Below are 56,096 nucleotides of genomic sequence, written 5' to 3' on the forward strand. Positions count from 1 at the left end.
CTGGACAAGGTACTGGGCCAGTGGAGCAATATCACCAAGGGCCAGATCACCCTGCGCCAGGCCGCCACGGAGAAGCTGCAGAAAAGCCTGGTCAAGAGCGGCGAGCGCCTCACGGCCCAATATGACACGGCATACAAACGTTTCCTCGATCAATTTACGCGCCTGCAAGTCATGCAGGAACAAATGAGCAAGACGTCCGATATGTTCGATGCCATGTTCAGCAACAATAAATCCTAAGGCGAGCGTGCCTGCCGCGCCGCCACAGTTAACATAGCGAGAATACAATAATGTTAAACAATGAAGCTTACGGCAACTACCACGCCGTCAACCTGGATGCCCAGACCGCCCGCGCCACACCGGTCGAGCTGGTACTGGTGCTGACGGACGGCCTGCTGGAAGAACTGGCGCGCGCGCGCGGGCATATCGTGGGCAAACGCTACGAACAAAAGGCCGTCAGCCTGGATAAATGCACGCAGATCATCAACGGTCTGTCGAGCTCGCTCGATTTCGACAATGGCGGCGAAGTGGTCGTCAACCTGGCGCGCCTGTACGACTATTGCGTGGCGCGCCTGTACACGGCCGGCATCAAGCTCGACCCGACCCTGATCGACGAGGTGACGACCTTGATGACCACCATCAAGCGCGGCTGGGTGGGCGTCCAGGCCAACAATGCCTAGGCGCGCCGCGCTGCAGCAGCTGAGCCGGCAATTGAGCGCGGCGATCGCGCAGCCGGACTGGGAAGCGATGGGAAAACTCTCGGCCAGCCTGGCGAAAAACATCCCGCTGCTGGCTGAACGGGGCGCATGGAATGCGCTGGAACAAACAGAATTGTTGCAATTGCGCAAAATTCACGCGCAAGCGGTTAAAATTTGCTCTGAGGAAAAAGAACGCCTGGGTCAACACCTGGGTGCATTACAGGCAAATAAGGAAGGTTGGGTCGCCTACGCCGCGCTCGGCGAATACGACTCGGACGGGAATCAAGCATGATCATGAACTTCAACAAGGCGCCGGCCGCTCCGGCACCGGCCGCCACTGCGGCATCCGCACCGGCGCCAGCGTCGGCACAGGCCGCTGCCTTGCCCGGCACGCCAGGCTACGGCAGCACTGGCGCCGCGCCCTCCGCCCTGCCCCTGTTTGCGCAGGTGCTCGACGTGACCGCCGTGGAAACGGCCGATGCGGGCACGCCCGCGCCCGCCCCCGCCAAGGATAGCGACAGCGACAGCCAGGCAGACAACAGCCTGCCAGCCATGGCCGCGCCCGTCATCGGCTTGCCGGTGACGCTGCTGCCGCCAACGGACGCGGCCGCAGCCGAGGCACGCGCCGCCGCGCAAGCGCAGACACAAGCGCAGGCGAATGTGGCGCAAGCCAACCCTGCACTCAACATCAGCCTGCACCCGGCGGCAATCACCCTCACCGCACAGGGAGCGGCGCAGCCGGCAGGCCGCGATACGCGTGAACCGCTGGCAGCGGCCATCCCGGCGACCGCCGCCAAAGGCAATGCACCGGCACAGCCGTTCGAATCGCTGCTGCAGCAAGCCGCTCCGGTGACCGCCGCAGCGGCCCCTGCCGCGCGCGATGGCGAACGTGGCGCCGCGACGCCTGCGCCAGCCACGCCCAACCTGGGCCTGACGGGCGCGGTCGCCAATACGGCTACGCCGCCCCCGGCCGGCGACACCATCAAGCTCAGCGGCCCTGCCCAGCAATGGCAGGAACCGTTGCGCGAAGCGCTGGGCGAACGCCTGCAGACGCAACTCGGCCGCAACAGCGAACACGCGACGATCCGCCTCGACCCGCCGATGCTGGGCCGCATTGAAATTTCCATCCGTCACACAGCCGGCGCGCTGCAGGTGAACGTCACGGCGTCGAACTCGGAAGTGTTGCGCCAGCTGCAAGGCATCGGCGAAAACATGCGCAGCGACCTGGCGCAGCGCCAGTACACCGACGTGGCCGTGAATATCAGCGCCACCCCGCGCAGCCCGGCCGCCCAGGCGTTTGCCGAAGGCGATGCGCGCGGCCAGCGCCAACCGGGCCGCCAGAACGATGATGCCGAGCCGGGCCGCGCCCTGTCCGACGGCAGCACAGCCGGTACCACTTACGCCATGCATGAGCGAGAAACTGCCTGATGAATATGAAAATGAAACTGATAGGCGGCTTTGTCGCCGTGGCCGTCCTGGCCGCCGGCGCGGCTGGCGGCGCCATGTGGTACCTGGCCAAGCCGGTTGCCGGCCATGCCGAGGTGGCCGAAGCGAAAGCCCCGCCCCCCGCCACAGGCAAGAAGGCGCGCAAGTTCATCACGCTGGACAAGGTCATCGTGATGCTGCGCCGCGGCCCCGGCGAAGGTGAAACGCATTACCTGTCGGCCGACCTGGTGATCGCCACCACCGAGGAAAAGGAAAAGCTGACCAAGGACCACTTGCCGCTGATGCGCTCGATCGCCGTCAGCACCCTGTCGAGCTTTCCGATGGACAAGGCGCAGACCATGACGGTGGAGCAATTTGCCGAGCAGATCAACAAGGCCTTCAATGTCAGCTATGAACGCGAGCAGATGGAAAAGCCGTTCACCGAAGTCATGGTCGGCAAGCTGATCATTGAATAAGCCGACACGCCAGACGACCTAGTGGGAGATCCCTTGGCCTATGTAGAGCAATACCAGGAAGCGTATGGCGCCGGCGAATATGCCGCCGCCAGCGCTTGCGCGGCCGTGCTCAGCGTTGCTGAAGAGCAACAACATCTGGTGGCGTACTCCCCGCTGGTGAAACGCATCGTGCGCCAGCTCAATTCGCAGGTGTCGGGCGCCATCGACCGCGACGACATGGAACAGATCGGCCTGATGGGCTTGCTCGAAGCCTTGCGCCGCTACGGCGTGCCGGACCAGTCGTTCGGCAGCTATGCCAGCCTGCGCATCCGCGGCGCCATCCTCGATGAACTGCGCCGCCAGGACTGGCGTCCGCGCGCCGTGCGCCAGGAAAGCCACCGCCTGCGCGACAGCGTGCGCGCCCTGACCCGGCGCCTGGGGCGCGAGCCGCTGGACGCGGAAATCATGGCGGCCCTGAAACTGACGCCGGAAGCCTTCCAGGAGTACCAGCTGGCGGAAAACGCCGAGCTGATCGCCAGTTTTGACGAAGTGCTGCAGGAAAGCCTGGGACAAGCGGACAGCGCCCCGAGCCCGGAAGAGCAATTGATGGTGCGGCGCAGCCTGGAACAGGCGCTGCGCACGCTGGACGAACGCGAGCAGCGCGTAATCCAGATGTATTACGAATTCGAACTGAGCTACAAAGAAATTGCCGCCGTGCTGGACCTGAGCGACGCCCGCGTCTGCCAGCTCAACAAGACGGCGCTGGGCAAGATGAAAGCCATGCTGCAAGACGCATAAGTTTCAGCACTAGTTTCAGCAACACCCATCAAATTGACGCAGCACAATGACGCAGAAAGGCAGTTGACATGGTAATTATCGGTATCTTAATCGTGATGGGGTGTGTATTCGGAGGCTTCGCCCTGATGGGCGGCACCGTCCATGCGATCTGGCAACCGGTCGAGTTGATCATCATCATCGGCGCCGCCGTCGGCGCGCTGGTGCTGGGCAACCCCAAGCATGTACTCGGTGAAATGCTGCACCAGATGCGCAAGATCGTCACGCACAAGAAGCAAGGCTCGGAATTCCAGCGCCAGTTGCTGCTGCTGATGTATGAACTGCTGCAAACGGCCGCCGGCGGCCTGAAGGCGCTCGACGCCCACGTCGAGGCGCCGCGCGAAAGCGCCCTGTTCCAGCGCTATCCGCTGGTGCTGGAAGAGCCAAAGCTGCTGGCCTTCATCGTCGACAACTTCCGCTTGATGGCGATGGGCAAGATCAACGCGCACGAACTCGAAGGCGTGCTGGAGCAGGAACTGGAAGCCATCCACGACGAATTGCTGCAACCGTCGAAATCCTTGCACAAGATCGCAGAAGCCATGCCTGGTTTCGGTATCCTGGCCGCCGTTCTCGGCATCGTGATGGCCATGAATTCCGTGGCCGACGGCGCCGATGCGGCGGAAATTTCGGAAAAAGTGGGCGCCGCCATGGTCGGTACCTTCATCGGCATCTTCTTTTGCTACGGCGTGCTCGATCCGATGTGCAACATGATGAAGCAATTGGTGGGCGAGGAAGGCTCGACCATGGAATGCGTGAAGGTCGTGCTGGTCACGCACGTGGCGGGCAAGCCGCCCCTGCTGGCCATCGATGCGGGCCGCCGTCTGGTGCAGCTGAACATCAAGCCGAGCTTCGCCCAGCTGGAAAGCTGGATCAATGCGCTGGAAGATGGCGGCGCCGAACAAGAGCAAGGCCAAGGCCGGGGAGGCCGCCGTGCTAAAGCCGCATGAGAAACATGAACAGGCCATCATCAAGCGTGCCGGTCGCAAGCATGATGACGATGGCCATGGCGGCGCCTGGAAAGTAGCGTTCGCCGACTTTTGCCTGGCCCTGCTGTCGCTCTTCCTCGTGCTGTGGCTGATGGCCGCGCGCGAGCAGCAGGCGATGAAGGAAATCATGATGGATGCGTCGGCAGGCAGCCGCCAGGGCGAAGGCCAGGGCGTCATGCCGGAACAGAAAGGCGGCCCGCGCGGCAGCCTGATCGAGCGCTTCCCCATGCCCCGCAAGGGCACGGGCGACACGCGCACGGAAGGCAAGCAGATGCAGGATGGCAAGGCTGGCTCCGCCCCGCCGAATCAGACCAAGGTCAGCTACCAGTCGCCGGAAGACTTGCTGTCCCTGTCGCGCGCGCTCGACAAGCTCAGCGACGAAGCGGGATTGAAGAGCAACCTGCAGTCGGTGATCACGCCGTACGGCTTGCGCGTCATGCTGCACGATACGGACAAGCAAGGCATGTTCGTGCGCGGCAGCGCCGTGCCGACCGACCGTTTCCGCAAGCTGCTGCGCCAGATGGGCCCCGTGTTTGCCCAAATGGAAAACCAGATGCTGATCGTCGGCCACACCGATTCGATGCAATACGCCAATACCGGCTATGAAGGCTTTTCGAACTGGACCCTGTCGGCCAACCGCGCCATGTCGGCGCGCGCGCAATTGTTGATCGGCAGCATGAGTCCTGACAGCGTGCTGCAAGTAGTCGGCATGGCCGACCGCGCGCCGCTGGACGTGAAAAATGCCAGCGCCGGCATCAACCGCCGCATCGAACTGTTAATATTGACGCGTGGCCAGGCTGACAGCATCGCCGCCATGTTCGGCATGGCCGGACAAAAGGCGCAGGGCGAAGAGTTGCAAGTGGGTGAACCGGATGCGGGCACCTTGCAGCGCCTGCGCGAGAAACTGGGCCTGCCCGCCAAGAAGGAGCGGGATGAGCATGCAAATTAAGGGCAAGGGACAACGTATGAAAATCTCCTCCGGCAATACCGGCGCTGCCGTACGCAGCAGCGCCGTCGCGCCAGCCGAGGCGATCGCCGAGAACGCGGGCGCCGCTGGCGCCATGGGCGGCTCCTCGGCCGGCGCGGAACTGCAATCGGCCGTGCTGCAACCGGCCATGGCCGCACTGCGCGCCATGCCCGAAATCGACCATGAGCGTGTGGCCATGCTGCGCGATGCGCTGGCCAAGGGCGAATTGCCGTTCGATCCGTCGAAACTGGCAGGCCTGATCCAGCGTTTCCACGGCGGCGAATCGTGACCGCGCCACGCAAGGGCATCACGCGCCAGGAAGCCATGCGCCGCGTATTGCAAGGCATGGCGGACGACCGCGCCGGCTATGCCGCCCTGCACACCTTATTGGAAGAGCAATTCCAGGCCACCCTGCACCACCAGAGCGCGCAGCTGACGGCACTGGCCGACCAGGTCATCGCCGCCGTCGAGCCGCTCGATGCGCGCCGCCGCCAGCGGGTCAGCCTCGTCACTGCCCTGCTGGGCCCGCAAGGCGATATGCCACAATTGTTTGCGTTGTTGCAAGAAAGCGCACGCACCACCGCCGAGCGCGACTGGGCCGCGCTCGAGCAGATGGTGCTTGAATGCAAGCGCCTGAACGCCCGCAACAGCGATTTATTAACAGAGCAGTACAGCATCATGCAGCGCGTGCTGCATGGCGAGGAAGATACCTATGCGCCAGGCTGATTTCCTGACCACCCGCGCCACGGCGGCAACGCCATCGACGGCAGCCACATCCGCCGTGCAAAGCAATATGCGCGCCACCGACGCCACGGGCTCCATCGGCAGCTTCAGCAGCGTGTTCCGGCAAGTGCAGGGCGAAGTGGCCCGCTTCATCGAACAGGGCGGCGGCAACGCCACCAGCCTGAACCCGCAAGGCCGCGCCTACCTGGAGCAAAGCCAGCCCGTCAATGTGCTGGGCAGCATCAGCCAGGGCGGCGAGATCGGCGAAACGCAGCAGCAATTCCTCGCCTCGATCAAACCGTGGACGCAAGAAACGGGCGCGCGCCTGGGCGTGGCGCCGGAAATCGTCGCCGCCCACGCGGCGCTGGAATCGGGCTGGGGCCAGCGTCCGCTGCGCCAGGGCACGGGTGCGGACACGAATAATCTGTTCGGCATCAAGGCCGGCGGCAAATGGCAGGGCGACGTGGCCAGCAATGTCACCACAGAATACGAGGCGGGCAGCGGCACGGCCCTGAAGAAAACCGAGCGTTTCCGCAGCTACCCGGACCAGGCCAGCGCCTTCCGCGACTATGCGCAGGTATTGCTCGACAACCCGCGCTACCGCGCCGCCCTGAACACGGGTGCCGATGCGGGTGCGTTCGCGCAAGGTCTGGCACGCGGCGGCTACGCCACCGATCCCAACTACGCCGCCAAGCTGACGCAGCTGGCGACACGTCTGCAGCGCACGGCCGCCGCAGACTGATACTCCTTAACGGCCGGGAATATCGGCCGGTTCCACGACGCCCGCATCGACCACCCTGGCACGTATCACCGTGCCGCTGGTGGCGTTGCGCACGCGAATCACCTCGCCCAGCGCGCCCGGATCCATCGCCTCGCCGGCCATGCTCACTTCCACCTGCTCCTTGCGCGCCACGATATTCACCGCACTGCCCCGCTTGATCAACACGGGTGATGCCAGTTGTCCCTCTCGCAACACTTCGCCAGCACGCAAGCTGCGCCGGCTCGACAGACCGACGGCGCCGGGCAAGGAAGCAATACTGTCGGGCACCATCGTCACGTCGCGCCGCGCCAGGGTCACGTCGCCCGCTTGCAACGGCGTATTCGCCGTGACGGGGACGGTGGTGACAGCCACCTGGGCCGTGATGCTGCCGCGCGCCAGCATTTCATAGCGCCAACCGTTGCTTCCAGGACACACCGCCACAAAGCGCATGCGCTGCGCCGAACGGCTGTCCGCCGTTTCCAGCGCGACGGGCGCCGCGCACGCCGGCACGGGGCGCGTGCTTTTTACCACGGTCACCTGGAACTGCGGTTCCAGCAGCCCCGCCGAGGCTGCTTGCCGTGTTAATTGCTCCCGCGCCAATTGTTCCACACGCGAAAATATATTGTCGGCTGGCAATTCTGCGCGTCCTGCACTACTATATAGGCTGGTCAGTAAAAATAGGCTTGGCAACAGTAGGTGACGACATTGCGCCTTGTTCCACATCACGGAATAGTTCTCAAAGTAAATCATTGCTAACCTTAATCAAAGATACTGAAGCGGCATGACCTTACCATGCGTCAACATGACCTGGCTGGGATTTTACCTCTGCACTACCTGTTTTCTAGCCCGAACCGCAAAAAGCACGAACGAATTCAACACAAAGGATGACCATGGGGATTAATTTCAAGGATGCGCTGGGCGTGCACGCCGATGCACTCGCGCTGCGTGCCGACCGTACACGCGTACTGGCCGCCAACATCGCCAATGAAAACACGCCCGGCTTCCAGGCCATGGACATGGATTTCGGCAGCGCCCTGCAGCAGTTGCAGGACAACGAGGCCGGCCTGCTGTCGACCGATGACGATGCCAGCGCCCTGTACCGCGTCCCCTACCACCCTAGCCGCGACGGCAACACCGTCGAAATCGGCGTCGAGCAGGCGGCGTTCTCGCAGAATGCCACCGACTTCCAGACCAGCCTGACTTTCGTCAACATGAAACTGAAGGGTCTGTCCAAGGCCATTTCCGGACAATAAGGATCAGCATGAGCTTCCAGGATATTTCCAAGATCGCCGGTTCGGCGATGGCGGCGCAAACCGTGCGCCTCAATACCATCGCCAGCAACCTGGCCAATGCCGATTCCGTTGCCGGTTCCGAAGGCGAAACCTACCGCGCGCGCAAACCCGTGTTTGCGGCCGTGATGGACGGCCCAGGCGCCAGCGGCGCCGGTGGACGGGTACAGGTCCTCGACGTGGTGCAAAGCGACGAGCCGCTGCGCAAAGTGTATGAGCCAGGCCACCCGATGGCCAATGCCGACGGCATGGTGTTCTACCCCAACGTCAATCAGGTGGCCGAGATGACCGACATGATGTCGGCGTCGCGCGCCTTTGAAACCAATGTCGAAGTTCTGGGCCGCATCAAGTCGATGCAGCAATCGCTCCTCAAATTAGGTGAAGCATAATCCATGGAAACCAATCTCTTTACAAACAACACCAGCGGCAGCAACAGCGGCAGCAATGCCGTCAAGTCGCAAAGCAATGCCACCCAGGATATGTTCACCAAATTGCTGGTCGCGCAGATCAAGAACCAGGATCCCCTGGCACCGACCGATCCGAGCCAGTTCGTCAATCAATTGACGCAGCAGGCACAAACGGAAGCGATGCAAAACCTGTCGGCGCTGACCAGCGCCAATGCCAGCGTGCTGCAATCGATGCAAGTGCTGGCCCTGGGCGCGCAAGTGGGCTCGGAAGTCATGGTCAACAGCGAAACGGTGCAGCTCGACAAGAGCAAGGTCAGCGGCACCATCGCGCTGGCCGCCAGCACCACCAAGACCACCGTCACCCTGAAAGGGCTGGACGACAAGGAATACAAGATCGAACTGGGCGCCAAAGCGCCGGGCACGGTGCCGTTCACCATCGATCCCGTGGCCTTGGGCTTGCCTGCTGGCACCTACAGCATGAAGGTCAGCACCAGCGGCACCGAAAAGCCATCGGTCGACATCGCAGGCAAACTCAACAGCGTGCGCCTGTCGTCCGGCGGCAGCATGATACTGAGCGTGTCGAACCTGGGCGAAGTCAACCCTGGCGCGATCACTGGCTTTAACGGCAAGACGGCCTGATCCGCCCGCCCCTTCGCTCCCTGCACACTAATCTCGTCCTTCACTAAAGGAAGTCAACATGAGTTTCGACATCGCCCTGTCCGGTATCCAGTCCATCAACCAACAGTTGAACAGCACCAGTAACAATATCGCCAACGCCGGCACCTACGGCTTCAAGAGCAGCCGCGCCAACTTTTCGGCCATGTACGCCGGTTCGCGCGCCACGGGCACGGAAATCGGCTCGATCACGCAAAGCATGTCGCTCAACGGCGGCGTGCTGAACACGGGCCGCGCGCTCGACGCGGCCATCGATGGCCGCGGCTATTTCGTCGCGCGCGATGCGCAAAACACCATGAGCTACAGCCGGGTCGGCATCTTTTCAGCCAGCAATGACGGCAAGCTGATCGACTCGAACGGCCGCCTGGTGCAAGGCTATGCCGCCGTCAAGGGCAGCACCACGCTGGGTACCTTGGGCGACATGCTCATTCCGACGGGCCAGATTCCCGCCGAGGCGTCGACCAAGCTGGCGTATGCCGCCAACATGTCGTCCGAATGGCCCATCAAGGCCGTGCCCTTCAACAAGACCAACGAACTGAGCTACAACAGCGCCAAGTCCTCGATCATCTACGATTCGCTGGGCGCCAAGCACTCGCTGGGCCAGTACTTCGTCAAGACGGCAGCGGGCGTCGACGTGCACTACACCCTGGACAACGTCGATGTGACATTGCCAGGGCCGGCACCAGCGCCGGCGCTGGTGACGAGCATGACGTTCGACACCTCCGGCAAGCTGACGATGACCGCGCCGGTCACGCTGGCGCTGGGCACGCCGACCGGCGCCGCGCCGCTGTCGATCGCCATCGACTACACGGGCACGACCCAGTTCGCGGGCGAATCGACCACCTCGACCGACCGCGCCGACGGCTATGCCTCGGGCACCTACACGGGCGTGGAACTGGCCGATGACGGCTCCGTCGTGGCGAAATACACGAACGGCCAGAAGCAAAGCATCGGCGTGATCGCCCTGGCCACCTTCCCCGACGAAGGCGCGCTGACGGCCGTCAACGATACCAGCTGGGTCGCCTCGACCACCTCCGGCACCGCCATCTATGACCGCCCGGGCGTCGGCATGGCCGGCAAACTGGTGACGAGCTCGCTGGAACAGTCGAACGTCGACATCACCTCCGAACTGGTGGGTCTGATGACGTCGCAGCGTAACTACCAGGCGAACTCGAAGGTCATCTCGACCGAGAACGCCATGCTGCAATCGCTGATGCAAGCGTTGTAATCGCCACCACGCAAAGGTAAAAAGCAATGGATGCGCTGATTTATACCGCCATGAGCGGGGCCGACCGTGCCCTGCGGGCACAGCAGGTACACGCCAACAACCTGGCCAACATCGAGACGGGCGGCTTTCGCGCCAACCTCGAGGTGTCCACCGCCCAGCCGTTGCAAAACGGCTATGGCTACGACGACCGCCACATGACGCAGACGCAGTCGAGCGCCATCGGTACGCGCACGGGCGCCATCAAGGAAACGGGACGCGAACTCGATGTGGCCGTCACGGGCCCCGGCTTTCTCGCGGTACAGTGGCAAAACGGCGAAGCCTACACGCGCGCCGGCGCCATGGATCTCGATGAAACGGGCGCGCTGACCATCAATGGCCGGCCCGTGCTGGGCGAAGGCGGACCGATCACGATACCCGAACACACCAGCCTGTCGATCGGCGGCGATGGCACGATTTCCATCCAGGTGCCGGGCACCGCGCAGATGCAGACGGTCGACAAGCTCAAGCTGGTCAACGCGGAAGCGGGCGAGCTGACCAAGAACGAAGCGGGCCTGATCGTGGCGCGCGGCGGCGAAGACTTGCAAGCCGATCCGGCGGTACGCATCCGCGACCGCCACCTGGAAGGCAGCAACGTCTCGGCCGTCGAGGAAATGGTCGCCACCATGAGCCTGAACCGCAGTTTCGAGATGCAGATGAAAATTTTCAAGGCCAGCGATTCCATGACGGAATCCGGTAACCGCCTGCTGGGCGCTTAAGCCCAACGCCAACCAATTATCAGGAGTAAACCATGAATCCAGCAATGTGGATCAGCAAGACCGGCGTGCAGGCACAAGATGCCAAACTGCAAGCCATCGCGAATAACCTGGCCAACGTCAACACCGTCGGCTTCAAGCGCGACCGCGTCGTCTTCGAAGACCTGTTTTACCAGGTCGAGCAGCAACCGGGCACACAGCGCGCCGACAATACCCTCTCGCCCTCGGGCGTACAGCTGGGTAACGGTACCCACATGGTCGGCACGCAAAAGGTGTTTACCACCGGTAGCCTGCAAACGACGAGCCGCGAATTCGACGTCGCCATCACCGGCAACGGTTTCCTGCAAGTGCTGCGCCCCAACGGCGAGGCAGCCTACACGCGCGCCGGCCAGCTGGGCATCAATGAAAACGGCGTGATGGTCAACGCCCAGGGCTTGCCCCTGGTGCCGCAGATCACCGTGCCGAACAACGCCACGGCCATCACCATCGGTGAAAACGGCATGGTCACGGCCACCGTGCCGGGCAATGTCGCCGGTACTGAACTGGGCCAGTTGAACCTCTCCAGCTTCGTCAACCCGACCGGCCTGCTGGCACTCGGTGAAAACCTGTTCCAGGAAACGGCATCGAGCGGCACACCGACGGAAGGCCGTCCCGGCGAAGGCGCCCTGGGCAAGCTGAAACAGTTCGCGCTGGAAGGCTCGAACGTACAAGTGGTCGAAGAGATGGTCGACATGATCGCAGCCCAGCGCACCTATGAAATGAACACAAAGGTGCTGTCGGCCGCCGACAATATGCTGCAATACCTGGCGCAAGCGGCACGTTGATGAAGGCCGCACTGAAAGCCGGAGCGGCGCTGCTGCTGATCCTGGCGGCCGGTTGCGCCAGCCAGCCGGTGGCCCCTCTGGCGCCCAGCTTTTCCGATACGCCGCTGCCCGTGGCGCCGCGCAGCGCTGCGCGCGGCGGCATCGCGGGCGGCGTCTTCAATCCTGACGCGGGACTGGCCCTGACTTCCGACAGCCGCGCCTTCCGCGTGGGCGACGTCGTCACGGTGGCCCTGCAGGAAACCACGCAGGCCAGCAAGAAGGCGGGCACCTCGTTCAACAAGGGCTCGTCCGTCGGCGTGCAGGCGGCCAACATCCTCGGCAAGACTTTCCCCAAGACGGGCATCGACCTGTCGGCCGACCGCAACTTCGCCGGCGACTCGACCAGCACGCAGCAAAACGCACTGTCCGGCGCCATCACCGTGATCGTGCAGGAAGTGCTGCCGAACGGCTTGCTGCGCGTGCAGGGCGAAAAAACCCTGACCCTGAACCAGGGCGAGGAATTCGTGCGCCTGCGCGGCTACCTGCGCGCGGCCGATATCGATTCCAACAACCAGGTGTCATCGTTGCGCATCGCCAATGCGCAGATCGCCTATTCCGGCCAGGGCACCCTGGCCGAAGCCAACAAACCAGGCTGGCTGACGCGCTTCTTCGTCGGCCCATGGATGCCGTTTTAAGGTGAGCTCATGAAATTTCGTTCCGCCCTGCCCCTGGCAGCCATGCTCGCTGCGCTGTCCGGCTTTGCCCTGCCCGCCAGCGCCGCGCAAGTGCTGCGCAACCTGGTCAGCATCGAGGGCGTGCGCGACAACCCGCTGGTCGGCTATGGCCTCGTCGTCGGCCTGAACGGCAGCGGCGACACCACCCAGGTGAAGTTTTCCAGCCAGTCCGTGGTCAACATGCTCAAGCAGTTCGGCGTCAAAATGCCGGACGGCGCCGAATCGAAAAGCAAGAACGTCGCCACCGTCATGGTCAGCGCCGTGTTTCCTCCAGGATACCGCCGTGGCCAGGCCATCGACGTCACCGTGTCGTCCCTGGGCGATGCGAAAAGCTTGCGCGGCGGCACCTTGCTGCTGACGCAGTTGCGCGCGGCCGACAATGAAACGTATGCGCTGGCGCAAGGCAACGTCGTCGTCGGCGGCCTGAACGCCACCGGCAAGAGCGGCTCGTCCGTTACCGTCAACACGCCCACCTCGGGCCGCATCCCCAACGGCGGCAATATCGAGCGCGAAATCCTCAGCGATTTCTCGACCAAACCGACCGTCACCCTGAACTTGCGCCACCCGCATTTCGAAACGGCGATCAATATCGTCGAAGCCGTCAACCGCCGCTTTGGCGCCGTCGCCACCACCAGCGACGCCACCAGCGTAGAAGTGCTGGCGCCGGAAAACCCGACCCAGCGCGTGGCCTTCATGGCCAAACTGGAAGCGCTGTCCGTCGATGTGGGCGTCGATACGCCGAAAGTGGTCTTCAATTCCCGCACCGGCACCGTGGTCATCGCCGAAGGCTTGCGCGTGAAGGCGGCCGCCGTCACGCACGGCTCGCTGAAAGTCGTCATTTCCGAAAGCTCGGCAGTGAGCCAACCGGCGCCGTTCGGCCGCGGCCAGACCACCGTCACGCCGCAATCGAAAGTGTCGGTCGACCAGGGCAACGGCAATATGTTCAAATGGCCGGCCGGCGCCAAGCTGCAATCGATCATCGACGTGGTCAACAGCCTGGGTGCCTCGCCCGATGATATCATGGCAATTTTGCAAGCCTTGGATCAAGCCGGGGCCATCGAAGGCGAACTGGTGGTAATTTGATGATCAATATCAATGACAGCAGCAGCGCCCTGCCCTCGGCGCTCGACGACAAGTCTCCTGCGGCGGCCACGCCGGCCGATCCCCGCTATGCGGCCAAGGCCACCGAGGCGGCCGTCAAGTTCGAAGCGTTCTTCATCTCGCACATGCTGCGCCAGATGCGCTCGGGCACGCGCGAGATGGCCGGCGAAGACAGCGTCTTCAAGGACCCCGTCAACAGCGACATGCTGGAAATGGCCGACAACCTGGTAGCCGACAAGATGGCCGGCCAGCGCGCCTTCGGCATCGCCGACGCCATTCTGCGCCAGTTGCTGCCGGCGGCCAACGCGCCCGTGGCAGCCAAAAGCACTGTCAAGACCGACAATATTGCAGCGCCGCTTAATAAAACCGTCTGAAGCGTCGCCTGTACAAGGTAACAACGATTCAAGGCCTGCCCACCCGCACGCGCCACACTCTTCACGAAAGAAACTTGCCCAATGAGCATCATCAGCAATGCATTGTCAGGCAGCATCGCCGCCCAGGCCGCACTGAATGCGGCCAGCCAGAACATCGCCAACCTGCAAACGGCGGGCTACACCCGTCAAGGCGTGCTGTTGTCTTCGCTTGGCGCCACCGCCGGCGTACGCTCGGCCGGCAATGGCGTGGAAGTGTCCGCCCTGCTGCGCTTTGCCGATGCTTATAAAAGCCAGCAAATGTGGCGTGCCGCGTCCGACCAGGGCGCCCGTTCGCAGACCCAGCCTTACCTGACGCAGCTCGAGCGCGTGATGGGCGACGATGCCTCCAGCATCAGCAACGGCATCGACGGCTTCTTCGCTGCGCTCAATGCCTCGGCCGTCGACCCGACCTCGACACCGCTGCGCCAGCAGATCATCACCTCGGCCGACGCCATGTCGCAGCGCTTCAACAGCATCAGCACCGTGATGGGCAACCAGCTGCTGTCGCTGCAGCAACAACGCGCAGCGATCGTGCCGCAAGCCAATACCACCCTGGCCAATATCGCCGCACTGAACCAGCGCATCAGCACCTCCGCGGCCTCGGGCACGAACGTGTCATCGCTGATGGATGCGCGCGACCAGCTGATCGATGGCCTGGCCGCGCAAATGGGCATCGACGTCCTCGACCAGCCGGACGGCTCGCGCAATATCTCGCTGAAATCGGGCCAGCCGCTGGTCATCGGCAGCCTGGCCGGCACCTTGACCAGCAACATGACGAACACGGGCGAGCAAACCCTGAGCCTTGATTTCGCCAAGTCCTCGTACACCCTCGATCTGGTCGCCATCGGCGGCCAGATGGGCGGCCTGGGCGAATTCGAGAGAAATACCCTGAAACCGCTGCAACAGTCGCTGCAAGACATGGCCACCCAGTTGACCAGCAAGGTCAACGCGCAGCTGGCACTGGGCACGACCATGGCCCCGCCTCCTGGCAATAACGGCACTCCCCTGCTGGCCTACGCGAATGGCAAGCTGAGCATTACTCCCGGCTTCAACGCCAAGGACCTGGCCCTGTCGCTGACGGGCGCGGCCGGCGACAGCGGCAACTTGCAGAAATTGATCGATATCAAGAATCAATCGATCAATGTGAGCTGGGTGGGTTCCGTCCTGATGAGCGATGCGGATACGCAGCTGGTCGGCAAGCTGGCTATCTACAGCCAGCAGAACCAGGCCCTGCTGAAGACGTCCAACACGGTGCGCGCGCAAGCCATCGACGACTGGAAGTCCACCAGCGGCGTGAACAAGGACGAGGAAGCGATGAACCTGGTCGAATTCCAGAATATGTACCAGGCAAACATGAAAGTCATTTCCGTGGCGAATACCTTGTTTGATGCCACTTTGCAAATGATGGGTTAAGGAGAAGAGCATGCGTGTCGCCAGCAGCCAGTACCAATCGCTGATTAATATTTCTCTTCAGCAAAATCAGGAACGCATCAATTACCTGACCCAGCAAATGTCCTCGGGCTTGCGCATCCAGCTGCCATCGGACGATCCGATCGGCAACGTGCGCATTTCGCGCCTGACGCGCGAGCAAGCCATGGTCGCGCAATACCAGGACAATATCGCCACGGTGAAAGTGCGCCTGCTGAAAAATGAAAACTACCTGTCGAGCATGGTCACCGACATGGGCCAGGTGCGCGACCTGCTGGTGTGGGCCGCCGACGGCAGCAATGCGCCGGACGACCTGAATGCGATGACGCAATCGCTGATCGCCATGCGCGACAGCGTGCTGTACACGGCCAACCTGAAGGACCAGGAAGGCCGCTACATGTTTTCCGGCACGGATACCGACAAGCCGGCCATCGCTTTCAATCCCGCCGCGGCCCCCGGCTTGCGCTACACTTACAACGGCAACACCGCCACGCAAACCGTGGTGGTGGGCAATGGCGTGACGCAGGCGGCCAACGTCGACGTGGACAAGCTGCAAGTATGGCTGAACAAGATCGACCAGGCTATCACCACGCTGGGCGTGCCTGGCGTCAGCCCGAACGATCCAGCAGTGCGCAGCGTGGTGGGCGCGGCGCTCGATGGCACCGATGATGGCATGGATTTACTTTCCGGCAAGATCGCCATCTTTGGCGGCGCGCAAAACATCCTCACCACGCTCTCCGGCAACCTGGCCAATGTATCGCTGTCGAACAACATGGCCTTGTCCGATCTGAAAAAGACCGACATGGGCGCGGCCGCCATTGAACTGACCGGCTACCAGACGGCCCTGCAGGCAACCTATAAAGCCTACGCCAAGGTTGGCACCATTTCCCTGTTTGATCTTCTCTGACCATCATGCAAATCGTTCAGACCTCCTCCTCTTCCGGCGTCAATGCCAAAGGCGCCGGCACCGCGCGCGTCGTCGATGACGCGTCCGCCGCGGTCAAAGGCAGCGCCAGCGCGCGCAGCGAGGCGCCTGCAGCGAGGGGTTCAACGGCGAACCTGCAGCGTGGCCTGAGCAACTGGGATCACCAGTTGCAGGGGGAAATTTCTAACGCGCAACAAACCCTCGACTATCTGGAACGCAGCAGCAGCCAGTTGCAGGCGCTGAAAAGCGAACTGGCGGCCAAGCTGGCCGCGCGCCAGGGCCGCGAAGGACAAGTCGAGGCCAGGGTACGCCAGTTCAGCAATACCTGGCGCCAGCGCGCCAGCGCCTCGGGCGGCTCGCTCGACGCACAGCTCAGCTATACCAGCCCGCAGGCGGCGCAGCAGAACTTCAGCATCCGCGGCCTGACCATGGCCAGCCTGCAGGAAGGCCCGCAGGAAGTGCTGGCCTTTTCCGTCGGCGGCGCGAACCAGGCCTTGCGTTCGGTGAATATCGAACCTGGCCTGAGCCAGAATGAAATCGTCTCGCGCTTCGACCGCGCACTGATGCCGTCCGGCATCGGCGTCAAGCTGGGCGAAAATGGCGAACTGGTGTTCAGCACATCGGAAGCGGCCTGGACCAACGTGCGCGACAGCCTGTCCGTGCGCGGCAGCGGCATCCGCTACCCGACCGGCCAGATGAGCCGCGTGCGCACGGATGCGGAACCGGCCGCCATCGCCCCGGAAGAATGGCATACCGGCGACACGGAAGCCCTGCGCGCCACCTTGCAGCAAGTGGTGCAGGCGCTGGCGCGGTTGCAGGCGGCGCGCAGCTCCGTCAGCCTGGCCATGGCGCAAGCGACGGGACGAGTGGCCCGCGCGCAACCGGTACAAGTGCACGTCAGCATGGATACCCTGGCGGAAAACTTCACGGAAAAGGCCAGCCAGCCCGGCTATGAGTCGCTGCTGGCGATCAGCTCGGCGCTGGTCGGCATCAGCCGCGAGCGAGTCGTCGCGCTGCTGGGCCTGGATTAAAAACGCCGGCCCGCGGCCAGCATTGCGCTCAGCTGCTCGACAGGCACCGCGCCTGAAAACACATAACCCTGCGCATAATCGCAACCGGCGGCCCGCAGCAAGTCACGCTGCGTGGCCGTTTCCACGCCTTCCGCCACCACTGTCAGGCCCAGCTGCTGCGCCAGACTGATGATGGCCACGCATACGGCCAGCGCAGCGTCTCCCGGCCCCAGATCCCGCACCAGCGAGCAGTCGAGCTTGAGCACTTCGAGATCGCCCCGTTTCAGGCAGGCCAGCGAGATGTTGCCTGCGCCAAAGTCGTCAAGCGCCAGCGCCAGGCCCATGGCGCGCAACTGGCGCAGGCGATCCGTCACCTGGCGCGCCTCGTCGAGCAGCACGGCTTCCGTTGTTTCGATGACGATGGCGCCCGGCGCCAGGCCCGCGCGCGCCAGGGCGTTGCCCCAATCCTGGTACAGCGCGGCGTCGCAGCGAAATTCCACGGCCGACTTGTTGATACATATCTGGATCATGGCGCCATGCTCATCCTGCCACTGGCGCGCCTGGCGCACGACCTGACGAAACACCCATTCGCCGATATCGATGATCAGGCCATTGGCCTCGGCAAAGCCAATGAAATCGGCGGGTAGCAGCAAGCCGCGCAGCGGATGGCGCCAGCGCAACAGCGCCTCGGCCCGCTCGATGGTGCCATCGCACAGGCGGATGATGGGCTGGTAATGCACTTCGAACTGGTCCTGCGCCAGCGCCAGGCGCATCTCGCGCACCGTGGCGCGGCGCAAGTCGGCCGCCTGCTGCAAGGCCGGCGTGAAATAGCTGTAGCCGTTGCGCCCCGCGCTCTTGGCCGCATACATGGCCTGGTCGGCATGCCGCAGCAAGCTGTCCGGCGCCTCCGCGTCGGCCGGATACAGCGCCACGCCCACGCTGGCCGACACTTGCGCCGTATCGCCGTCGAGCACGAACGGCAGGGCCAGCGCCGTCGTCAAGTCCTGCAGCACGCGCTCGATGCCGCCCAACTGCCCCACGCTGGCCAGGATGACGGTGAACTCGTCGCCGCCCAGGCGCGCCACCGTATCGGTGGCGCGCACGCGCTCGCTGATGCGCAGCGCCGCCTGGCGCAGCAGCATGTCGCCCTTCTCGTGGCCGAGGCGGTCATTCACCTGCTTGAAATGGTCGAGGTCGATGAACAGCAGGGCCAGGCAAGCGCCCTCCCGTTTGGCGTGCCGCGCCTCATGTTGCAAGCGGTCGAGGAACATGTGGCGGTTCGGCAATCCCGTCAAGGGATCGAAATTGGCTTGCCGCCAGATGCGCTCGGACGCCGCGCGCTGCGCCGTGATGTCGCTGACCAGCGCCAGCGCGCCCAAATAGGTGCCGCAGGAGTCGAAGATGGGATTGGTGGCCAGGGTGGCCCACAAGGTGCTGCCGTCACGCCGCTGGAACTTGAATTCGTGGCGCTCGACGATGCCATCCTGGCGCCGCGCAATATTGCGCTCCAGGATGGTGCGCCCCTCGTCATCCATGAAGGCGGCCAGCGGCTGGCCCAGCATATCCTCGATCCGGCAACCGAGCATCTGCGCCATCTTCGGATTGACAAAGCTGGTCAGCGCCTGCGCATCGATTTCCCAGATGCCCTCCTCGGCGCTGTGCACGATGCGCCGGAAGCGCTCTTCGCTGCGTTCTAGCGCGGCCAGCTTGCCCTCGGCCTGCTCCAGCACCAAGCGTAGCGCCTGGCCGTTCGGATCGGCGCTGCCCAGCAGGCTGACGGGCAAGCCCGCCTCGCGCGCGCCCGGGCGCAACCGTACCTGCAGCTGGATGCGCTCGGGCTCGCTGCTATTGAGCACGCGCTGCACGAACTGCTCGAAATCGTGGCGGAACGCCTCATGCACATAGGATCGGAACAGCACGTGGCCAAGGCGCTCGCGTACCAGGCCGAACAATTCGGCCGCCACCAGGTTGACCTGCACGATCGCGCCATCGATGCCCAGCACGAAATAGGCGACGGGCGCCAGCAGGTATAAATCGTTGAAATAGGCTTGCTCGCGTTCGGCCTTCACCCGTTCCGGGCTGAAGACGCCATCGTCAAGCAAAGACATGGCCGGCCACGGCACGGGGTCGTGGCCATGCAGGGAGGAATCAGGAGCTGAGACCGCATGCGGCGTATTGTCCATGGCTATCCTTTGCACCACCGCCCAGGCAATCAGGCGGACGCTGTCCCGAGACTAGCATGCGCAACGCGCAGTGTCGAGCGATGCATGCCGGCATGACACTTCCGGCACGCGGCGGCCGTCAGGACGGCTAGGCGCGCGGCGAAGCCGGGCGCGAGCGGCCATGCTTGAGCGCGTGCATGCCTGTCCGCAAGGCAAGCAGGCAAGCATCGCCGAATAACGACGCGCCGCCGTTGAGGCGCCGCCGCAATACCCGTAGCGCCATCCGGTAGCGGCCGGAGCGATACAACTGCTTGATCAGCCCGCGCGCGACTGGCGCATGCAGCGTGGCATCGTCGCACTTGCGCAGGTAGTCGGTCAGTTCCGTGTCGTCCAGCACTTCGCCAAAATTGAAAAAACCATGGAAACCGAACGTGGGACCGGCCGGCATAATGCCTTCGAAGGCAAAGCTGGAGGCCAGGCCCGCATCGGCGAAACGCACGCCAAACTCCTGGCGCAGCCGGTCGCCATGCAGTTCGCAGATTGCATAATCCTCTGGATGGGGTTGCGTGATGGCCAGCTGCGGCAAGACGTCATACAGGCGCCGCGAACGCAGCGAAAAGCCGCCATTGCCGACGACCACCGGGCGATGCGACCACGGTGAACCGATATAGTCGCAGTCCAGGAAAGCGTCCTGCCATTGGCGTGCATCGACGATGAAACTGTCCCACTGCATGACGAGCACATGCGTGCCGCTGAAATGGGCACCCAGCTCATGCACCATGAATGCCGAATACGCTTCCACGCTCTCGATGGGGGCGATCAGTACCTGGCGTATATGCGGGGGCAAATCATGCAGGCGGGAAGTGAACAGCAGGCATTCCTTGAAATCGGCGCCGGCCAGGCAGCGCTCGATGGCAAAGCTGGCCAGCTCGGGATAACGCGTTTCCACGCACACCAGGCTGATGTTGCGAAGGTCCAGTTTGTCATTATGCATTACAGGCTTTTCATCGGAGTGCAGGTGGAAGGCGTGCCAGGCGCGGGCATGGCATATTTTGCAACGCCCGCATGATACAGCGCAAACGGGAGCGGGACAAGGGGCATGGCCGCCCGGCCCCATCGGCGTGCGGACGGCTCAACGGCCCATGCGGCGCCGGCGCAAACCGAAATCATGGCCCACCACCAGCAAGGTGCTGGCCACCAGGCTTGATAAGCCCACGATCAGCTGGATCAATTTGTCGTCAGGCAAGATCCACAGCGACGAGTCCGGCGTCTCGCAGCCCGTGGCCGCGCTGATCAGGGGAGAGACCCAGGCCGCGTCCGGCGTCACGTCGAGCACGACGGCGCCGTCGGCGCTCGTCTGCATATAGATATCGCCCCCTTCGGCCAGGGTGAAGCAGATGCCCACGCCCGTTTCCGTGGCGCGGATATTGTCCTGCATGCTGCGGTTATGTTCTTCGATCCACACTTCCACGTCGTACGGCGTTTCCAGGTGCTCCCACGGACGGGGGCGGAAACGGGGACGTTCGTCCGCACTGGCCGGCGTGTCGGGAATGTCGGGAACGTCGGGGATGTTGCTGTCTGCTGCGCCTTGCATGCTGGTTGACCTTTTCTGCGGTGATGCGGCGGGACCGGTTGCCTGCCAGTCGCCATTATCCACCGTTCATGGCAAGCATGGTATTCCCATGGCGAATTCATCAGAAAAACTGACAGCTATCGACTTTAAAGATCAACATACCTGACTTAAAATACGCGCCATCTCTTCTTTACAGGCTTTACATGCAAGGCATCAAACGCAAAATCGTCTACGTCACCGCCTTTGAAATCATCGGCATGGCCATTTCCACGGCTTGGCTGACCCTGCTTTCAGGCGAGTCGCCCACCAGCACGGGGCCGCTGGCCATCATGATCACCACCATCGCCGTGATCTGGAACCTGCTCTACAACACGGCCTTCGAATACTGGGAAATCCGGCAAGTGTCGCGCACGCGCACCGTCTGGCGCCGCATCCTGCACGCGATCGGCTTCCAGATCACCTTGGTCATCTATCTGATCCCGCTGATCGCCTGGTGGCTCGACATCAGCCTGTGGCAAGCCTTCGTGCTGGACTTCGCGCTGATGCTGATCATCCCGTGCTACAGCTTCATTTTTAACTATTTCTTCGATGGTTTATTCGGCGTGCCCCTGTCGGCGCAGCAGCCGAAGGAAGAGGCGCCCGACGTTCAGGCAGCTTCGCTGAGCAACTGAAGAAAGGACCGCGCCGCCATGCCCAGCGGCCGGTCCTTCATCCACACCAGGTGGATGGGCACGACCAGGCCATTGCCCGTATTCTTGAACGCCACGCAGCGCACCCGCCCCGCCGCCAGAGAATGCTGGATGGCCGAGGCGGCAAAGTTGCCCCATCCCAAGCCCGCTTCCACCATGGCCAGCGCCATCGGCAAGCTGTCCGTGCGCCAATAGGACAGCCCTACCACGGGGCGCGCATCGGCCAGGTCGAGTTCGCGGCTGGCAACGATGATCTGACGCAGATTCACCAATTCCTCGATATACAAGGGCTGGCCCGCCGCGCTGGGCGGATGCTGGGTCGAGATAATCGCCAGCAAGGCATCGCTGCCCACAAGCTGGAACTGTTCCTCGTGATTGATGCGCCCGCCAGCAAACGCCATGCAGGCGCTGATGCGGCCACGGTGCAGCATGTCGAGCACATCGTCCTGCGGCGCCGTCAGCACTTCGATGTCGAGCAGCGGATGGCGCTGCGACAGCGCGCGCACGGCGGGCAGGAAGGGCGTATGGTCGAGCTCGGCCGCGATGCCCAGCGAAATGCGGCTTTCCAGTCCCTGCGACAATTCCTGCACGTGCAGGTGCAACTGTTTCAACTGTTCGGCGATCAGGCGCGCATGCGGTATCAGGGCCATCGCGGCCGGCGTGGGCACGGCTTCGCGCGCGCCGCGGTCGAACAGGGTGATGCCCAGTTCCGCCTCGATATTGGCCATCGCCATGCTGACGGCCGACGGCGCCCGCCGCAAGGCGCGCGCGGCGGCCGAGAACGAGCCGCCGTCGACGACGGCCAGGAACAGTTCGATGTTATGGCTGGAGAGTTTCATGAGGAGTGTGGAAACTGCGGTGGAAACTGCGGTGGAAACTGCGGTGGAAAGTGCGGCACTTTCGGACGCGCGGGCGGTCAAACGGGGAACGACAGCAACACCCGGGAGCACACATGCGCCATCGATTGACTTACCGCCGCAGCGGCTACGTTTCCGACTTTACCCGCTTTATCGACGGCTATCTGCAGACGCACCCGGAAGTGCTGGAAAACCAGCGGCGCGGCTGGCGCATCTGGTGGGAGCGGCCCGCCAACCTGCATGAACTGGAACTGATCCACGCCGACAGCGTGCCGGAACCGCCGTATCACTATGACTGATCAAACAAACGCCTGGCAAAACCGTCGCGAGCGGCAGTGATTTGTGGCCGAGGTCAGGTGTTTAGCCTTTCCAGACGCGCTGCAATCCCGTATCGGCATGGATCCAGCCGCCACGCGGGCCGTTGCGGTAATAGAAGCCCACGCCGCCCTGCTTGAAGCTGCGCACGAGCGAACCGAGCACTTCCGCATTGAGGTTCGCCACGCGGATGTCGGCGGCGCGGCCGGAGATGTGCAGCGACTGGCGCGCGGCCGGCACGCCCGCTTCGCGCAGGCGGCTGTTCGACTCGGCCGTGCGGTAGCCCGACAAAATCTCCAGCGGCTGCTCGATGCCGTAGCGGGCCACGAACGCTTGCGTGCCCCACAGGGTTTCCAGCAGTTTCGGGTCGATGGGCGCCGTCTTCTTGCCGTTAACGTCGCGCAGCAAGTGGCACAGTTCCTGGTAGGCCGAATCGATGACTTCGCCATCTTTCCAGTACAGCAGCTTGGCTTTTTCATTGCTGGCCGGGCGCACCACTTCCAGGGTGCGGGGCTTGAGCCAGAATTCCAGGTCCAGCGCTTGCGCATCAAAAATGTCGGGTGGCGGTTCCATCTCGGTGATGACCGAGCGCGATTGCGAGGTGACCGAGCGGTCGATGCTGGCCAATTGCGTCGGCTGCGGCGGCACGGCCGTACGCGGCGCGCGCGGCTTGGCGCTGGCCGAAGCCGAGGCGGGAGCGGCCGTGCGCGAGGCGCAGCCGATGAGCGGGGTGGCAACCAGGCCCAGCGCGGCCAGGCCCATACCGTGGTGTAGAAAATTTCTGCGCGATGCCATAGTCAGTCCAATATAACGATGGGAATACTATAGCGTATTGTGCCGCGAAGAAAAACCCTCAATGCCTATCGTGTCACCCTCATTTCAAGGCATTTTGCGTCAGGCGGCAGCTGCGACGGCGACGCCGGCGCCTTTCGCCTGCGCCAGCGCCGTCAATGGCTTGTCGAGCAGATAACCCTGGGCGACGATGGGCAAGCCCGTGATGGCGGCGATGCGCTGCAGCGCAGCCAGCGCGGCCGGCGTGTCGAGGCGTTTGAAAATGACGCGGATTTTCGCCGCATGGCACACGGTGACGAAGCTGGCAACGGCCTGCTCGTCGCTGAGGTTGCCCGCGTCAAGCTTGAACGCATGCGGGTGCAGGCGCTCCAGCATGCCCGTGGCCTCCTGCACGCTGGCCACGTTGATGGCCAGGCGGAAACCGTTGCGCCGGTAATTGTCGGCCACGTAGTTAAGCAGCCACCCCTGGTTAGTCGTGACCGTCGGCAATTGCAGCACGATGCGCTCGATGGGCAAGCCCAGCGCGTCGAGGATGCGCTGGAAGGCGTGGCCGTGATTACTGCTGACGGCGCTCAGCAGGCGGTCATGCACGTTCAGGTACAGGTCGGCTTCCTCCGCTTCGCTCTGGCGGAAGAAATTGATCGCGTGCAGCATGCGGCACAGCCGGTCCAGCTCCACGGATTCATCGTCGCTGGCCGCGTGATCGAGCAAACGCCACAGCGACAAACCCTCGTCCGCCTTCGACACGCTGCGCGCCAGCCCTTCGAACGCCACCAGCTTGCCGCTGTCCAGTTCGCGCAGTGGCTGGAAAGCGCTGGTCATGGTGCAATTGAAAAAGCGCCCCAGCGCCCTGCCCTCCCCGTCGAGCCAGACGCTGGTGCCGGCCTGGGTTTGGTGCGACAGGCGGGCCAGGTAATTTTTCAGGACGGGAAATGGCATACATGCTCCTTCATCGGGCTGCGCCAGCTGCCTTCACGGGGAAGACGGCGCCAAAGTGTGCAGAGTAAGGCAGCGCCAGGCAAAGGAGAACGAATGGTTTCGCCATTTGATATGCGCCCAGCACATAAGAAATGCGACGGCCAGCGCATAACGATAGACGGAAACATTCCTTCCAGCCACCTGCCCCGGCCTTTACTGTGTTCTTGTACCGATACCATCAGGAAGGGCCGCCATGTGCCAGTTACTCGCAATGAACAGCAGCAAGCCCGCGGCGCTGGGATTTTCCTTTGCCGGCTTTGCCGAACGGGGCGGACGCACGGACGAGCACCGCGACGGCTGGGGCATCGCCTATCATTCCAGTAGCGGCTGCACCCTGCTGACGGATCACCTGGCTGCCATCGATTCGCCGCTGGCGGCCGCGGTGCAGCGGCATCCCGTGAAGGCGAAAAACATCGTCGCGCACATCCGCAAGGCCACCCAAGGCCGCATCGCCCCGGAAAACACTCACCCGTTCGCCCGCGAACTGTGGGGCAAGACCTGGTCGTTCGCCCACAATGGCGACTTGAAAACGTGGCGCGCGCCCGCCAATGCGCACTACCGCGCCAGCGGCGACACGGACAGCGAACAGGCGTTTTGCCACCTGCTGGCCACCTTGCGCACGCAGTTTCCCCTCGGTGAACCTGCGCGCGCCGCCTTGCGCGCCGCCATCGCCGAGGTCGCCACGGAAATCGCTGCGCACGGCACCTTCAATTTCATCCTGTCGGACGGCGAGCTGCTGTTTGCCCACTGTTCCACGCATTTGCACTACGTGATACGCGAATACCCGTTTTCCGTGGCGCAACTGATCGACTGCGAGCGCAGCATCGACTTTCGCCAGCACAACCACCTGGACGACCGCATCGCCGTCATCGCCACGCATCCGCTGACGCAAAACGAGGATTGGCTGGCGTTCGCACCCGGAGAACTGAAACTGTTTGCCGGCGGCACTTTGATGCCGGCAAACCATGCCGCGCCGCAAGGCATGCAACCAGGCGTGTATATCCAGATCAGTTACTGAAGGGAATATTCAAATGGAGGAAAGGGCCCGCCGCCGGATGGGCGGGCTGAAGTGCAAAAAAGCCGTCAGGCCGAATTGCAGTTGCAAAAGCGTTTGCGCTTGGGGTCACCGCTGGCGATACCCGCGGGATCAATCTGTTTCCAGCAAAAAATCGTTTCCACGCCATATGGCGACCGCACATTGCCCGCCTCGACATACCCCTGCTTGACGAAAAAGGCCTGGCTGCTGGCCGTGCTGTGCAGTTGCAGGGCCTTGATGCCCCACTCGCGCGCCTGCGCCTCCAGTTGCTCGACCAACGCCTTGCCCGCGCCGCGGCCTTGCGCCTCGGGCAACAGGTAGCACAGGGCCAGCTTGCCGGCGCGCGTCAGCAAGCCGACGCCGACCACGGCGCCCGCCTCGACTGCGACCAGCGAAAAATTGGTGGGCGACGCGAACCAGCACGCCACCATCTGCGGTGTTTTATTGCCCAGCCAAGCTTCCAGGATGGCCGGATCGTCCCGATGATCGAGGCTGCAGCATTCGACGATGGAGCGTCGTAATACGTTGCACGCCTCGAAAGCGTCGGTCGATGTTGCAATACGAATTTCAAGACTCATGTACGCTCACAAAATATTCCAGTTGCCGATGCAGACGGTTCTACCCCTGTATCGTGCGATTCGACTATACACCAAGCGGCGCTTTCGGGTTTTTTGCCGCACGCCACGGGCCGGTTTTGCCTATGGCGCGCTGCCTGCAGACTAAGTGCTGATGCGCATCTTGCCCACGAATGTTTCCAGAAATCGATATCTGTTTTTTAGCGCAAACGGGAATCGAATCTAAGCATATTACGAAAAATTCGTTTCTTTTCCGGCCGGAATTTTAGACTATGTCTATCTATTCTCACAACAAGAGTTCAACATGACCCATTCCAACGCCGTATCGACTGCCGCAGCAGCGCTCACCCAACGCTCGCGCCGCTGGTTCCTGGCCAGCGCCCTGGCCGCTTCCGCTGCCGCCATGAGCTTGCCGATGGCCGCCAGCGCCGCCGAACCCGTGGTCTTGCTGAACGCGTCCTACGACGTGATGCGCGAACTGTTCAAGGATGTGAATCCGGCATTTATTGCTGATTGGAAAGCCAAAACGGGCGAAACGATTACCATCAAGCAATCGCACGGCGGTTCCAGCAAGCAGGCGCGCTCCGTCGCCGATGGCCTGGAAGCGTCCGTCGTGACGATGAACCAGGCCAATGACATCGACATCCTCGTCGACCGCGGCCTCGTGGTGGCCGACTGGGCCAAGAAATTCCCGAACAATGCGGCGCCGTTCTACTCGACCATGGTGTACCTGGTGCGCAAAGGCAACCCGAAACACATCAAGGATTGGGACGACCTGGCCAAGCCCGGCATCAAGGTCATCGTGCCAAACCCGAAAACCTCGGGCAACGGCCGCTACACCTACCTGGCGGCCTGGGGCTATGCCGTGAAAAAAGGCGGCAGCGAAGCGCAGGCGCGCGAGCTCGTCACCAAGCTGTTCAAGAACGTGCCCGTGCTCGATGGCGGCGGCCGCGGCGCCACCACCACCTTCACCCAGCGTGAAATCGGCGATGTACTGGTGACGTTTGAAAATGAAGTGCAACTGGTGCGCGCCGAGTTCGGCGACAACTTTGAAGTGGTATATCCAAGCATCTCGATCCTGGCCGAGTCGCCGGTGGCCGTCGTCGACAAGGTCGTGGACCGCCGGGGCGTCCGCAAGGAAGCCACGGCCTACCTGCAATACCTGTACTCGGAAGCAGGCCAGGAACTGGTCGCCAAGCACTATTTGCGCCCCCGTTCGGCAACAATAGCCAAGAAATACGCGGCCAGCTTCAAGCCGATCACCCTGTTTAGCATTGATGACGTCTTTGGCGGCTGGAAACAGGCGCAAAAGAAACACTTTGACGATGGCGGCGAGTTCGACAAGATTTATCAGAAGTAAATTCGCCGCATCAGCTCAAAACCGGGACATGTCCCGGTTTTTTTCATGGCGGCGCGCCAGCGTGCCACTCAAGCGCACTGAACAGGCTGGCGATCTCGCTGCTGCGGTGCGTGCCTGTCTTGGCCAGGATGGCCTGGATCTGGCTGCGCACGGTACTGATCCGCACGCCGTGGCGCAAGGCGTACTCGGCAGGCTCCATGCCATCGGCCAGCGCCAGCGCCAGCGACCACTCCGCACCCGTCAAACCGCATGGCCGCTCGGCCGTGCCGGGCCAATGCCGCAGCCCTGCCCTGAACAGCGGCCGCAAGGACAGCATGGCCAGGCTGGCGCCAGCCCCGTCCGCCTCGCCTATGCGCAAGGGCAGCGGCAGGATGCCAATTTCCAGCACCGGACGACCTTCTTCATCGCTGGCATACAAGGGAGCTGGACGGTGGCACGCCAGTCCCGCGCAGGCCTGCCGCACGCGCTGCGCCAATTGCTGTTGCAAGGGACTCATGCGCACAGCCACCTTACCGCCGTGCATGGTGATCACGGAGGCGAGCGGCGACGTGGCGGCCAGCAGCCGCTGCGCCGCCACATTCAGGAAAACCAGCCGCAGGCAGGCGTCGGTCAGCAAGATGGCGCGCGGCAAGGCATCGAGCGCCTCCCAGGCCAGCGCGCCATGCGCCTGGGCTTGCTGCGCCGTATCGCGCAGGCGAAACACATTCGGCAGATGGTCGAGCACGCGCTGCAGCTGGCTCCGCGTGTTCCCGTCATACGGCCCCTGGCCGGCGGCGCGGTGCGCGGACAGGATGGTGAGCGCGCCGCTGTCGCGCACGACGCCGCTGCAGGAATAGCGCACGCCTGCGCGCAAATAGAAATCCTGGAAATACTCGCTGCGCTCCACGGCCTGCTCGCTGAAATACTCCTGCATCAGATGCATGCGCCCGGGCGGCGCCCGCGTGAGCACCGCATAGCCGGGATCGAGCGCGTGATAGTAGCGCCGGTAGCCGTCCTCCCAGGCTCCCTGGTCCAGCCCGGTCACATAGCCGCGCGACGGCACCGCGCCCGTTTCCGCCTTCAGGAAACAGCAAGCGACTTCGCCGCCCGCCAGCAGGGCGAACGCACGCATGGCCACGCTCCACTGCAATGGCTCCAATGCCGCCCGGTAAAAAGCGGCGATAACGGCATCCGCGCCGTCCTTGTCCATCGTTCCCTACCTGTAAAAAAAACGGCAAACCAGTGCCACATCCTTCACTTGAAGGATGCGCGGCAACGCTCCGGCACGCAACATGGCATCGACGGCTGTCGCCTTGCGCATGCCATCGCCAGTGTTTTCCGCAACTTCGTCCTCATCAAGGAGCAGCATCATGCCTTCAATCGATACCGGTCGCCGCACTCTCCACTTGATCCACGCAGGCAACAAACCCTTGCGCATGGCCGCGAGCGCCTCCCTCCTGCTGGCGCTGTCCGGCTGCGCCAACCTGCACACCATCAACCGCACGACGGAACTGCCGGGCAATGGCAAGGCCATCCATCTGGACGCCCCCCAGCGCCTCGTGTACTCCAATGCCAAAGGACATACCTGTGCGGAGCCAACACCGGATGCCCTGCAAGCCTATATTTCGTCCGCCGGCGCCGGCGTTAACAGTGGCCAGAACGCCGCCTCCATTTCAACCGCCCTGAGCGCCAATGCCGCCAGCGTCGGCTTGCATTCGCAATCGATCACCCTGATGCGCGAACACCTGTTCCGTATCTGCGAATACGCGCAAAACAAGTCGATCAACCCTGCCGACACCATGCTGCTGATGGAACGCTCGCAAGACCTGACAATGGGCGTGCTCGCCATCGAACAGCTAACGGGTGCTGTCGTGGCGCGCCAGCCGGCATTGACGGGACAAGGCCAGTCCACCGCATCAGCCGGCGTCCTGGCAACCCAGGCGCAGCTTGACAAGGCGGAAGAACGCCTCGCCGAGCGCGAAGGCGACCTCGACGATGTCCGCGATGCGCGCATTGCCCAAGCCAGCGCAAACGAGCAGGCACAACAAGCTCTGCGGGACGCAGCCAAGGCAGATCCCAAAAAAACAGCGGCCGAAATTAAGACCTTGCAGGATGCGGCAAGTTCCGCACAGCTGAAATTGAGCCAGCTCGATGCGCGCCTGGCCGCCGCCCAGCAGGCCGTCGACAAGGCAGCAAGCGAAAGAGATACCCTTGAGAAAAAACTCGACGCGGCGTTGGCCGACAGCAGCGCATCGGCAGCGGGAAAGGCACAGTTCAGCGGCGGCCGAGGCCGCAGCAATGTGTCGCCCGCCACGGCGCGCCATCTGGCCAGGGCCAGCGTCGAGATCGTGAAAGCCGTGCTGGAGAAAGGTCACATGATCGACAACTGCATCAATTTCATGAGTGCCATACGAGAACGGCGGCAGGAGCGCAGCGACGCGCCATTTCAGGCCACGACGGCGCTGTGCGCAAAGGTATTCGAGGCAGCCATCAAAAAAAATCTGGAGAACCCGGATCAAAAAACACTGATGATGACGGAATGAAAACAGCGTGCATCGGAACACTTTCGCATATCGATATGCGCATCGATTCGTGGTCAAAACTCCGCACGCGCCGTACTCTGACCTTGTCGCGCCGCATGGCGTATTACGGGCATAAAGGAAACATCATGGCTATCTCGGAAGTGAATGTACGCAACCAGTTTCGCGGCAAGATCAAGGAAATCATCTTCGGGCCCGTGGTCTCGGAAGTGGACGTGGAAACGCCGCACGGCATCGTCACCTCGGTCATCACTTCGCGCTCGATCAAGGACCTGGACCTGAAAGTGGGCAGCGAAGTCATCGCGCTGGTGAAATCGACGGAAGTGTCGATCGCCAAGATCCAGTAAGCGCGCGGTTTGCCTTGCACGCTAATCGCGGAACAGATACGTAAACGTGCGGCTGACGGGCAGCTTTTCCGTGCTGCCCCGCAGCAGCACCTGCATGCGTTCGGCGTCGATGCGCTCGGCCGCTTCGATGGCTTTCACGTTGACCATGGTGCCACGGTGGATTTGCCAGAACTGTTCCGGATCGAGGCCGCCCAATAAATCCTTGAGCGGCGTGCGCACCAGCGCTTCCGAGCCGGCCAGCACCACGCGCGTGTACTTGGTGTCGGCCTGGAAGAACAGCACGTCGTTGATGTCGATCAAACGGATCTGCTTGCCCACGCTGGCCCTGATCCATTTCAGTTTTTCGCGCGGCGGCGCCGGCAAGGCGGCGCGCAGCGATTGCAATAAATTGGCCATATCGGCCGGCTGGGCGCCGAGTTTGTCGCGCAGCCGGGCCAGCGCGCGCTGCAAGCGTTCGGCCTGCACGGGCTTCAACAAATAGTCGACGGCGCCCGCGTCGAACGCGTCGACGGCATACTGGTCATACGCGGTGACAAACACCACGTGCGCCCGGGTGCCGATGCGCTCAGCCACTTCCAGGCCCGACAGGCCCGGCATGCGGATGTCGAGGAAGACCACGTCCGGCTCATGCTCGAGGAAACCGTCCCAAGCATCGTTGCCGTTTTCCGCCACCAGCACGATGCGTGCCTCGGGCCAGGCCAGCGCCAGCATCGTTTGCAGGCGTTCGCGCATCAGGGGCTCGTCTTCGGCGATCAAGATGGTGGTATTCATGCGGCAAGTTCCTTGGTAGTCATCGGCAATACGATCTCGGCGAGCACGCCCTCCTCCTCGCCATTTTGCACGTGCAGGCTGGCAGCGGCCGCGGCCAGCTGCAGACGGCGGCGCACATTCTCCAGGCCCAGGCCGCCTCCGGGCGCACTCGCGGCACCCAGGCCCACACCGGTATCCCGCACGCGCAAGCGCATGGCGCCGTCCGCATCGAGCAGGGCCGAGACGACGATCTCGCCACCCCGCAGCGATGGCTCGATGCCATGCTTGATGGCGTTTTCCACCAGGGTCAGCAAGATCATGCTGGGCACCTGTATCTGCGCCAGGCCGGGCGGCAAGCCGAGGCGGAAGGACAGGCGCGCGCCCATGCGTACCTGCATCACTTGCAGATACGCTTGCACGACGTCAAATTCCGTTTGCAGGGGCACCTGGTCGGCGCGCATCTCGGCCAGGCTGGCGCGCAAGAAGGCGATCAGGTTGGCCGTCAGCGCGGCCGCCTGCGCCGCCCCGCTGGCGCCCTGCTCGGCCAGCTGCTGCACGGCGCCCAGGGTGTTGAACAGGAAATGCGGTTCGATCTGCGCGCGCAGCAGGCGCAGCTGCGATTCGCTCAGTTCGCGCGCCAGCCGGTCGCGCTCGGCATCCTGCTGCAGCTGCAGGGCCAGCGCCTCGTACTGGCGGTTGCGCCACAGAACGACGATGGTCATCGGCACCATGTAGACCAGCCCGGCAGTGAGCGCGGCCCAGCCGCCCACACGCGCGCCGCGCTCAATGGCCTCGCCGATGGAAGCATGACCTTCCAGCATGGCGCGCAGCACACCGATCGCCACACCGCCCAGGGCCGGCACCAGCAGTAGCAACAGCAGCGTCTTGAACTTCTTTTGCGCCAGCTTGCGGTAATTGAACCAGACCCCCAGCACGCCCCAGGCCATCGCCAGGCCCAACACATTGCTGAGCACCACGGCCTTGGTCCAGCCCACCTTGTCGGGCAGCAGCAGATGCAGCACGACGCCGACGATACTGAACAACAGCACCAGCCTGGCTGCCGCCAGGTAAAAGCCGGCGCCCCGGTACTTGAGCATGAAGGCGTGGAATTGCTGGCGCTCGATCGGCGTCAAAGTCACGAGCCGCAACGCCACCCAGCGCCGCCAGCCCTGCGGGACCTGGGCCGCCGTGTCCGGATGCGCAAGCACCCTGAGGGTTTCATCGTCGTAACAGCGATACCATCCGGCAAATTTTTTCCACATGCTGCGTTCTCCTTGTCGTCTCAATCAGGCATGAACGCAGTCTACGGCGCCCTTGTTGCAGGGCATAGCGCGGGGCGACGAAGCACGAAGCGGCAGGCATCAACGACGAAGCGCACGGCGCCTGCCGGACCATGGCTGCCAATATTGCTGAAATAATACGAAGTTTCCAAGACGAAATCAATAATCGCGCAACAATTTTCACTACGGCAAGATTAGCCTCATTTATTTGCCAAATTGGCCGCAACGCCGCTTGTCGCGGGCCTGTACCGTAGACATCGCTTGATCTTTAATGGTATTGTTTAAGCTTGGCAAATATTGCCCCCGAGATACACGCCGCGTCCCCGCGCGGCCCGTTTCCGGATTTGCGCGCAGCGCCCACGATGGCGCCCCAAAACTGCTTTCCCACATACAATCCCATGCTCAAAAAAATGTTCGCCGCGGTGCTGATGACGCTTTCGACAGCGGCCATCGCCGTGCCCTTCGGTTCCCAGTCGATACTGGTGGTCGAAGACGGCACAGGCAAAGTCTTGCTTGAAAAAAATTCCAACGTGGTGGTACCCATCGCCTCGCTGACCAAACTCATGACGGCCATGGTCGTGCTCGATTCCAAGGCGAACATGCAGGAAGAGATCAGCATCGACCGTGAAGACGTTGACACCTTGAAGCACAGCACCTCGCGCGTACCCGTGGGCGCCACCCTGAGCCGCCACGACGTGTTGCAACTGGCGCTGATGTCGTCCGACAACCGTGCCGCCGCCTCGCTGGCGCGCACCTTCCCCGGCGGCCCGACGGCGTTTGCCGTGGCCGTCAACGCCAAGATCAAGGCCCTCGGCATGCGCCAGACCGTGATCGAAGAGCCGACGGGCCTGTCGCCGAACAACCAGTCGACGGCGGCCGACCTCGTCAAGATGGCCGTGGCCGCCTCGCGCTACCCGGAAATCAGCCGCATCACGACGGACTCGAAGGACGTGATCCAGATCAAGGGCCGCGATGTGGAATACCACAACACGAACCGCCTGGTGGGCGCCAAGGGCTGGGATATCGGCCTGTCGAAGACGGGCTACACGAATGAAGCGGGCCGCTGCCTGATCATGCGCATCAAGTCGGCCGGCAAGTTCGCCACCATGATCCTGCTCAACGCGCGCGCCAATTCCGTGCGCGCCATGGACGCCGTCAACATCCGCCGCATGCTGGCGGCCGAGAACGGCATCGAAGAGCCGAAAGTGATGCGCGCCTCGGTCAGCCGGCACAAGAAGGCGCCGGCGAAACCATCGAAGCGCCGCCGCGCCAAATAACTATTTCGCTTGCCGGTTGGTCATGATGACGCCGGCAATCGTCACCGCACCGCCCACCAGCATCGAAACCAGCACGGGTTCGCCCAGCAGCACTGCCGCCAGCACGATGCCGAATACGGGCACGAGGTTGTTGAACACGGCAGTGCGCGACGGGCCCAGCGCTTTGACGCCCTCGTAATACCAGACAAAGCCGATCACCGTGCCGAACACGCCCAGATAGCCGATGGCGGCCCACACTTGCCAGCCAAAGCTGTGCCATGGCACGTTCGGGAATTCCACGGCCGCACCCACCAGCAAAAAGGCCAGGCCCCACATCGATGCATACGTGGTGGCGGCAATCGGGCTCAAGCCCTTCAGCGCCACCCGGCCGATCAGGGTGTAGGCGGCCCAGCTGGAGATGCCGCAAAACATGAACACCTCGCCCATGCCGATGCCGCCGCCATTCCCGTGCAGCACGCCGGCCAGGTCGCCGCGCGTGATGACGATGGCCGTGCCGCAAAACGCCAGCATGATGCCCAGCCATTTGAACGAGCCGAGCCGTTCGCGGAACAGGAAGGCCGAGGCCAGCGCCGTGACGATGGGGTTCAAGGCCACGAACAGGGCCGTGCGCCCGGCCGGCATGCGCGACAGGGCCGCCAGGAAACACAGGTTGTACAGAAAGATGCCCGTCAGGCCCAGCGCGGCCGTCGTCATCAGCTGCTTGCGGTCCAGGCGCGGCAAGCCGCCTTCCAGTTTCCACGCCAGCACGAGCAGCAAGAGCACAGCGACGCCGAAACGTCCGCTGGCCGCCGTCATCGGCGGCATCTGCTGCGCCAGCACGCGGCCCGCGATAAAGGTACCGCCCCAGAACAGGGCGACGAAAATCAGTTTGAGGTAAACGAGCGGCGATTGCACGGAAGGCAAGGCGGCGGAAGGGATGGCGGTAGTGCGCATGGAAAGTCCTATGATATCGCTTGTACAGCGGACGCTGCAGATATATATTAATACTAATATCAACTCATGAAATAATGAGTAAATACTCATAGCACAGGAAAGCCACAGCATGACCTTCACGCAACTGGAAATTTTTACCCTGGTGGCCGAACTGCACGGCTTTTCCGCCGCCGCCGCGCAACTGGGCATCAGCCAGTCGGCCGTCTCGCATGCCTTGAAAGCGCTGGAAAAGGAGATGGGCGTGGACCTGATCGTGCGCCACCAGGCCTCGGCCGAGCTGACCGACGTGGGCCGCCAGCTGCTGGTGCGTGCGCGCGAAATCCTCGGCTTGTCGGAAGCCATGCGCCAGGAGGCGGCCGACGTGCTGGGCCAGCGCCAGGGCACCCTGCGCATCGGCTCCTTCGGTCCGACGTCGTCGCTGAATCTACTGCCGGCCATCACGGCGCAATTCCGCCTGCGCTATCCCGGCATCGACCTGCGCATCGACGAAGGCGCCGACCATGAAGTGGTGCAGTGGATACGCGAACGCAGAGTCGACGTCGGCTTCGTCGTGCTGCCCGACGAGCGTTTCGATACTGCGCCGCTGGTGGAAGACCAGATGATGGCGCTGGTGCCGCGCAGCCATGCGCTGGCCAGCGAAACGGCCATCACCCTGGCGCAGCTGTGCGACGGGCCGTTCATCATGTCCGAGGCGGGCTGCGCCTGCCTGATCGAACCGCTGTTCGCCAACGCGGGCCTGCAGCCGAACGTGCCTTACCGCATCAGCCAGGTGATCACCATCCTCGATATGGTCAGCCGCGGCGACGGCCTGTCCATCGTCGCCGAACTGGCCCTGCCGCAGCGCCTGCGCGAGCAGTATCCGGAGCTGGTCGCCCTGCCGTTAAACCCGCCCGTCAGCCGCAAGGTGGGCCTGGCCGTGCGCGACCGGCGCCAGAACACGCCGGCTACCAACGCTTTTTTCGAGGTGGCGAAACAGATGGCGCCGACCCTGGCGCCACGGCGCGCCTAGCCGCGCTTAAAACGTCTCCCACTCCTCGCCGCGCTCCGGCTTGACGGCAGCCGTCCTTGCCGGACTGTTGGCGAGGCGCGGCGCGGCAGGTGCGCGCAGCACCGGTTTGACAGGCGCCGGCGCCTGCCCCTCATCGAGCTTGAACACGCCCACCACCTGCGCCAGGGTGCTGGCCTGGTCTTGCAGGCTTTCCGCCGCGGCGGCCGCCTCTTCCACCAGGGCCGCGTTCTGCTGCGTCACCTGGTCCATCTGCGCAATCGCCTGGTTCACCTGCTCGATGCCCGAGCTTTGCTCGGCGCTGGCGGCCGTGATCTCGCCCATGATGTCGGTAACGCGGCGCACGCTGTCGACGATTTCCTGCATCGTCGCGCCAGCCTCGTCGACGAGGCGCGCGCCAGAATCGACCTTGCCCACCGAATCGTCGATCAGCAGCTTGATTTCCTTCGCTGCGCCAGCGGAGCGTTGCGCCAGGCTGCGCACCTCTGTTGCCACCACGGCAAAGCCGCGTCCCTGCTCGCCCGCGCGCGCCGCTTCCACGGCCGCATTGAGGGCGAGGATATTCGTCTGGAAGGCGATGCCGTCGATGACGCTGATGATGTCGACGATCTTCTTCGACGAGTCGTTGATCGAGGCCATGGTATCGACCACCTGCGCCACCACTTGCCCGCCCTTGCTGGCCACGCCGGACGCCGATTGCGCCATCTGATTCGCCTGGCGCGCATTGTCGGCGTTCTGCTTGACGGTGCTGGTCAGCTCCTCCATCGAGGCGGCCGTTTCTTCCAGCGAGCTGGCTTGCTGTTCCGTGCGCGACGACAGGTCCTGGTTGCCGGCGGCGATTTCCGACGACGAGACTTTCACCGATTCGCTGGCCGTGCGGATTTTCACGAGCACGGCGGCGATCTTGTCGATGAAGCGGTTGAAGGCGCCGGCGATCTGCGCCAGTTCATCCACGCCGGAAGCGTCGAGGCGGAGAGTCAGATCACCTTCGCCCGAGGCGATATCGTCGAGCGCGTCGCGCACCAGTTCCAGGCGCTTGAGCATCCTGAACACCAGCAGCGACAGCAGCAGCGCCGCCAGCCCCGTCAACAGCGCGGCCGTGACGGTGGCCGTCGTCAGCATCGTCTGCAAAGCTTGCATGGCTTCCTGCTGATCCAGCACCACGGCCAGCAGCCAGTCGGTGCCCGCCACGCGCGTGACGTACAGCTTGCCGTCGCGGTCATTGAGTCGCACGGCCTCGCTGGTGCGCGCGCTTTCCAGGCGGTTGACCTGCGCGGCCGACAGCGCCGCATCGAGTTTCGCCACCGGCTGCAGGCTCAGGTCCTTGTTCGCATGGGCGATGATGGTGCCGCTCTGGTCGACGAGGAAGGCAAAGCTGTGCGGCGTCGGCTTGATCGCCACCACGTTGGCGATCACCGTATCGAGCAGCACGTCCGCGCCCGCCACACCCACCAATGCCTCTTTCGGCCCGACGGGCGCCGTGAACGACACCACGAGTTTGTGGCTGGCCGCGTCCACGTACGGCGGCGTGAGCATCGGCACGCCCGCCTTGACGGTGTCCGTGTACCAGGCGCGCGCCGTGGGATCGAAATCGGCCGGGCGCCCCGGATGGGTAAACACGGAACGCTTGTCCGCGTAGCCGATGAACACTTCCGCGAAATCGCCGGCCTTTTCCGCGATCTGGAAGGCGCGCAGCGGATCGGGCGTCTCGGCCGACATGACGACGGACGCCATGACCTTTTTCTTGCCATCGACCCATTGCGCCAGCACGGCCGACTGGCTTTGCAGCAACTGCTGCATCTGCTGGTCCGACGACGCCAGCATGCTGCTGCGCGTGGTGACGTAATTGGCGACCGACAGGGCCAGCATGGACAATACGACGATGGCCACGCAAATGAGCACCAGACGCGTGCGCAACGATGAAAACATGGTGTACTCCCTTGTAGTGATTTTTATGGTGTGAAGCAGCAGCCTTGCCACGCACACTCGCCACCATTCTCACACAAAAATCGGAACATTATCATTCAATATTTGGAATAATTAACGTTTATTACATCGAAGCAACACCATCAACCGTTGACGCTCTACAACGATTGCCTCATAGTCAATCTTTTCAAAGGAGCCGCCATGCGTTTGCACCACCTCATCCTTGCCTGCGCCAGCTTCACCGCCGCCAACGCCTTCGCCTCGCCGCAAGCACCCGTGCAGGGCGCCGACTACCTGGTGCTGGCCACGCCGCAGCCCGTGCAAACGGCGCCGGGCAAGGTGGAAGTGATCGAATTTTTCATGTACCACTGCCCTGCCTGCAACGCGCTGGAGCCGAGCCTGGCGCGCTGGGTCAAGGACAATGCCGCCACGGTGTCGTTCCGCCGCATCCATTTGCCGCACACGCCGGCAAATGATCCGGAAGCGCATCTGTTCCTGACCCTGGAAGCGTTGAAGAAGGAAGAAGCGCTGCACGCGCAAGTCATGCATACCTGGCATGTAGAACGCAAGCGCCTGGCCAGCGACAAGGATAACCTCGACTGGGCGCTGAAAAATGGCCTGGACAAGGCTACCTTCGAAGGCGCCTACCAGTCGTTTGGCGTGCAAACCAGGCTGAAAAACCTGCCGCGACTGGCCGCCAGCTACCAGGTCGACAGCACGCCCACCCTGATCGTGGGCGGGCGCTATTTAACCAATCCATCGATGGTGGCCGGCGCCAACCCGGCCTTGCCGCGCCAGGGCGTCGATCAGGCGACCCTGCAAGTGGTGCAGGCGCTGGTGGCCAAGGCGAAGCTGGCGAAGTAACTCAGCCGATCAAGCCGCGCAGCCCGCTGGCCCGCTGCGTGCGGCGCAGAATCGCGTCGAACAGCACGGCCTGCGTGGGCGAGACGAGGGTAAAGAAGTCGCGCGCGCGCGTGATGCCCGTGTAGACCAGTTCGCGCGCCAGCATGGCGCCGCCTTCCTGCGGCAGCACCAGCACCGTGTGGCGAAATTCCGAGCCCTGCGATTTGTGCACGGTCATGGCGAACGCCGTTTCCACATGACGCAAACGCGTGGCCAGCACACTGCGCACGTTCTCGCCTTCCAGGAAGTACACGCGCAGGGAGCCGGGCCGCGCAGGGTCGCGCAAAGTCAGGCCGATGTCGCCATTGAACACGCCCGTGCCATAGTCGTTGCGCGTGACCATCACGGGACGGCCCACATACCATTCGCTGCGGCGTATCAAGCCTTCCTTTTCCAGCCGCAGCTCAATGGCCGTGTTCAGGCCGGCCACGCCCCACTCGCCCTCGCGCACGGCGCACAGGATGCGGAACGCTTCAAACGCGTGCAGCACGGCGCGCACCCAGTCGTCATGCTGCGCGTACGCGGCCTCGCCGGCATTCACCAGTTGCAGATACGGCTGATACCCGCCCGGCGCGTCAAGCCGTCCGCGCAAGGCCAGGCGCAGCACGTCTTCCTGCTGCGCCGGCACCGTCCACGCCAGCTGGCCACCGCTGTCACCAGCGAAGCAGGCCCTGGCCAGATCGGGCCTGCCGCCATTCACGGCCAGCGCCAGTTCGCCGATCGGGCCGCTGAAACGGTGGCTGTGACGCAGCATCACCGTCTGCTGCGCCAGCGCACCGGCCGCCCCCGCAAAGGCGGCCGGAATGGCCACGCCGCTGGCCGCCTGCGCATACGCGATGGTGGCGTCCGTATAGCCGCCCGCCTGCGCGTCGTGGCACAAGTCACCGAGCACGGCGCCCGCTTCCACGGACGCCAGTTGATCCTTGTCGCCCAGCAATATCAATATCGCCGTGGACGGCAAGGCGTCAAGCACGGACGCCATCATTTCCAGGTGCACCATCGACGCTTCATCGACGATCAGCACGTCGACGTCGAGCGGATTGCCCGCGTGGTGAGCAAAGGCGCGCGTATCGGGCCGCGCGCCCAGCAAGCTATGCAGGGTGCGGGCCGCGCCCATGCGCCGCGCCAGTTCCAGCAGGGGCAAGGCTACCCCGACCTTTTTCGCCAGGCCGCTCAAGGCCTTGTCGATCGACTGTTTTAAGCGCGCGGCCGCCTTGCCCGTGGGCGCGGCCAGCGCGATGCGCAGCTGCTCCGGCTGCGGCGAGACGGCAAACAGCAAGGTCAGCAAACTGGCCACCGTGTACGTCTTGCCCGTCCCCGGCCCGCCCGTGATGATGGCCACCTTGCCGCGCAGGGCGACGGCGCACGCCACTTTTTGCCAGTCCGGGCCACCATCCTGCGTGGGCTGGTCGAACAGGATGTCGAGCCATTGCCGCACCTGCGCCAGCGGCGGATTCGTCAAATCCTGTGCGCGCGCGGCGATTTTTTCGCCCACCAGGCTCTCATCGCGCCAGTAGCGGCGCAAATACAGGCGGTCGCCATCGAGCACCAGCGGCTGTTTCACGTCGGGCGCACCCACCTGCCACACCTGCGGCGCGCCGGCCAGCAGCGCGCGCCAGCCAGCGACGCTGTCCGGCAACGGGCCGGAAACGGCCAGCACGCCATGCCACAGCTCCTCGCTCCAACCCAGCAACTGCGACGGTTCGCCAGACAGGTCAGCGAGCATCAGACAACTGTGACCCCGCCCTTCCAGCTCGGACAGCACGACGCAGGCCACGGCCACGGCGGACGCAAGCGGCGCCCCCTCGTCCAGGCTGGCGATGAAGCGGGCAAAGGCGGCGCTCAGGCGGCGCAGATGGCCCGCTTCGGCGACGCCGTCCACATGGGTAAACAGGGCGTCCAGGGCCACGTCATGGTTCATGCTATTTCCACTTCTTCTGACAATAATTGATCGAGGCCATCCAGCAGTTCCAGCTGCGGCGCCAGCCAGTAGCAGCCATGCGTGTCCGCATTCGCGATACCGCGCAGGAACAGGAAGATGGCGCCGCCCAGGTGCTCGGCCGGGTCATACGCGTCACCGATGCGGCTTTTCAGCAGCCGGTGCAGGGCCAGCATGTAGATGGCGCCCTGGATATCGTAGCGGTGCTGCGCCATGCCGGCCGCCAGTGCCTGCGTGTGGTAGGCGGCGTCGTTGGCGCCCAGCGCATTCGACTTGTAGTCGAGCACCCAGTAGCGGCCATCTTGTTCGATGACCAGGTCGGCAAAGCCTTTCAGCATGCCGTGCAGCTGGCGCCGCGGCAGCACGGGACGCGGCGCGCCGTCGAGCAGCAAGCGCGTGCACAGCTGATCGAGCGCCCCCGTCGACAAATGCTCGCTGGGGAACCAGAACTCCATCTCGGACAGGGTGCTATTAAGCTGCGACAGCGAGGCATCGAGCAGCGGCAGCGGCGTGATGGCGATCTCGCGCAGCCAGGCGATGGCGTCGTCCTGGCGGTGGCCCCAGCCCGCCCGCTCGCAGCGCGCGGCCAGGCGGGTATTGAAATTGTCGTCGTGGACGCAGTCAAAACCCTCGCCGCCCATCCATTCGAGCTGCTCGTGCAGGAAATTGCCGGGCACGGAACCGCGCGGGAAGCGGTGCCAGGGCGCGTCGCCCATGTGCATCGGCGTGGCCACGGCCACCGCCGTGCCATCTTCCAGCAAGGTTTCTTCCAGCGCCCGCTGCGGCACGTGCGCGGCCGTCACGGCGCCGATCTGGCGCGTCAGCGACGTGAAGCTGCCCACCGACCAGTCGCGTTCGAATTCGCCCGCGAACACGGGGGCGGGACGCAGCTCGGGACGCCGCTCGACGCGGTCCAGCACCGTGCAGGCGTCGGGCTGCGCCAAAGAACCCACGTAGATGGCGTCGCAACTGCCCGCCACCTGCTGCCAGCGCAACAGCAGCTGGTCGAACGGCAGCTTGTCGCCGCCCGTCAGCAGGTAGCCGAGCGCCGATTCGTGCAAGGTGTTATCGCCCGCCTTGCGCGCCGCCTGGGCGGCCACGCCCAGCCACAGGAAGTGGCGCGCGCGCGTCAGCGCCACGTACAGCAGGCGCAAGTCTTCCTCGATACGTGCTTCTTCGACGGCCGCCATGGCTTCGTCGGACAAGGACAAGTCGAGGCGGCGTTCGCCATCCTCGCCCGCGTACTCGAAGAAGCTGCGGTTGCGTTTGTCCACCTTGCGCGCCGTGACGGAAAACGGCAGATACACGAGCGGATATTCGAGTCCCTTGGATTTGTGCACCGTGATGACTTTCACCAGCTCCGCATCGCTTTCCAGGCGCAGCACGCGTTCGCCGCCGCCCTCGCCTTCGCCGGCGATCTGCTCGGCCAGCCAGCGTATCAGCGCCTGCTCGCCATCAAGCTGGCGGCTGGCCGATTGCAGCAGTTCGGCCAGGTGCAGCAGATTCGTCAAGCGCCGCTCGCCGCCCGTCTGCTGCAGCAGCATGGCCGGCAACTGCAGTTCGTGGATGAAGCGGCGCAGCATGGCCAGCACGCCCTGGCGCTGCCAGATCAAATGCAAGGCCTTCAGTTGCTCGACCCGGCGCTCCCATTCCAGTTCATCGCTCGACAGGCGCGCCAGTTCGCCCAGCGACAGGCCAATGGTGCGCGTGGCAAAGGCGGCGCGCGCCAGCCCCCCGTCGAGCGGGTTGGCCAGCGCCGCCAGCCAGCGCAGCACGTCTTGCGCTTCCTCGCTGTCGACGACGGAATCCTTGTCGGACAGGTAGACGCTGGCGACCCGGCGGCGCGCCAGCGCGCGGCGGATGGCTGCCGCCTCCTTGCGGTCGCGCACGAGGATGGCGACATCGGCCGGCTGCAGGCGCGTAAAACCGTCCGGGCCAGTAAAACCAGCTTGCGCATCGCCCAGCATGGCGACGATATGTTCGGCGCAGTGCTGCGCGAAATACTCGCGGTAGCTGTCGCCGCGCAGCCCTTCATCGCTGGCGCAGGCGGCCATCAGGGCAGGCAGCGGGCCGCTGGCGTTCACCAGGTGCTCGGCGCGGCCCTTGGCGTCGACGGCCTCGAACGGCAGCGGATTCTCGCCGTTTTTGCGGTAGCGGAAGGCGCCAGCCGGCACCTCCTCGCGCTCGGCGTGCAGGAACAGCTGGTTGACGGCCGCCACCAGCGGCGCCGTGGAACGGTAATTGGTACCCAGCTGGTAATGGCGTCCCGTTGTCGCGCGGCGCGCCGCCAGGTAGCTCTGGATGTCGGCGCCGCGAAAGCCGTAGATCGACTGTTTCGGGTCGCCGATCAGGAACAGGCCCAGGGCCGGATCGTTGTCGGCGATGCGGTACAGCAGGTTGAAAATCCGGTACTGGGCCGGCGCCGTATCCTGGAATTCATCGACCATGGCCAGCGGATACTGGTCGATGATGCGCTGGCGCAGGGCCGCGCCATTTTCGCCAGCCAGCGCGTCGTGCAATCGCTGCAGCATGTCGGCAAAGCCGAACTGGCGCGACTGGCGCTTCAACTGGTCCATGCGCCGCGCGATGGCCGCCGCCGCATGCAGGTGCAGCTTGTGCGCCAGCGGCGTGATACCCGCCAGGGCGATCCCCAACGCCTCCGTATGCTCGAAGCATTCGGGCACCTGCGCCGTGAAACTCTTGGCAAACGCATCCTCGATGCCGAACGGCGTCAATCGCTCCCACGCCTTGGCCGTGATGGCCGGCAGCAGCAACAGCGGATCCTGCGCCCACTTGCGCAAGCCGTCGAACCACTTCGCCAGGTTCTCCGGCTTCATCTTGACGCCGTTAAAACACTTGGGATTGGCGGCACGGTGGTCGTTGATCCACACGGCCATCCGGTCGACGCGCTCGACCCAACCCGCCTTCAGGGTGGCCAGCTGCGCGGCCAGCGCCCGCTGTTCGCGCGCGATCAGCATGGATAACGGTTCTTCGTCCGCCATGCCCATGATGTCGGCGCGGCGCGCCAGCTCGCGCGCGCCTTTCTTCAGCGCCCCCACGTCGGGCCAGCAGGCCAGCAGCACGTCGAGCGCCTGCGGCGGCAAGGGATAGACTTGCTGGCGCCAGTAATCGTGGGCGGCATCCTCGAACAGGGCTTGCTCGTCGCTGACCAGTTCTTCGTCGAACAGGCTGCCGCTGTCGAACGCATGCTCGCGCAGCATGCGCTGGCACCACGCGTCGATGGTGAAAATGGCCGCTTCATCCATCGTCTCGGCAGCGAGCATCAGCCGGTGCGCGGCCTTTTGCCGCTCGCTCTCATCCGGATAGGACTCGAGCAAGGCGTCGAGAAACGGGTCGCTGCCGCCAGACTCGTGGCGGAAATATGCGGCCGCCTCGATCAGGCGCTCGCGCACGCGGTTCGACAATTCGCGCGTGGCGGCGCGGGTAAACGTCATCACCAAAATATCGGCCGGCAGCAGGGGACGGGTAAAAGCAGTGCCTTCGCCGCCGTGGCCCACGCCGTGACCAAGTACTAGCCGCACGTACAGCGCGGCGATGGTCCAGGTTTTACCGGTGCCGGCGGACGCTTCGATCAGGCGCGAGCCGTGCAGCGGGAACGCCAGGGGGTTGAGCAGATGGCTCGTCATTGTTCTTCTCCCGCGCCATCATCGGGCGCGCTGATCGGGTCTATCGTAATGTGCTGCTGCAGCCAGTCGGCCAGCGGGCCATACAGCTCGCGCGTGCAGTCTTCCCAGGCTTCCTCCGCGGCCAGCGCGGAAAACTCGGGCCACAGGCGCGCCAGACACAGTTCGTCGCGCTCGCCCGACAGCTCAAAACCGCCATCGTAGACAGCGCGCGGGTCGCCTTGCTGCACCAGCGCCAGGCCAGTCTTGCAGGCCGTCGGCAGCGGATGGTTCATGCCTTCGCGCCACAGCGCCAGCAAGGTGGCCAGCGCCTCGCGCGAACTGGCCGGATCGAGCGGCGCCATGCTGACGATGGCGTCGCGCGCCACCAGGTAGCCGGTGACGGGAAAGCCGAGGGCGGCGGCGGCCAGCTGGCGCAGCCACATCAGCATCAGCTTGTCGCCGCGCGCCAGGCCGCCCTTGTCCGTCACCTTCGAGGAAATCTGCATCAGCCAGGCCGTTTCCTGCCCGTTGCTGCACAATTTGTCGAGCCAGTCGTCGATCTGCAGCTCGCCAAACGGCAGATTGATGGCGCGCTTGTCGGCCGCGTACGGGAACGAGGCGCGCAAGGACAACCACGCGCTGCGCACGGGCACCAGCGCCTCGACCAGCTGCGCCTGCACCTGCCGGCCGATCAGGCCGATGGGCAGCACGCCTTCGCGCGCCAGCTTTTCCGCGCGCGCTTGCAGGCTGGCGCGCACGTCATCCAAGGCTTCCACGGCACCGCCGTCGTCCAGCATGGTGTCTTCCAGCAGATAGCGTTCGAGCGCATTCAGGCCGAACGGCTCTTCATCCTCGCCCAGCATGGCCGCGTCGGCGAAATACACGCTCAGGCGGCAGCGGAAAAAGTATTTGACGGGCTGGCGCAAAAAGCTGGCCAGCTCGCCCAGTTTCAAGCGCGTGCCGGGATCGAGTTCGTAGGGGCCCAGCGGCAGTACGGCGGCCTGCGCATCCACATCTGCATCGGCATGCGCCACGCGCCATTCGCGCGCATAGGTCAGCAAACCGTCGGCTTCGAAATAGCGGCGGCTGAACGGCTGCAACGCATGCTCGGTCGTCAGGCTTGCCATATGCCGGTCCAGCGACCAGCCGGCGGCCAGGTAATCGCGCAGCTGCGACACGAGGACGGACGGCGGCTGCTCGGAATTGTCGCGCACATTGCGCCCCACCCAGCTCACGTACAGCTTGTCGCGCGCGGCCAGCAAGGCTTCGAGCATCAGGTAGCGGTCATCGTCGCGGCGCGAGCGGTCGCCCGGGCGCGCCATGCCGGGCAATGCCAGCAAGTCGAAATCGGCCTTTTGCGCGCGGCGCGGGAAGTCGCCATCGTTCATGCCCAGCAGGCACACGACGCGGAATGGCACGGCGCGCATCGGCATCAGGGTGCAGAAGGTCACGCCGCCGGAGACGAATTGATGGTTCAGGGTCGGCTCGTCGAGCGCGCCCAGCCACGCCACGCGCAGCACGGACAGCGGCACCTGCTCGACAAAGCCCGCGTGTTCGCAGGTTTCCAGCCAGCCCTGCAAAGCGCCTTCCAGCTGCGCCAGGGTCAGGCGATCGCCTTCGTCATCGGCGTCAAAGAAGGCGGCCAGCAGCGCGCGCGCCTGCACGCCCCATTCGGCTGGCGTGCGCGCGCCGGCCAGCACACCGCGCCAGTGCAGCAGCGCCTCGACCAGCTGCGCCAGCGAACCCGCCAGCGCCGCATCGAGGCCGCCCACTTCCGCATACGGCTCGATGCCGCCAAAGCTGGCGCCACTGCCGCTGGCATAGCCGAGCAACATGCGCCGCACGCCGAATATCCACGCATTCTGCTCGCCGGCCGCACCCAGTCCCAGGCCGGCGCGGTGTTGCTGGTCCAGGCCCCAGCGCACGCCCGCCCCTTCGATCCAGGCGCCCAGGGTGGCCAGGTCGTCCGGCTGCAGGCCAAAGCGGGCCGCCAGGGCCGGCACGTCGAGCAGGTCGCGCACTTCGCTCTGGCGGCAGCGCTGCTGCGGCAGCTGCAGCAGCCACTCGAGCGCGACGAGCAGCGGATTGACGCTGCGGTCCTTCACGTCGCCAATCTCGAACGGGATGAAACGCTCGTCGTTGCGCCGGTACTGGCCGAAGACGGCGTGGATGGCGGCCGTGAAGGTGTCGATGTCGGGCACCATCACCACTACGTCGCGCGGGCGCAGGCCCGTCTCGGCGCTGTGCGCGAACATGGCCAGCAGCTGGTCGTGCAGCACTTCCACTTCGCGCTGCACGCTGTGCGCCACGTGAAATTCAATCGAGCGGTCGCCTGCCTCGGGCGGTGTCTGCTCGTGTTCGGCCAGCGGGCGCAGTTCGCGGATGGCCACCTGCACCTGCTGCAGCAGGGTCTCGCCCGTTTCCTCGCCAAACAGGTCGATGCGCAGGCTGTCGTCGCGCCCTTCGGCTTGCGCGTGTTCGTCAAATTCGTCAAGCATGCGGATAAAGTCGCGCCCTTGCCTGCCCCAGCTGGCCAGCAGCGGGTGGCTGTGCGCATGCAGTTCTTCCAGCGGAATCCCGGCCAGGTCGGTGCCGTTGCGCTGCCGCTGGCGTTTGTTTTGCGCGCGCAGCAAGTCGCGCCCGTCGATGATGTCGCCCCAGTAGAACTGGCACGGATTCGGCACGGCCAGCACCACCTGCGTGTGGCGCGCCAGCGCGGCCAGCGCCTGCAAGGTCTGGTACGGCAAGGCTGACACGCCGAACAGCACGACCCGGCGCGGCAGCTTGCCGGCAGGCGCATCGCCGGCGGCGATCGCCGCCAGGAAGGCGTCGTGGATGTCGGCGCGGCCCGTGTCGCGCTCGAAGGCCTCGACGTCGGCCGCCACGGCGCGCCACAACTGCGCCTGCCAGCGCTGGTCCTCCTTCAACGGGATAGCTTCGCCGCGCGCCGTGCGCAACTGGTCACGCCCTGCAGCCCAGTCGGCCAGCCAGTCGGCGCGGTAGACCTGGTACTGGTCGAACAGGTCGGCCAGGCGCTCGGCCAGCTGCAGCCGGCGTTCGCTATCGCCATCGGCAAGGAAGTAGCGCAGCGGCTCAAACACCGGGTCGGCCAGCAGCGACGGCAACAGACGCATCAAGCGCCACGTCAGCGGGGATTTGTCGAACGGCGACACGCGCGGAACGCGCTCGCGCCCCAGCATGCCGCGGTAGCTTTCCCACAGCAGGCGCGCCGGCAGGGCGATGCGCGTGGCGGCGCACACACCCATCTCCTCGGCCAGGGCGATCTTCAGCCATTCGGCCACGCCGTTCGACTGCACCAGGAAGATATCCGTTTCCAGGGGTGCCAGCGGATGCTGGCGCAGCCACTGGAAGACGGCGGCGCGCAGCTGTTCCAGCTGGTTGCCATGCAGGATAAGGAGGCCGGGCGTGACGGGAGTATGCATGCTGATCCGATGGGTTGCCGCGCCTGCGGCCGGGTGGCCGCAAGCGTCAAACGCATATTATCGCCGCTGCCTGCGTCAGGGAGTGTCGCTGGCGGCAAATTCCAGGGAAATTTGTTCCGCCACCTGCGCCAGCGCCGGCCTCAGGGCCGTCAGCAGGGCGCGCGCCTGCTGCAGGTCGCCGCCCACGCGCAAGCCTTCGATCGACGTGCACAGGCCGGCAAAGGCATGCGCGCCCACGGCCAGCGCCGACGATTTGCTGCGGTGGCCCAGGTCGGCCAGGCGTCCCAGGTCTTCCAGCGCCATGGCCTGCTCCATTTCGGCGATGCCGTCGCGCGCCGTGTCGAGAAACAGCTGGGTGTACTTGCGCATCTTCGCGGCGTCATTGCTGAACGTGAGCGCCAGGGTGCCCAGGTCGAGGATGGCCGTATCGCGCGATTCCGGCGCGGCGTCCGCTGGCGGCGCTGTCGGCGCCACCGCCAGCCTGTCGCTTGCGCGCATGCGGCCGATGTTGCCGATGCCGCCGCGCAGCCGGAACCATTTCGCCAGCAGGCGAAACAGCAGATTCGGGGCGATCGGCTTGGTCAGGAATTCATCCATGCCCGCCGCCAGGCAGCGGGCGCGGTCTTCGCTGCCCGCATTGGCCGTCATGGCGATCACCAGCAGGCCGGCAAGCTGCGGGTCGGCGCGGATGCGGCGCGTCGCCTCGAAGCCGTCCATCTCCGGCATCTGCACGTCCATCAGCACGCAGTCGTAGCGCCGGTGCGCCAGCAATTCCAGCGCTTCGCGGCCATTGCAGGCGACGCAGACTGTGGCGCCGGCGTCTTCCAGCAATTCGCAGCCCACCTGCTGGCTGAAGACGTTGTCCTCCACCAGCAGAATGGACGCGCCGCGTATCACGTCCAGTACTTCCGGCTCGACTTCGGCGATACGCTCGTCAGCCGCCTGCGCGCTTTTCTCCAGGCGCGCCGTGAACCAGAAGGTGCTGCCCAGGCCCGGCTGGCTGTACACGCCCACCTTGCCGCCCATGAGCTCGACCAGCTGCTTGCTGATCACCAGTCCCAGGCCACTGCCGCCATATTTGCGCGTGGTCGACGGGTCGGCCTGGTGGAAGGAGCGGAACAGCTGCGCCACCTCTTCCTGGTTCATGCCGATGCCCCGGTCCTGCACCTCGAAGCGCAGCATGGCGTGGCTGCCCCGCTCCTCGGACTGGCGCACGCGCACGAAGATGCTGCCATTGTCGGAAAACTTGATGGCGTTGCTGGTCAGGTTCAGCAAGACCTGTTCCAGGCGCAGCGGGTCGCCACGCCAGCGCTGCGACAGCTCCGGCGCGATATCGAACTGCAGCGCCAGGCCCTTGACGGCGGCCGCGTCGCCCAGCTGGCTGGCGATGTTCGCCAGCAGGGTGTCAAGACGGAAGTCCAGCACTTCCAGTTCCAGCTTGCCCGCCTCGATCTTGGAAAAGTCGAGGATGTCGTTGATCAGGCCCAGCAAATGCTGGCCCGAATGGAAGATTTTTTGCAGGTAGTCGCGCTGGCGCGCGTCGGCCACCGATTTCAGCGCCAGGTGCGCCATGCCGATGATGCTGTTCATCGGCGTGCGGATTTCATGGCTCATGTTCGACAGGAAGTCGCTCTTGGCCTGGCTGGCCGCGTCGGCCTGCTCCTTCAGGCGGTGCAGTTCCGTCACGTCGGTGGACAGGCCGATCAGGCCCGTGACGGGACCGGGCAAGCCGAGCGGCACCTTCACGCTCCACAGATGGTGCACCTGGCCCTGTGCATCGACGAAGCGCTCCTCGCCGACGAACTTGGTGCCGCTGTCGAACACCTGGCGCTCCGTGCGCTGCGCGGACGCGGCCGCATCGCCGAGCATCAATTCGCCATCCTGGCGGCCGATCAGCTGCTCCGCCGGACGGCCCAGTATCTTCGCCGTGCGCGCATTCACATAGCGGTAGCGCAGGTCGGCATCCTTCATGTAGACGTAGGCGTCGACGCTGTCGAGCACCGTATCGAGCAGGGTGCGCTGCGCCACCGCGTTGCGGCGCGACCGGTACAGGGTAAAGATATAGCCGTAAATGAGCAGGGTGCCAGCCACGCCGACGGCCAGCGCCAGCCAGGGAAAATAGCGGTCGAAGGGACTGTACAGCTCCGCCTTGCGCACGCGGAAATGGGCTTTCCACAGGCCGCCCTGGTACGCCACGGGCAGCACCTGGTCGAAATAGCCGGCATCGCTGCCCGGTTGCGGCGGCGCCGCCGCCAGATCGCCGTCATCGTTGAACAGCAGGCGGTCCTGCGGCGTGATGCGCAGGACGCCTTGGGCCGGCAGAGGTTCGCCCGCGCTGTACAGGGTCAGGTGCAGCGGTTCCAGGGCGCTGCGTTCGAGCGCGCTGTGCACCAGCTGCGCCACGCCGAAGCCGATGCCGACGGAACCCTGGTAGGCGGCGCGGCGCTCGGCCACGCTGCCCTGCGGCATGCCGTTGCGGTACACGGGCAGGCGCATGCCCAGGCCCACGTGCGCGGGCGGCCCCTTGATCATGATCACCTGGCCCGACGCGCTGACCTCGCCGCTGTCGCGCGCCTGCGCCAGCGATTGCGCCACCAGCGGGTTGGCGCCGATGTCGACGCCCATGCGTTCGGCCAGCAGGGAATCGGGTTCCAGGTAAGTGAGCACCGTGTGTTCCGGCCGCTCGCCGGGTGGGCGGATGGTGAAGGCAGGATAGCCGCGCGGCGACAGGCTGGTGTCTTTGCGCACGGCCTCGATGAAGGCGGCGCGCTGCGCCGATGGCACGGCCGCCGCATAGTTAACCGATTCGATGGCGGGGAACTGGCGCGCGATATCGAGGCCGGCCACGTAATCGTGGAACTGGCGCCGCGTCAGGTGCTCGCTGGTGCGGAACAGGGCTTCGAGGCCGCGCAGCAGGTCGGAATAGCTTTTTACACGCGTGATCAGGCTATGCTGGGCGCTATGCGTGAGATTGTCGAAACGCTGTTCGGCGTCGTCATTGACCGTGCGCGCCGCGCCCGCGTACAGGGCGCCGCCCACCGCCAGGGCCAGCAACAGGCCACCCGCCCAGATCCTGATGCCTGATCCCGCCCCGCCCTTGCTCAAAGTGTGCATTGTCGATCGCTTATTCCGGTTTCCTCGAATGGGCTGCGCTCCGGCCGCCCAGCAAGTACGAGGATACTATCAAAGCTCCTGCCCGACGCGCTTGCGCAAGAAAAAAAGCGCGCACGATGGTTGCACTGGAAAACACCGGGTGCTTAAGCTTCCCGCAGCGCCCCGACCAGCAAGGCGCCGGCGCCATGCTCATCCCAGGCATCGGCGCAGCGCACCACCTCGCCCACGACGATGATGCTGGGACTGCCCAGGCCGCTGGCTTGCAAGTCATCGGGCAAAGCGTGCAAAGTGCTGAGCAACTGGCGCTGCGCCGGCAGGCTGGCCGATTGCACCACTGCCACGGGCGTGCCGGGCGCCATGCCGCCAGCCAGCAAGCCGGCCTGGATGGCCGCCACCCGGGCCACGCCCATGTAGATGACCAGGGTCAGGCCGCTGTGCGCCAGGGCCGCCCAGTTCGGCTCGGACGCGGCATCCTTGCCGTGACCCGTGACGAAGATGGCGCCCTGGCTCCAGCCGCGGTGCGTCAGCGGCACGCCGATGGCCGTTGGCGCGGCCAGGCCGCTGCTGATGCCGGGGATCACGTCGACGGCCACGCCGTGGCTGCGCAGGTAGGCGCGCTCTTCGCCGCCGCGCCCGAACAGATACGGGTCGCCCCCTTTCAGGCGCACCACGTGCAGGCCGGCGCGCGCTTCGGCCAGCATCAGGCGTTCGATGAACGCTTGCGGCGTGGACGCGCAGCCGCCCCGCTTGCCCACCTCGACCACGCGCACGCCTTGTGCCGCATGCGCGAGGATGGCCGGGTTGACGAGGTCGTCAATCAGCACGACGTCGGCTCGCGCGATGGCCTTCACTGCCTTGATCGTCAGCAGGTCCGGGTCGCCGGGCCCGGCGCCGACCAAGGTCACGCTTCCTTGTTGCGCCATGATGAACTCTCCCATTAAAAAAAGTGACCGATGGCAAACGATGCCGCGTACGCTTCCGGCGCGCTGCCGTCCCACACGACGCCGTCGCACAGAGTCGAGCTGCGCATGGGCGCCTTGGGTAGGGGCGTGGCCGTCATTTCCGCCGCCTGGCGGTACAGGTCGATGCGGTTGACTTGCCTTGCCACCGCCAGATAATCGGGTTCGTCGCGCAGCAAGCCCCAGCGCCGGTGCTGGGTCATGAACCACATGCCGTCGGACAAATACGGGAAATTCACGGCGCCATCGCCGTAAAACCGCAAACCGTGCGCCTCGTCCCAGGTTTTGCCCAGGCCATCCTGGTAATGGCCGAGGATGCGCGGCGCCAGGGTTTCCTGCGGCGTATGCAGATAAGCGGGCTCGGCCAGGGTGGCCGCCATGGCCAGGCGGTTGGTGTCGCTGGCGTCGATCCAGCGCCCCGCCTCGAGCACGGCGGCGATCAGGGCGCGGCAGCTGTTCGGATGCTGCTGCGCAAACGCGGCGCTGGTGCCCAGCACCTTGCCCGGATGGTCGGGCCAGATGGCGCCGCTGGTGGTGGCCGTCACGCCCACGCCATCGACGATGGCCTTGTAGCCCCACGGTTCGCCGGCGCAAAAGCCATCCATCTGGCCTGCGCGCAAGGCGGCCACCATCTGCGACGGCGGCACCGTCATCACGCGCGCGTCGCGCAGCGGATCGATACCGTGCGCGGCCAGCCAGTATTGCAGCAGCATCGCGTGGTTGCCAGTTGGGAAAGTATGCGCAAACGCAAATGGCCGCGCCGCGGCGCGCATGTGCTGCGCCAGCGAGGCGCCATCGTGGGCGCCCTCGCGCGCCAGCGCCGCCGACAGGGTGACGGCCTGGCCGCTGTGATTGAGGTTCATCAGCACGGCCATGTCGTGCTGTTGCCCGCCGATGCCCATCTGCACGCCATACACGAGACCGTACAACACGTGAGCAGCGTCGAGTTCGCCGCTGTTCAATTTATCGCGCACGCCGGCCCATGACATCTCCCGGCTCAGTTCGATCTTGATGCCGTACTTTTCATCCAGGCCCAGCTTAGCCGCCATCACCAGCGAGGCGCAATCGGTCAGCGGCAGATAGCCGATGCGTATCGTCTGTTTTTCCGGATGCAGCGATCGCATCACGTGGGCGCTGCTTGCCACCGGGTTACCCGCTTGCTCTGTCATACTGGATTCCTTTGCCTGACCTTGCTGGCAGCATTGCACCAATACAGTGCACTGCACCACGATATGTCATAAAACCACGTCATAAAATTGGCATACCCGCTCATCCCAGCAAATCTTCCACGTCGAGGATGCGCTGGGCGATGTCCGCCAGCTTGAGTTTCTTGTTCATGGCCATGCTGCGCAAGCGCTGGTAAGCCTGCTCTTCCGTCAAGCCGTGATGCGTCATCAACAGGCCCTTGGCCCGTTCGATCACCTTGCGTTCCTGCAGCTTGTGCCGCGTGTCGAGCAATTCGGCGCGCAATTTTTCTTCCTGGCGAAAGCGCGCCAGCGCCACGTTCAGCACGGGCTGGATGCGCTCGGCCTGCAAGCCGGCCACGATATAGGCGGATACGCCGGCCGCCATGGCCGCGTCGATGCTGGCCGTGGCGCCGTCTTCCGTAAACAGGACGATGGGGCGGCGCTCGTCGCGCGTGGCGATGACGATGTGTTCGAGCACGTCGCGCGCGTCCGAATCGGCGTCGATGATGATGAGGTCAGGCTGCAGTTGCGCGATGCGCTCGGGAAGGTAGAGGTCGGCTGGCAGCGAGGCGACGATGTCGAAACCCGATTCCAGCAAGCCGATGCGCAAGGCATTGCCGCGCTGCACCTGGGCAGCCAGGGTCGCGTTCTCGTGCACGCCGTGCTCGACGATGGTGTTGACGACAACGATGCGCAAAGGCTGGGTACGGCTGGACGTCATGGGAGCGATCTGCAATGGCTAAACACAAGCATTGCAGTAAGCAAGAAGCGAACCAGCCGGGTTTACACGGTGCTTTACTTCAGGGTCGGCATGGCAAACTCGGCGCCAGCAGCCGTCGAGGCGGGCCAGCGTTGGGTCACGGCCTTTTGTTTCGTATAGAAACGCACGGATTCCGGGCCATGCGCATGGTGGTCGCCGAACAGGCTGCGCTTCCAGCCGCCAAAGCTGTGGAAAGCCATCGGCACGGGGATCGGCACGTTGACGCCGACCATGCCGACCTGCACGCGATGCGTGTATTCGCGCGCCGTATTGCCGTCGCGCGTGTAGATGGCCGTGCCGTTGCCATATTCATGCGCATTGACCAGGTCCAGCGCCGTGGCGAAATCGGACACGCGCACGATGCACAGCACGGGGCCGAAGATTTCCTCTTTATAAATCGTCATTTCCGGCGTGACATGGTCGAACAGGCTGCCGCCAAGGAAGAACCCTTGCTCGTGGCCGGGCAAGACGAAACCGCGCCCGTCGGCCACCAGCTTGGCGCCCTCTTCCACACCCTTGGCGATATAGCCGGCGATCTTGTCCTTGTGCACTTGCGTGACAACCGGGCCCATCTCGGCCGACAGATCCATGCCCTGCGTAATCTTGAGTGCTGCGATGCGCGGCACCAAGGCTTCGACCAATTGATCCGCCACATTGCCCACCGCCACGACGACGGATATGGCCATGCAGCGCTCGCCGGCCGAGCCAAACGCCGCGCCCATCAGCGCGTCGACCGTCTGCGGGATGTCCGCGTCGGGCATGACGACCATGTGATTCTTGGCGCCACCCAGGGCCTGCACGCGCTTGCCCTGCGCACAGCCGGTCGCATAGATATATTCGGCAATCGGCGTGGAACCGACGAAACTGACGGCGCGCACGTCCGGGTGGTGCAGCAAGCCGTCCACGGCTTCCTTGTCACCCTGCACCACATTGAAGACGCCATCGGGCAAGCCCGCGTCCGTCAGCAATTGCGCCAGCAGCAGGCTGGCGGACGGATCGCGCTCGGACGGTTTCAAGACAAACGTATTGCCGCAGGCAATCGCCATGGGGAACATCCACATCGGCACCATCACGGGAAAGTTGAAGGGCGTGATGCCGACGCAGACACCGAGCGCCTGACGGATGGACCACGCATCGATGCCGCCGGCCACTTGCTCCGAATACTCCCCCTTCATCATTTGCGGGATGCCGCAGGCAAATTCCACTACTTCGATGCCGCGCGTGACTTCGCCTTTGGCATCCGTGAAGACTTTGCCGTGCTCCGCCGTGATCAGGGCGGCCAGCTGGTCGGCATGCTCTTCCAGCAATTCCTTGAATTTGAACATGACCCTGGCGCGGCGCAGCGGCGAGGTTTGCGACCAGGCGGGAAACGCCGCATGGGCTGCCGCCACGGCCGCGTTCAGTTCGGAAGGCGTGGCCAGCGCCACCTTGGCCGTCACGGCGCCCGTGGCGGGATTGAAGACGTCGCTCGTGCGCTCGGAGCGTGAAGCCATGGGGTTGCCACCAATAAAGTGGCCGATCTGTTGCGTTGTCATTGGGATTCCTTTATTTGGTATGCATCAGCCACTCATGGGCCGGGTCGTTCTTGAAATGCCAGACCCGCTTGGGGCCGGCCATCACGTTCAGGTAATAGCCATCGTAGCCATACGGCACGGTCACGGGGTGGTAACCCCTGGGCACCATCACCACGTCGTGGTTTTCCACGGCCATGGCTTCATCGATGGAACGGTCGTCAGTATAGACTCGTTGGTAGGCAAAGCCCTGCTCGGGATGGAGGCGGTGGTAATACGTTTCTTCCAGCGAGCTTTCCAGCGGCACATTGTCGCTGTCGTGCTTGTGCGGTGGATAGCTCGACGAATGGCCCGATGGCGTGACCACCTCAACGACCAGCAAGCCGTCCGCTTCTTCCGTCTGCGGCAGGATGTCGCACACATAGCGGGTATTGGCGCCCTTGCCGCGCACGGAGCGCGTCATGGTCGATGGCTCGATCAGGCGCGCCGGGCGCTGGGCCGTGGCCGGCGCGCTGCACAGCGCCACTTCCGCAGCGCTCACCGCCGTGATGCTGACCTTGGTTTCCAATGGGACATACACGGCGTAGGGTGAGATGTCTTCAAAAACGCTGGCGCGATTGCCGATGGCTTCCCAGCTCTGTTTGCCCGCCTGCACGGTGACCGTCCCCG

General features: G+C 64.2%; 54 protein-coding genes (2 of these 54 only partly in view). 32 read left to right on the forward strand and 22 right to left on the reverse strand.

From position 1 onward, the window contains the following. From fliD to ACPJXG_RS16520, 11 genes are all read left to right on the forward strand, one after another. On the forward strand, positions 1–237 hold the end of the coding sequence (fliD, locus tag ACPJXG_RS16470; protein ID WP_035818011.1) for a flagellar filament capping protein FliD. 1,173 nt of this gene lie to the left of the window's left edge; 237 of the gene's 1,410 nt are visible here — the last part of the coding sequence; its start codon lies beyond the left edge, outside the window; the stop codon is at positions 235–237. Positions 238–287: 50 nt separating this feature from the next. Next, positions 288–677 carry a flagellar export chaperone FliS gene (fliS, locus tag ACPJXG_RS16475; protein ID WP_035818009.1) on the forward strand — a complete coding sequence of 130 codons (390 nt, stop codon included), beginning with the start codon at positions 288–290 and terminating at the stop codon, positions 675–677. 31 nt (positions 678–708) lie between these two features. After that, positions 709–987 carry a hypothetical protein gene (locus ACPJXG_RS16480; RefSeq protein WP_255206192.1) on the forward strand — a complete coding sequence of 93 codons (279 nt, stop codon included), beginning with the start codon at positions 709–711 and terminating at the stop codon, positions 985–987. Continuing rightward, a complete protein-coding gene (locus ACPJXG_RS16485) occupies positions 984–2,123 on the forward strand; it encodes a flagellar hook-length control protein FliK (RefSeq protein WP_425251710.1) in 1,140 nt (379 codons plus the stop codon). The genes ACPJXG_RS16480 and ACPJXG_RS16485 overlap by 4 nt, the downstream gene beginning before the upstream one ends. Then, positions 2,123–2,596, forward strand: a complete 474-nt coding sequence (locus ACPJXG_RS16490; RefSeq protein ID WP_081922386.1) for a flagellar basal body-associated FliL family protein — start codon at positions 2,123–2,125, stop codon at positions 2,594–2,596. Before ACPJXG_RS16485 ends, ACPJXG_RS16490 begins: the two co-directional genes overlap by 1 nt. Positions 2,597–2,629: 33 nt before the next feature. Next, a complete protein-coding gene (locus ACPJXG_RS16495) occupies positions 2,630–3,373 on the forward strand; it encodes a FliA/WhiG family RNA polymerase sigma factor (protein ID WP_176388759.1) in 744 nt (247 codons plus the stop codon). 68 nt (positions 3,374–3,441) lie between these two features. Beyond that, a complete protein-coding gene (motA, locus tag ACPJXG_RS16500) occupies positions 3,442–4,356 on the forward strand; it encodes a flagellar motor stator protein MotA (RefSeq protein ID WP_034757817.1) in 915 nt (304 codons plus the stop codon). Next, positions 4,283–5,344: a flagellar motor protein MotB gene (locus tag ACPJXG_RS16505; protein ID WP_425251711.1), complete on the forward strand. Its 1,062-nt coding sequence runs from the start codon at positions 4,283–4,285 to the stop codon at positions 5,342–5,344. The genes motA and ACPJXG_RS16505 overlap by 74 nt, the downstream gene beginning before the upstream one ends. Before the next feature lie 16 nt (positions 5,345–5,360). Continuing rightward, a complete protein-coding gene (flgM, locus tag ACPJXG_RS16510; protein ID WP_034757812.1) occupies positions 5,361–5,651 on the forward strand; it encodes a flagellar biosynthesis anti-sigma factor FlgM in 291 nt (96 codons plus the stop codon). Next, the gene (gene flgN, locus ACPJXG_RS16515) at positions 5,648–6,088 is read left to right on the forward strand and encodes a flagellar export chaperone FlgN (RefSeq protein ID WP_081922385.1); all 441 of its coding nucleotides are present in this window, start codon (positions 5,648–5,650) and stop codon (positions 6,086–6,088) included. Before flgM ends, flgN begins: the two co-directional genes overlap by 4 nt. Then, positions 6,075–6,827 carry a glycoside hydrolase family 73 protein gene (locus ACPJXG_RS16520; protein ID WP_425251712.1) on the forward strand — a complete coding sequence of 251 codons (753 nt, stop codon included), beginning with the start codon at positions 6,075–6,077 and terminating at the stop codon, positions 6,825–6,827. Before flgN ends, ACPJXG_RS16520 begins: the two co-directional genes overlap by 14 nt. Positions 6,828–6,833: 6 nt before the next feature. On the opposite strand, the gene flgA is transcribed toward ACPJXG_RS16520, so the two are convergent. Continuing rightward, the gene (flgA, locus tag ACPJXG_RS16525) at positions 6,834–7,481 is read right to left on the reverse strand and encodes a flagellar basal body P-ring formation chaperone FlgA (RefSeq protein ID WP_425251713.1); all 648 of its coding nucleotides are present in this window, start codon (positions 7,479–7,481) and stop codon (positions 6,834–6,836) included. 254 nt (positions 7,482–7,735) lie between these two features. On the opposite strand from flgA, the gene flgB reads away from it, so the two are divergent. From flgB to ACPJXG_RS16585, 12 genes are all read left to right on the forward strand, one after another. Beyond that, positions 7,736–8,098, forward strand: a complete 363-nt coding sequence (gene flgB / locus ACPJXG_RS16530; RefSeq protein ID WP_034758109.1) for a flagellar basal body rod protein FlgB — start codon at positions 7,736–7,738, stop codon at positions 8,096–8,098. Positions 8,099–8,106: 8 nt separating this feature from the next. Continuing rightward, the gene (gene flgC, locus ACPJXG_RS16535) at positions 8,107–8,523 is read left to right on the forward strand and encodes a flagellar basal body rod protein FlgC (RefSeq protein WP_034757795.1); all 417 of its coding nucleotides are present in this window, start codon (positions 8,107–8,109) and stop codon (positions 8,521–8,523) included. 3 nt (positions 8,524–8,526) lie between these two features. Further along, a complete protein-coding gene (locus ACPJXG_RS16540) occupies positions 8,527–9,180 on the forward strand; it encodes a flagellar hook capping FlgD N-terminal domain-containing protein (RefSeq protein ID WP_099402308.1) in 654 nt (217 codons plus the stop codon). A 58-nt stretch (positions 9,181–9,238) separates the two neighbouring features. Next, a complete protein-coding gene (locus ACPJXG_RS16545) occupies positions 9,239–10,444 on the forward strand; it encodes a flagellar hook protein FlgE (protein WP_099402309.1) in 1,206 nt (401 codons plus the stop codon). A gap of 26 nt (positions 10,445–10,470) precedes the next feature. Further along, the gene (locus tag ACPJXG_RS16550; protein WP_035817998.1) at positions 10,471–11,199 is read left to right on the forward strand and encodes a flagellar basal body rod protein FlgF; all 729 of its coding nucleotides are present in this window, start codon (positions 10,471–10,473) and stop codon (positions 11,197–11,199) included. A gap of 32 nt (positions 11,200–11,231) precedes the next feature. After that, the gene (gene flgG, locus ACPJXG_RS16555) at positions 11,232–12,020 is read left to right on the forward strand and encodes a flagellar basal-body rod protein FlgG (protein WP_167468652.1); all 789 of its coding nucleotides are present in this window, start codon (positions 11,232–11,234) and stop codon (positions 12,018–12,020) included. Continuing rightward, entirely contained in the window at positions 12,020–12,694 is a 675-nt protein-coding gene (gene flgH / locus ACPJXG_RS16560; RefSeq protein ID WP_225240929.1) for a flagellar basal body L-ring protein FlgH, read from the forward strand. Before flgG ends, flgH begins: the two co-directional genes overlap by 1 nt. A 9-nt stretch (positions 12,695–12,703) precedes the next feature. Next, entirely contained in the window at positions 12,704–13,816 is a 1,113-nt protein-coding gene (locus tag ACPJXG_RS16565; protein ID WP_034787825.1) for a flagellar basal body P-ring protein FlgI, read from the forward strand. Then, positions 13,816–14,208: a flagellar biosynthesis protein FlgJ gene (locus tag ACPJXG_RS16570; protein ID WP_425251714.1), complete on the forward strand. Its 393-nt coding sequence runs from the start codon at positions 13,816–13,818 to the stop codon at positions 14,206–14,208. The genes ACPJXG_RS16565 and ACPJXG_RS16570 overlap by 1 nt, the downstream gene beginning before the upstream one ends. An 81-nt stretch (positions 14,209–14,289) precedes the next feature. Next, positions 14,290–15,660: a flagellar hook-associated protein FlgK gene (gene flgK, locus ACPJXG_RS16575; protein WP_099402312.1), complete on the forward strand. Its 1,371-nt coding sequence runs from the start codon at positions 14,290–14,292 to the stop codon at positions 15,658–15,660. A gap of 10 nt (positions 15,661–15,670) precedes the next feature. Continuing rightward, entirely contained in the window at positions 15,671–16,582 is a 912-nt protein-coding gene (gene flgL, locus ACPJXG_RS16580; protein WP_035817988.1) for a flagellar hook-associated protein FlgL, read from the forward strand. A 5-nt stretch (positions 16,583–16,587) separates the two neighbouring features. Further along, complete coding sequence (locus ACPJXG_RS16585) at positions 16,588–17,631, forward strand: hypothetical protein (RefSeq protein ID WP_425251715.1); 1,044 nt, start codon at positions 16,588–16,590, stop codon at positions 17,629–17,631. On the opposite strand, the gene ACPJXG_RS16590 is transcribed toward ACPJXG_RS16585, so the two are convergent. From ACPJXG_RS16590 to ACPJXG_RS16600, 3 genes are all read right to left on the reverse strand, one after another. Beyond that, positions 17,628–19,793 (reverse strand): putative bifunctional diguanylate cyclase/phosphodiesterase, encoded by a 2,166-nt coding sequence (locus ACPJXG_RS16590; protein ID WP_425251716.1) that lies wholly within the window; start codon positions 19,791–19,793, stop codon positions 17,628–17,630. The genes ACPJXG_RS16585 and ACPJXG_RS16590 overlap by 4 nt on opposite strands. Positions 19,794–19,920: 127 nt before the next feature. Further along, a complete protein-coding gene (locus ACPJXG_RS16595; RefSeq protein ID WP_051958382.1) occupies positions 19,921–20,766 on the reverse strand; it encodes a DUF5672 family protein in 846 nt (281 codons plus the stop codon). A gap of 138 nt (positions 20,767–20,904) precedes the next feature. Next, a complete protein-coding gene (locus tag ACPJXG_RS16600; RefSeq protein ID WP_278318661.1) occupies positions 20,905–21,366 on the reverse strand; it encodes a hypothetical protein in 462 nt (153 codons plus the stop codon). A gap of 182 nt (positions 21,367–21,548) precedes the next feature. Here ACPJXG_RS16600 and ACPJXG_RS16605 point away from each other — a divergent pair, with 182 nt between their 5' ends. After that, a complete protein-coding gene (locus ACPJXG_RS16605; protein ID WP_100872624.1) occupies positions 21,549–22,016 on the forward strand; it encodes a PACE efflux transporter in 468 nt (155 codons plus the stop codon). Here ACPJXG_RS16605 and ACPJXG_RS16610 read toward each other — a convergent pair. Beyond that, on the reverse strand, positions 21,992–22,873 hold the full coding sequence (locus ACPJXG_RS16610; protein WP_425251717.1) for a LysR family transcriptional regulator: 882 nt from the start codon (positions 22,871–22,873) through the stop codon (positions 21,992–21,994). The genes ACPJXG_RS16605 and ACPJXG_RS16610 overlap by 25 nt on opposite strands. Before the next feature lie 113 nt (positions 22,874–22,986). Here ACPJXG_RS16610 and ACPJXG_RS16615 point away from each other — a divergent pair, with 113 nt between their 5' ends. Continuing rightward, positions 22,987–23,190, forward strand: a complete 204-nt coding sequence (locus ACPJXG_RS16615) for a DUF3460 family protein (RefSeq protein WP_402721041.1) — start codon at positions 22,987–22,989, stop codon at positions 23,188–23,190. Positions 23,191–23,251: 61 nt separating this feature from the next. Here ACPJXG_RS16615 and ACPJXG_RS16620 read toward each other — a convergent pair whose 3' ends face one another. Together ACPJXG_RS16620 and ACPJXG_RS16625 are read right to left on the reverse strand one after the other, a co-directional pair. Further along, positions 23,252–24,001 (reverse strand): YcbK family protein, encoded by a 750-nt coding sequence (locus tag ACPJXG_RS16620; protein ID WP_374106421.1) that lies wholly within the window; start codon positions 23,999–24,001, stop codon positions 23,252–23,254. A 99-nt stretch (positions 24,002–24,100) separates the two neighbouring features. Then, entirely contained in the window at positions 24,101–24,937 is an 837-nt protein-coding gene (locus ACPJXG_RS16625; protein WP_425251718.1) for an EAL domain-containing protein, read from the reverse strand. Positions 24,938–25,169: 232 nt separating this feature from the next. Between ACPJXG_RS16625 and ACPJXG_RS16630 the strand changes: the two genes are divergently transcribed. Beyond that, a complete protein-coding gene (locus tag ACPJXG_RS16630) occupies positions 25,170–25,994 on the forward strand; it encodes a class II glutamine amidotransferase (RefSeq protein WP_176388746.1) in 825 nt (274 codons plus the stop codon). A gap of 65 nt (positions 25,995–26,059) precedes the next feature. Here the strand turns inward: ACPJXG_RS16630 and ACPJXG_RS16635 are convergent, their stop codons facing one another. Then, positions 26,060–26,590: a GNAT family N-acetyltransferase gene (locus ACPJXG_RS16635; protein WP_099402317.1), complete on the reverse strand. Its 531-nt coding sequence runs from the start codon at positions 26,588–26,590 to the stop codon at positions 26,060–26,062. 301 nt (positions 26,591–26,891) lie between these two features. On the opposite strand from ACPJXG_RS16635, the gene ACPJXG_RS16640 reads away from it, so the two are divergent. Next, positions 26,892–27,947, forward strand: a complete 1,056-nt coding sequence (locus tag ACPJXG_RS16640) for a sulfate ABC transporter substrate-binding protein (RefSeq protein WP_425251719.1) — start codon at positions 26,892–26,894, stop codon at positions 27,945–27,947. Positions 27,948–27,990: 43 nt separating this feature from the next. On the opposite strand, the gene ACPJXG_RS16645 is transcribed toward ACPJXG_RS16640, so the two are convergent. Next, positions 27,991–29,136: a helix-turn-helix transcriptional regulator gene (locus tag ACPJXG_RS16645; protein WP_425251720.1), complete on the reverse strand. Its 1,146-nt coding sequence runs from the start codon at positions 29,134–29,136 to the stop codon at positions 27,991–27,993. A gap of 55 nt (positions 29,137–29,191) precedes the next feature. On the opposite strand from ACPJXG_RS16645, the gene ACPJXG_RS16650 reads away from it, so the two are divergent. Then, positions 29,192–30,469: a hypothetical protein gene (locus ACPJXG_RS16650; RefSeq protein ID WP_425251721.1), complete on the forward strand. Its 1,278-nt coding sequence runs from the start codon at positions 29,192–29,194 to the stop codon at positions 30,467–30,469. Between the two features lie 125 nt (positions 30,470–30,594). Next, positions 30,595–30,813 carry a TOBE domain-containing protein gene (locus ACPJXG_RS16655; protein WP_034757699.1) on the forward strand — a complete coding sequence of 73 codons (219 nt, stop codon included), beginning with the start codon at positions 30,595–30,597 and terminating at the stop codon, positions 30,811–30,813. Between the two features lie 21 nt (positions 30,814–30,834). On the opposite strand, the gene ACPJXG_RS16660 is transcribed toward ACPJXG_RS16655, so the two are convergent. Both ACPJXG_RS16660 and ACPJXG_RS16665 read right to left on the reverse strand, forming a co-directional pair. Beyond that, positions 30,835–31,584 carry a LytR/AlgR family response regulator transcription factor gene (locus ACPJXG_RS16660; RefSeq protein WP_219310514.1) on the reverse strand — a complete coding sequence of 250 codons (750 nt, stop codon included), beginning with the start codon at positions 31,582–31,584 and terminating at the stop codon, positions 30,835–30,837. After that, positions 31,581–32,825: a sensor histidine kinase gene (locus ACPJXG_RS16665; RefSeq protein WP_425251722.1), complete on the reverse strand. Its 1,245-nt coding sequence runs from the start codon at positions 32,823–32,825 to the stop codon at positions 31,581–31,583. The genes ACPJXG_RS16660 and ACPJXG_RS16665 overlap by 4 nt, the downstream gene beginning before the upstream one ends. Before the next feature lie 416 nt (positions 32,826–33,241). Here ACPJXG_RS16665 and ACPJXG_RS16670 point away from each other — a divergent pair, with 416 nt between their 5' ends. After that, positions 33,242–34,120, forward strand: coding sequence for a serine hydrolase (locus tag ACPJXG_RS16670; RefSeq protein ID WP_035826880.1), 879 nt, complete (start codon positions 33,242–33,244; stop codon positions 34,118–34,120). Here the strand turns inward: ACPJXG_RS16670 and ACPJXG_RS16675 are convergent, their stop codons facing one another. Continuing rightward, on the reverse strand, positions 34,121–35,053 hold the full coding sequence (locus ACPJXG_RS16675; RefSeq protein WP_425251723.1) for a DMT family transporter: 933 nt from the start codon (positions 35,051–35,053) through the stop codon (positions 34,121–34,123). 109 nt (positions 35,054–35,162) lie between these two features. On the opposite strand from ACPJXG_RS16675, the gene ACPJXG_RS16680 reads away from it, so the two are divergent. Then, on the forward strand, positions 35,163–36,062 hold the full coding sequence (locus ACPJXG_RS16680) for a LysR family transcriptional regulator (RefSeq protein ID WP_425251724.1): 900 nt from the start codon (positions 35,163–35,165) through the stop codon (positions 36,060–36,062). Between the two features lie 6 nt (positions 36,063–36,068). Here ACPJXG_RS16680 and ACPJXG_RS16685 read toward each other — a convergent pair whose 3' ends face one another. Then, positions 36,069–37,988, reverse strand: coding sequence for a methyl-accepting chemotaxis protein (locus ACPJXG_RS16685; RefSeq protein WP_425251725.1), 1,920 nt, complete (start codon positions 37,986–37,988; stop codon positions 36,069–36,071). A gap of 198 nt (positions 37,989–38,186) precedes the next feature. On the opposite strand from ACPJXG_RS16685, the gene ACPJXG_RS16690 reads away from it, so the two are divergent. After that, a complete protein-coding gene (locus tag ACPJXG_RS16690; RefSeq protein ID WP_425251726.1) occupies positions 38,187–38,849 on the forward strand; it encodes a thiol:disulfide interchange protein DsbA/DsbL in 663 nt (220 codons plus the stop codon). 1 nt (position 38,850) lies between these two features. Here the strand turns inward: ACPJXG_RS16690 and recD are convergent, their stop codons facing one another. The 9 genes from recD to iolB all read right to left on the reverse strand — a co-directional run. After that, entirely contained in the window at positions 38,851–40,809 is a 1,959-nt protein-coding gene (recD, locus tag ACPJXG_RS16695) for an exodeoxyribonuclease V subunit alpha (protein WP_425251727.1), read from the reverse strand. Then, positions 40,806–44,474, reverse strand: a complete 3,669-nt coding sequence (recB, locus tag ACPJXG_RS16700) for an exodeoxyribonuclease V subunit beta (RefSeq protein WP_425251728.1) — start codon at positions 44,472–44,474, stop codon at positions 40,806–40,808. Before recB ends, recD begins: the two co-directional genes overlap by 4 nt. After that, entirely contained in the window at positions 44,471–47,896 is a 3,426-nt protein-coding gene (gene recC / locus ACPJXG_RS16705; RefSeq protein WP_425251729.1) for an exodeoxyribonuclease V subunit gamma, read from the reverse strand. Before recC ends, recB begins: the two co-directional genes overlap by 4 nt. Positions 47,897–47,971: 75 nt before the next feature. After that, positions 47,972–51,010 carry a CHASE domain-containing protein gene (locus tag ACPJXG_RS16710; RefSeq protein ID WP_425251730.1) on the reverse strand — a complete coding sequence of 1,013 codons (3,039 nt, stop codon included), beginning with the start codon at positions 51,008–51,010 and terminating at the stop codon, positions 47,972–47,974. Between the two features lie 143 nt (positions 51,011–51,153). Then, on the reverse strand, positions 51,154–51,933 hold the full coding sequence (gene cobA / locus ACPJXG_RS16715) for a uroporphyrinogen-III C-methyltransferase (RefSeq protein WP_425251731.1): 780 nt from the start codon (positions 51,931–51,933) through the stop codon (positions 51,154–51,156). A 14-nt stretch (positions 51,934–51,947) separates the two neighbouring features. Beyond that, positions 51,948–53,138, reverse strand: a complete 1,191-nt coding sequence (locus ACPJXG_RS16720) for a CmpA/NrtA family ABC transporter substrate-binding protein (RefSeq protein WP_425251732.1) — start codon at positions 53,136–53,138, stop codon at positions 51,948–51,950. A gap of 100 nt (positions 53,139–53,238) precedes the next feature. After that, positions 53,239–53,877 carry an ANTAR domain-containing response regulator gene (locus tag ACPJXG_RS16725; protein ID WP_425251733.1) on the reverse strand — a complete coding sequence of 213 codons (639 nt, stop codon included), beginning with the start codon at positions 53,875–53,877 and terminating at the stop codon, positions 53,239–53,241. Positions 53,878–53,951: 74 nt separating this feature from the next. After that, complete coding sequence (locus ACPJXG_RS16730) at positions 53,952–55,451, reverse strand: CoA-acylating methylmalonate-semialdehyde dehydrogenase (protein ID WP_425251734.1); 1,500 nt, start codon at positions 55,449–55,451, stop codon at positions 53,952–53,954. Between the two features lie 10 nt (positions 55,452–55,461). After that, positions 55,462–56,096, reverse strand: partial view of a 5-deoxy-glucuronate isomerase gene (iolB, locus tag ACPJXG_RS16735; RefSeq protein ID WP_425251735.1) — the 3' portion only. It continues 166 nt past the right edge of the window; the window shows 635 of its 801 coding nt (coding positions 167–801); the start codon falls outside the window, past its right edge; it ends in the stop codon at positions 55,462–55,464.

This window comes from Janthinobacterium sp. NFX145, from assembly GCF_049810325.1.
Taxonomy (GTDB): domain Bacteria; phylum Pseudomonadota; class Gammaproteobacteria; order Burkholderiales; family Burkholderiaceae_D; genus Janthinobacterium; species Janthinobacterium rivuli.

Excerpts from the sequence above, each read along its gene's own strand:
- flgC (WP_034757795.1), top strand. The coding sequence starts at position 8,107 with ATGAGCTTCCAGGATATTTCCAAGATCGCCGGTTCGGCGATGGCGGCG.
- ACPJXG_RS16590 (WP_425251716.1), bottom strand. The coding sequence starts at position 19,793 with ATGGACAATACGCCGCATGCGGTCTCAGCTCCTGATTCCTCCCTGCAT.
- ACPJXG_RS16675 (WP_425251723.1), bottom strand. The coding sequence starts at position 35,053 with ATGCGCACTACCGCCATCCCTTCCGCCGCCTTGCCTTCCGTGCAATCG.
- ACPJXG_RS16595 (WP_051958382.1), bottom strand. The coding sequence starts at position 20,766 with ATGCATAATGACAAACTGGACCTTCGCAACATCAGCCTGGTGTGCGTG.
- flgM (WP_034757812.1), top strand. The coding sequence starts at position 5,361 with ATGAAAATCTCCTCCGGCAATACCGGCGCTGCCGTACGCAGCAGCGCC.
- ACPJXG_RS16565 (WP_034787825.1), top strand. The coding sequence starts at position 12,704 with ATGAAATTTCGTTCCGCCCTGCCCCTGGCAGCCATGCTCGCTGCGCTG.
- ACPJXG_RS16620 (WP_374106421.1), bottom strand. The coding sequence starts at position 24,001 with ATGGCATCGCGCAGAAATTTTCTACACCACGGTATGGGCCTGGCCGCG.
- ACPJXG_RS16630 (WP_176388746.1), top strand. The coding sequence starts at position 25,170 with ATGTGCCAGTTACTCGCAATGAACAGCAGCAAGCCCGCGGCGCTGGGA.
- ACPJXG_RS16690 (WP_425251726.1), top strand. The coding sequence starts at position 38,187 with ATGCGTTTGCACCACCTCATCCTTGCCTGCGCCAGCTTCACCGCCGCC.
- cobA (WP_425251731.1), bottom strand. The coding sequence starts at position 51,933 with ATGGCGCAACAAGGAAGCGTGACCTTGGTCGGCGCCGGGCCCGGCGAC.
- flgG (WP_167468652.1), top strand. The coding sequence starts at position 11,232 with ATGAATCCAGCAATGTGGATCAGCAAGACCGGCGTGCAGGCACAAGAT.
- ACPJXG_RS16730 (WP_425251734.1), bottom strand. The coding sequence starts at position 55,451 with ATGACAACGCAACAGATCGGCCACTTTATTGGTGGCAACCCCATGGCT.
- ACPJXG_RS16605 (WP_100872624.1), top strand. The coding sequence starts at position 21,549 with ATGCAAGGCATCAAACGCAAAATCGTCTACGTCACCGCCTTTGAAATC.
- ACPJXG_RS16680 (WP_425251724.1), top strand. The coding sequence starts at position 35,163 with ATGACCTTCACGCAACTGGAAATTTTTACCCTGGTGGCCGAACTGCAC.
- motA (WP_034757817.1), top strand. The coding sequence starts at position 3,442 with ATGGTAATTATCGGTATCTTAATCGTGATGGGGTGTGTATTCGGAGGC.
- ACPJXG_RS16540 (WP_099402308.1), top strand. The coding sequence starts at position 8,527 with ATGGAAACCAATCTCTTTACAAACAACACCAGCGGCAGCAACAGCGGC.
- ACPJXG_RS16710 (WP_425251730.1), bottom strand. The coding sequence starts at position 51,010 with ATGCACACTTTGAGCAAGGGCGGGGCGGGATCAGGCATCAGGATCTGG.
- ACPJXG_RS16650 (WP_425251721.1), top strand. The coding sequence starts at position 29,192 with ATGCGCGGCAACGCTCCGGCACGCAACATGGCATCGACGGCTGTCGCC.
- ACPJXG_RS16660 (WP_219310514.1), bottom strand. The coding sequence starts at position 31,584 with ATGAATACCACCATCTTGATCGCCGAAGACGAGCCCCTGATGCGCGAA.
- ACPJXG_RS16720 (WP_425251732.1), bottom strand. The coding sequence starts at position 53,138 with ATGACAGAGCAAGCGGGTAACCCGGTGGCAAGCAGCGCCCACGTGATG.
- recD (WP_425251727.1), bottom strand. The coding sequence starts at position 40,809 with ATGAACCATGACGTGGCCCTGGACGCCCTGTTTACCCATGTGGACGGC.
- ACPJXG_RS16600 (WP_278318661.1), bottom strand. The coding sequence starts at position 21,366 with ATGCAAGGCGCAGCAGACAGCAACATCCCCGACGTTCCCGACATTCCC.
- flgL (WP_035817988.1), top strand. The coding sequence starts at position 15,671 with ATGCGTGTCGCCAGCAGCCAGTACCAATCGCTGATTAATATTTCTCTT.
- recB (WP_425251728.1), bottom strand. The coding sequence starts at position 44,474 with ATGACGAGCCATCTGCTCAACCCCCTGGCGTTCCCGCTGCACGGCTCG.
- ACPJXG_RS16520 (WP_425251712.1), top strand. The coding sequence starts at position 6,075 with ATGCGCCAGGCTGATTTCCTGACCACCCGCGCCACGGCGGCAACGCCA.
- flgB (WP_034758109.1), top strand. The coding sequence starts at position 7,736 with ATGGGGATTAATTTCAAGGATGCGCTGGGCGTGCACGCCGATGCACTC.
- ACPJXG_RS16545 (WP_099402309.1), top strand. The coding sequence starts at position 9,239 with ATGAGTTTCGACATCGCCCTGTCCGGTATCCAGTCCATCAACCAACAG.
- fliS (WP_035818009.1), top strand. The coding sequence starts at position 288 with ATGTTAAACAATGAAGCTTACGGCAACTACCACGCCGTCAACCTGGAT.
- ACPJXG_RS16550 (WP_035817998.1), top strand. The coding sequence starts at position 10,471 with ATGGATGCGCTGATTTATACCGCCATGAGCGGGGCCGACCGTGCCCTG.
- ACPJXG_RS16485 (WP_425251710.1), top strand. The coding sequence starts at position 984 with ATGATCATGAACTTCAACAAGGCGCCGGCCGCTCCGGCACCGGCCGCC.
- ACPJXG_RS16685 (WP_425251725.1), bottom strand. The coding sequence starts at position 37,988 with ATGTTTTCATCGTTGCGCACGCGTCTGGTGCTCATTTGCGTGGCCATC.
- ACPJXG_RS16615 (WP_402721041.1), top strand. The coding sequence starts at position 22,987 with ATGCGCCATCGATTGACTTACCGCCGCAGCGGCTACGTTTCCGACTTT.
- ACPJXG_RS16570 (WP_425251714.1), top strand. The coding sequence starts at position 13,816 with ATGATCAATATCAATGACAGCAGCAGCGCCCTGCCCTCGGCGCTCGAC.
- ACPJXG_RS16665 (WP_425251722.1), bottom strand. The coding sequence starts at position 32,825 with ATGTGGAAAAAATTTGCCGGATGGTATCGCTGTTACGACGATGAAACC.
- ACPJXG_RS16490 (WP_081922386.1), top strand. The coding sequence starts at position 2,123 with ATGAATATGAAAATGAAACTGATAGGCGGCTTTGTCGCCGTGGCCGTC.
- ACPJXG_RS16610 (WP_425251717.1), bottom strand. The coding sequence starts at position 22,873 with ATGAAACTCTCCAGCCATAACATCGAACTGTTCCTGGCCGTCGTCGAC.
- ACPJXG_RS16625 (WP_425251718.1), bottom strand. The coding sequence starts at position 24,937 with ATGCCATTTCCCGTCCTGAAAAATTACCTGGCCCGCCTGTCGCACCAA.
- ACPJXG_RS16640 (WP_425251719.1), top strand. The coding sequence starts at position 26,892 with ATGACCCATTCCAACGCCGTATCGACTGCCGCAGCAGCGCTCACCCAA.
- recC (WP_425251729.1), bottom strand. The coding sequence starts at position 47,896 with ATGCATACTCCCGTCACGCCCGGCCTCCTTATCCTGCATGGCAACCAG.
- ACPJXG_RS16655 (WP_034757699.1), top strand. The coding sequence starts at position 30,595 with ATGGCTATCTCGGAAGTGAATGTACGCAACCAGTTTCGCGGCAAGATC.
- flgH (WP_225240929.1), top strand. The coding sequence starts at position 12,020 with ATGAAGGCCGCACTGAAAGCCGGAGCGGCGCTGCTGCTGATCCTGGCG.
- ACPJXG_RS16645 (WP_425251720.1), bottom strand. The coding sequence starts at position 29,136 with ATGGACAAGGACGGCGCGGATGCCGTTATCGCCGCTTTTTACCGGGCG.
- ACPJXG_RS16725 (WP_425251733.1), bottom strand. The coding sequence starts at position 53,877 with ATGACGTCCAGCCGTACCCAGCCTTTGCGCATCGTTGTCGTCAACACC.
- ACPJXG_RS16670 (WP_035826880.1), top strand. The coding sequence starts at position 33,242 with ATGCTCAAAAAAATGTTCGCCGCGGTGCTGATGACGCTTTCGACAGCG.
- ACPJXG_RS16585 (WP_425251715.1), top strand. The coding sequence starts at position 16,588 with ATGCAAATCGTTCAGACCTCCTCCTCTTCCGGCGTCAATGCCAAAGGC.
- flgK (WP_099402312.1), top strand. The coding sequence starts at position 14,290 with ATGAGCATCATCAGCAATGCATTGTCAGGCAGCATCGCCGCCCAGGCC.
- ACPJXG_RS16505 (WP_425251711.1), top strand. The coding sequence starts at position 4,283 with ATGCGCTGGAAGATGGCGGCGCCGAACAAGAGCAAGGCCAAGGCCGGG.
- ACPJXG_RS16635 (WP_099402317.1), bottom strand. The coding sequence starts at position 26,590 with ATGAGTCTTGAAATTCGTATTGCAACATCGACCGACGCTTTCGAGGCG.